The organism is Cryobacterium sp. TmT2-59, assembly GCF_004403545.1.
Lineage (GTDB): Bacteria > Actinomycetota > Actinomycetes > Actinomycetales > Microbacteriaceae > Cryobacterium > Cryobacterium shii.
Genome location: NZ_SOGM01000087.1, coordinates 1 through 56,647, shown reverse-complemented (window position 1 = coordinate 56,647; position 56,647 = coordinate 1). Strand labels below are relative to the sequence as shown.

At 67.7% G+C, this 56,647-nt stretch carries 53 protein-coding genes, 1 tRNA gene and 1 other RNA gene (1 of these 55 cut by a window edge); 25 read left to right on the top strand and 30 right to left on the bottom strand.

The window, feature by feature from the left end; translation table 11 throughout:
* Nucleotides 1-889 carry the 3' end of a DNA topoisomerase IV subunit A gene (locus E3T24_RS13665; protein ID WP_134364876.1) on the top strand. The gene continues 1,586 nt to the left of window position 1, outside the view, so the window shows 889 of its 2,475 coding nt (coding positions 1,587-2,475); the start codon falls outside the window, past its left edge; it ends in the stop codon at nt 887-889.
* 94 nt (nt 890-983) lie between these two features.
* Nucleotides 984-1,691, top strand: a complete 708-nt coding sequence (locus E3T24_RS13660) for an SDR family NAD(P)-dependent oxidoreductase (protein WP_134364877.1) — start codon at nt 984-986, stop codon at nt 1,689-1,691.
* 41 nt (nt 1,692-1,732) lie between these two features.
* On the opposite strand, the gene E3T24_RS13655 is transcribed toward E3T24_RS13660, so the two are convergent.
* The gene (locus E3T24_RS13655) at nt 1,733-3,814 is read right to left on the bottom strand and encodes a DNA topoisomerase IV subunit B (protein ID WP_134364878.1); all 2,082 of its coding nucleotides are present in this window, start codon (nt 3,812-3,814) and stop codon (nt 1,733-1,735) included.
* Between the two features lie 172 nt (nt 3,815-3,986).
* Between E3T24_RS13655 and E3T24_RS13650 the strand changes: the two genes are divergently transcribed.
* Nucleotides 3,987-4,223 carry a hypothetical protein gene (locus E3T24_RS13650; RefSeq protein WP_134364879.1) on the top strand — a complete coding sequence of 79 codons (237 nt, stop codon included), beginning with the start codon at nt 3,987-3,989 and terminating at the stop codon, nt 4,221-4,223.
* 66 nt (nt 4,224-4,289) lie between these two features.
* On the opposite strand, the gene E3T24_RS13645 is transcribed toward E3T24_RS13650, so the two are convergent.
* The 5 genes from E3T24_RS13645 to E3T24_RS13625 form a co-directional block, all read right to left on the bottom strand.
* The gene (locus tag E3T24_RS13645; protein WP_134364880.1) at nt 4,290-5,018 is read right to left on the bottom strand and encodes a cobyric acid synthase; all 729 of its coding nucleotides are present in this window, start codon (nt 5,016-5,018) and stop codon (nt 4,290-4,292) included.
* Entirely contained in the window at nt 5,015-6,283 is a 1,269-nt protein-coding gene (locus E3T24_RS13640; protein ID WP_134402744.1) for a MurT ligase domain-containing protein, read from the bottom strand. The genes E3T24_RS13645 and E3T24_RS13640 overlap by 4 nt, the downstream gene beginning before the upstream one ends.
* Before the next feature lie 8 nt (nt 6,284-6,291).
* Nucleotides 6,292-7,620, bottom strand: a complete 1,329-nt coding sequence (locus E3T24_RS13635) for an RNA polymerase sigma factor (protein ID WP_134364882.1) — start codon at nt 7,618-7,620, stop codon at nt 6,292-6,294.
* A 230-nt stretch (nt 7,621-7,850) separates the two neighbouring features.
* Nucleotides 7,851-9,185 carry an MFS transporter gene (locus tag E3T24_RS13630; RefSeq protein WP_134364883.1) on the bottom strand — a complete coding sequence of 445 codons (1,335 nt, stop codon included), beginning with the start codon at nt 9,183-9,185 and terminating at the stop codon, nt 7,851-7,853.
* A gap of 85 nt (nt 9,186-9,270) precedes the next feature.
* Nucleotides 9,271-10,194 (bottom strand): PAC2 family protein, encoded by a 924-nt coding sequence (locus E3T24_RS13625; RefSeq protein ID WP_134364884.1) that lies wholly within the window; start codon nt 10,192-10,194, stop codon nt 9,271-9,273.
* 107 nt (nt 10,195-10,301) lie between these two features.
* Here E3T24_RS13625 and E3T24_RS13620 point away from each other — a divergent pair, with 107 nt between their 5' ends.
* The 3 genes from E3T24_RS13620 (at nt 10,302) to E3T24_RS13610 (ending at nt 14,772) form a co-directional block, all read left to right on the top strand.
* Nucleotides 10,302-11,789 (top strand): leucyl aminopeptidase, encoded by a 1,488-nt coding sequence (locus E3T24_RS13620; RefSeq protein WP_134364885.1) that lies wholly within the window; start codon nt 10,302-10,304, stop codon nt 11,787-11,789.
* Nucleotides 11,790-11,889: 100 nt separating this feature from the next.
* Nucleotides 11,890-13,260, top strand: coding sequence for a dihydrolipoyl dehydrogenase (gene lpdA, locus E3T24_RS13615; RefSeq protein ID WP_134402743.1), 1,371 nt, complete (start codon nt 11,890-11,892; stop codon nt 13,258-13,260).
* A gap of 69 nt (nt 13,261-13,329) precedes the next feature.
* A complete protein-coding gene (locus tag E3T24_RS13610; protein ID WP_134364887.1) occupies nt 13,330-14,772 on the top strand; it encodes a 2-oxo acid dehydrogenase subunit E2 in 1,443 nt (480 codons plus the stop codon).
* A gap of 19 nt (nt 14,773-14,791) precedes the next feature.
* On the opposite strand, the gene E3T24_RS13605 is transcribed toward E3T24_RS13610, so the two are convergent.
* Nucleotides 14,792-16,192, bottom strand: coding sequence for a hypothetical protein (locus E3T24_RS13605; RefSeq protein WP_134434703.1), 1,401 nt, complete (start codon nt 16,190-16,192; stop codon nt 14,792-14,794).
* A 301-nt stretch (nt 16,193-16,493) separates the two neighbouring features.
* Here E3T24_RS13605 and lipB point away from each other — a divergent pair, with 301 nt between their 5' ends.
* The 3 genes from lipB to E3T24_RS13590 are packed head-to-tail and all read left to right on the top strand — an operon-like array spanning nt 16,494 to nt 18,873.
* Complete coding sequence (lipB, locus tag E3T24_RS13600) at nt 16,494-17,129, top strand: lipoyl(octanoyl) transferase LipB (RefSeq protein WP_134364889.1); 636 nt, start codon at nt 16,494-16,496, stop codon at nt 17,127-17,129.
* Nucleotides 17,126-18,115, top strand: a complete 990-nt coding sequence (gene lipA, locus E3T24_RS13595; RefSeq protein ID WP_134364890.1) for a lipoyl synthase — start codon at nt 17,126-17,128, stop codon at nt 18,113-18,115. Before lipB ends, lipA begins: the two co-directional genes overlap by 4 nt.
* A 47-nt stretch (nt 18,116-18,162) precedes the next feature.
* Nucleotides 18,163-18,873 (top strand): DUF4191 domain-containing protein, encoded by a 711-nt coding sequence (locus E3T24_RS13590; protein WP_134364891.1) that lies wholly within the window; start codon nt 18,163-18,165, stop codon nt 18,871-18,873.
* Here the strand turns inward: E3T24_RS13590 and E3T24_RS13585 are convergent.
* The gene (locus E3T24_RS13585; protein ID WP_241975902.1) at nt 18,870-19,313 is read right to left on the bottom strand and encodes an RDD family protein; all 444 of its coding nucleotides are present in this window, start codon (nt 19,311-19,313) and stop codon (nt 18,870-18,872) included. The genes E3T24_RS13590 and E3T24_RS13585 overlap by 4 nt on opposite strands.
* A gap of 161 nt (nt 19,314-19,474) precedes the next feature.
* Here E3T24_RS13585 and glnA point away from each other — a divergent pair, with 161 nt between their 5' ends.
* Nucleotides 19,475-20,899, top strand: coding sequence for a type I glutamate--ammonia ligase (gene glnA, locus E3T24_RS13580; protein WP_134364892.1), 1,425 nt, complete (start codon nt 19,475-19,477; stop codon nt 20,897-20,899).
* A 76-nt stretch (nt 20,900-20,975) separates the two neighbouring features.
* Here the strand turns inward: glnA and E3T24_RS13575 are convergent, their stop codons facing one another.
* Both E3T24_RS13575 and E3T24_RS13570 read right to left on the bottom strand, forming a co-directional pair.
* Nucleotides 20,976-24,011: a bifunctional [glutamine synthetase] adenylyltransferase/[glutamine synthetase]-adenylyl-L-tyrosine phosphorylase gene (locus E3T24_RS13575; RefSeq protein ID WP_134364893.1), complete on the bottom strand. Its 3,036-nt coding sequence runs from the start codon at nt 24,009-24,011 to the stop codon at nt 20,976-20,978.
* A gap of 20 nt (nt 24,012-24,031) precedes the next feature.
* Nucleotides 24,032-25,369, bottom strand: a complete 1,338-nt coding sequence (locus E3T24_RS13570) for a glutamine synthetase family protein (protein WP_134364894.1) — start codon at nt 25,367-25,369, stop codon at nt 24,032-24,034.
* Between the two features lie 100 nt (nt 25,370-25,469).
* Between E3T24_RS13570 and panB the strand changes: the two genes are divergently transcribed.
* Complete coding sequence (gene panB, locus E3T24_RS13565) at nt 25,470-26,342, top strand: 3-methyl-2-oxobutanoate hydroxymethyltransferase (protein WP_134364895.1); 873 nt, start codon at nt 25,470-25,472, stop codon at nt 26,340-26,342.
* Between the two features lie 15 nt (nt 26,343-26,357).
* Here panB and E3T24_RS13560 read toward each other — a convergent pair whose 3' ends face one another.
* On the bottom strand, nt 26,358-26,546 hold the full coding sequence (locus E3T24_RS13560; RefSeq protein WP_134364896.1) for an SPOR domain-containing protein: 189 nt from the start codon (nt 26,544-26,546) through the stop codon (nt 26,358-26,360).
* Nucleotides 26,547-26,557: 11 nt separating this feature from the next.
* On the opposite strand from E3T24_RS13560, the gene map reads away from it, so the two are divergent.
* Genes map through E3T24_RS13545 form a run of 3 tightly spaced genes read left to right on the top strand, consistent with a single transcriptional unit; the run spans nt 26,558 to nt 28,829 of the window.
* A complete protein-coding gene (gene map / locus E3T24_RS13555; protein ID WP_134364897.1) occupies nt 26,558-27,424 on the top strand; it encodes a type I methionyl aminopeptidase in 867 nt (288 codons plus the stop codon).
* Nucleotides 27,425-27,440: 16 nt separating this feature from the next.
* Entirely contained in the window at nt 27,441-28,205 is a 765-nt protein-coding gene (gene ppgK, locus E3T24_RS13550) for a polyphosphate--glucose phosphotransferase (RefSeq protein WP_134402741.1), read from the top strand.
* Nucleotides 28,206-28,214: 9 nt separating this feature from the next.
* Nucleotides 28,215-28,829, top strand: a complete 615-nt coding sequence (locus E3T24_RS13545) for a YdeI/OmpD-associated family protein (protein ID WP_134434702.1) — start codon at nt 28,215-28,217, stop codon at nt 28,827-28,829.
* A 5-nt stretch (nt 28,830-28,834) separates the two neighbouring features.
* Here E3T24_RS13545 and rnpB read toward each other — a convergent pair.
* From rnpB to E3T24_RS13500, 9 genes are all read right to left on the bottom strand, one after another.
* Nucleotides 28,835-29,213: RNase P RNA component class A (gene rnpB / locus E3T24_RS13540), an RNA gene on the bottom strand.
* Between the two features lie 44 nt (nt 29,214-29,257).
* Complete coding sequence (locus E3T24_RS13535) at nt 29,258-29,995, bottom strand: C4-type zinc ribbon domain-containing protein (protein ID WP_134364900.1); 738 nt, start codon at nt 29,993-29,995, stop codon at nt 29,258-29,260.
* A gap of 67 nt (nt 29,996-30,062) precedes the next feature.
* A complete protein-coding gene (locus E3T24_RS13530) occupies nt 30,063-30,884 on the bottom strand; it encodes a Nif3-like dinuclear metal center hexameric protein (RefSeq protein ID WP_134364901.1) in 822 nt (273 codons plus the stop codon).
* Nucleotides 30,885-30,893: 9 nt separating this feature from the next.
* Nucleotides 30,894-31,784, bottom strand: coding sequence for a cytosine permease (locus tag E3T24_RS13525; RefSeq protein ID WP_134364902.1), 891 nt, complete (start codon nt 31,782-31,784; stop codon nt 30,894-30,896).
* Between the two features lie 196 nt (nt 31,785-31,980).
* Entirely contained in the window at nt 31,981-32,271 is a 291-nt protein-coding gene (locus E3T24_RS13520) for a cytosine permease (protein ID WP_134403103.1), read from the bottom strand.
* Between the two features lie 307 nt (nt 32,272-32,578).
* Nucleotides 32,579-33,277: an EamA family transporter gene (locus E3T24_RS17555; protein ID WP_174776161.1), complete on the bottom strand. Its 699-nt coding sequence runs from the start codon at nt 33,275-33,277 to the stop codon at nt 32,579-32,581.
* A gap of 217 nt (nt 33,278-33,494) precedes the next feature.
* Nucleotides 33,495-33,998 (bottom strand): DUF427 domain-containing protein, encoded by a 504-nt coding sequence (locus E3T24_RS13510; RefSeq protein WP_134364904.1) that lies wholly within the window; start codon nt 33,996-33,998, stop codon nt 33,495-33,497.
* Entirely contained in the window at nt 33,995-34,678 is a 684-nt protein-coding gene (locus tag E3T24_RS13505; protein WP_134364905.1) for a response regulator transcription factor, read from the bottom strand. The genes E3T24_RS13510 and E3T24_RS13505 overlap by 4 nt, the downstream gene beginning before the upstream one ends.
* A complete protein-coding gene (locus E3T24_RS13500; RefSeq protein ID WP_134364906.1) occupies nt 34,675-36,372 on the bottom strand; it encodes a GAF domain-containing protein in 1,698 nt (565 codons plus the stop codon). The genes E3T24_RS13505 and E3T24_RS13500 overlap by 4 nt, the downstream gene beginning before the upstream one ends.
* Before the next feature lie 118 nt (nt 36,373-36,490).
* Between E3T24_RS13500 and E3T24_RS13495 the strand changes: the two genes are divergently transcribed.
* Both E3T24_RS13495 and E3T24_RS13490 read left to right on the top strand, forming a co-directional pair.
* Nucleotides 36,491-37,396: a universal stress protein gene (locus tag E3T24_RS13495; RefSeq protein ID WP_160140996.1), complete on the top strand. Its 906-nt coding sequence runs from the start codon at nt 36,491-36,493 to the stop codon at nt 37,394-37,396.
* The gene (locus E3T24_RS13490) at nt 37,393-38,223 is read left to right on the top strand and encodes a universal stress protein (protein ID WP_134364908.1); all 831 of its coding nucleotides are present in this window, start codon (nt 37,393-37,395) and stop codon (nt 38,221-38,223) included. Before E3T24_RS13495 ends, E3T24_RS13490 begins: the two co-directional genes overlap by 4 nt.
* Before the next feature lie 30 nt (nt 38,224-38,253).
* Here E3T24_RS13490 and E3T24_RS13485 read toward each other — a convergent pair whose 3' ends face one another.
* The 6 genes from E3T24_RS13485 to E3T24_RS13460 form a co-directional block, all read right to left on the bottom strand.
* Nucleotides 38,254-39,099, bottom strand: a complete 846-nt coding sequence (locus E3T24_RS13485) for a universal stress protein (protein WP_160140995.1) — start codon at nt 39,097-39,099, stop codon at nt 38,254-38,256.
* Nucleotides 39,100-39,202: 103 nt separating this feature from the next.
* Nucleotides 39,203-39,541, bottom strand: a complete 339-nt coding sequence (locus E3T24_RS13480; protein ID WP_134364910.1) for a hypothetical protein — start codon at nt 39,539-39,541, stop codon at nt 39,203-39,205.
* 107 nt (nt 39,542-39,648) lie between these two features.
* Nucleotides 39,649-40,365, bottom strand: coding sequence for a GAF and ANTAR domain-containing protein (locus E3T24_RS13475; protein WP_134364911.1), 717 nt, complete (start codon nt 40,363-40,365; stop codon nt 39,649-39,651).
* A gap of 20 nt (nt 40,366-40,385) precedes the next feature.
* Entirely contained in the window at nt 40,386-41,090 is a 705-nt protein-coding gene (locus E3T24_RS13470) for a GAF and ANTAR domain-containing protein (protein ID WP_160140994.1), read from the bottom strand.
* Nucleotides 41,091-41,215: 125 nt separating this feature from the next.
* Nucleotides 41,216-41,288, bottom strand: a tRNA-Val gene (locus tag E3T24_RS13465).
* A gap of 72 nt (nt 41,289-41,360) precedes the next feature.
* Nucleotides 41,361-41,828 (bottom strand): peroxiredoxin, encoded by a 468-nt coding sequence (locus tag E3T24_RS13460; protein WP_134364913.1) that lies wholly within the window; start codon nt 41,826-41,828, stop codon nt 41,361-41,363.
* 268 nt (nt 41,829-42,096) lie between these two features.
* Here E3T24_RS13460 and aceE point away from each other — a divergent pair, with 268 nt between their 5' ends.
* From aceE to E3T24_RS13430, 6 genes are all read left to right on the top strand, one after another.
* Nucleotides 42,097-44,823, top strand: a complete 2,727-nt coding sequence (aceE, locus tag E3T24_RS13455) for a pyruvate dehydrogenase (acetyl-transferring), homodimeric type (protein WP_134364914.1) — start codon at nt 42,097-42,099, stop codon at nt 44,821-44,823.
* A 7-nt stretch (nt 44,824-44,830) separates the two neighbouring features.
* Complete coding sequence (locus E3T24_RS13450) at nt 44,831-46,036, top strand: helix-turn-helix domain-containing protein (RefSeq protein WP_134364915.1); 1,206 nt, start codon at nt 44,831-44,833, stop codon at nt 46,034-46,036.
* A gap of 130 nt (nt 46,037-46,166) precedes the next feature.
* On the top strand, nt 46,167-47,093 hold the full coding sequence (locus E3T24_RS13445) for an ACP S-malonyltransferase (protein WP_134434701.1): 927 nt from the start codon (nt 46,167-46,169) through the stop codon (nt 47,091-47,093).
* A 12-nt stretch (nt 47,094-47,105) separates the two neighbouring features.
* Complete coding sequence (locus E3T24_RS13440; RefSeq protein ID WP_134410162.1) at nt 47,106-48,110, top strand: beta-ketoacyl-ACP synthase III; 1,005 nt, start codon at nt 47,106-47,108, stop codon at nt 48,108-48,110.
* A gap of 62 nt (nt 48,111-48,172) precedes the next feature.
* Entirely contained in the window at nt 48,173-48,421 is a 249-nt protein-coding gene (locus tag E3T24_RS13435) for an acyl carrier protein (protein ID WP_134364918.1), read from the top strand.
* Nucleotides 48,422-48,526: 105 nt separating this feature from the next.
* Nucleotides 48,527-49,762 (top strand): beta-ketoacyl-[acyl-carrier-protein] synthase family protein, encoded by a 1,236-nt coding sequence (locus E3T24_RS13430; protein ID WP_134364919.1) that lies wholly within the window; start codon nt 48,527-48,529, stop codon nt 49,760-49,762.
* Nucleotides 49,763-49,842: 80 nt separating this feature from the next.
* Here the strand turns inward: E3T24_RS13430 and E3T24_RS13425 are convergent, their stop codons facing one another.
* Nucleotides 49,843-50,364, bottom strand: a complete 522-nt coding sequence (locus tag E3T24_RS13425) for a DUF3145 domain-containing protein (RefSeq protein ID WP_134364920.1) — start codon at nt 50,362-50,364, stop codon at nt 49,843-49,845.
* A 262-nt stretch (nt 50,365-50,626) separates the two neighbouring features.
* On the opposite strand from E3T24_RS13425, the gene E3T24_RS13420 reads away from it, so the two are divergent.
* Nucleotides 50,627-51,196, top strand: coding sequence for a PadR family transcriptional regulator (locus E3T24_RS13420; protein WP_160140993.1), 570 nt, complete (start codon nt 50,627-50,629; stop codon nt 51,194-51,196).
* A gap of 14 nt (nt 51,197-51,210) precedes the next feature.
* Here the strand turns inward: E3T24_RS13420 and E3T24_RS13415 are convergent, their stop codons facing one another.
* Both E3T24_RS13415 and E3T24_RS13410 read right to left on the bottom strand, forming a co-directional pair.
* Nucleotides 51,211-52,905 (bottom strand): bifunctional 3'-5' exonuclease/DNA polymerase, encoded by a 1,695-nt coding sequence (locus E3T24_RS13415; RefSeq protein ID WP_134434700.1) that lies wholly within the window; start codon nt 52,903-52,905, stop codon nt 51,211-51,213.
* A gap of 21 nt (nt 52,906-52,926) precedes the next feature.
* Complete coding sequence (locus E3T24_RS13410; RefSeq protein ID WP_134364923.1) at nt 52,927-53,622, bottom strand: phosphoribosyltransferase family protein; 696 nt, start codon at nt 53,620-53,622, stop codon at nt 52,927-52,929.
* Nucleotides 53,623-53,732: 110 nt separating this feature from the next.
* Between E3T24_RS13410 and E3T24_RS13405 the strand changes: the two genes are divergently transcribed.
* Both E3T24_RS13405 and E3T24_RS13400 read left to right on the top strand, forming a co-directional pair.
* Nucleotides 53,733-54,458, top strand: coding sequence for a hypothetical protein (locus E3T24_RS13405; RefSeq protein WP_134410158.1), 726 nt, complete (start codon nt 53,733-53,735; stop codon nt 54,456-54,458).
* Nucleotides 54,459-54,513: 55 nt separating this feature from the next.
* A complete protein-coding gene (locus E3T24_RS13400) occupies nt 54,514-55,080 on the top strand; it encodes a hypothetical protein (RefSeq protein ID WP_134410156.1) in 567 nt (188 codons plus the stop codon).
* 66 nt (nt 55,081-55,146) lie between these two features.
* Here the strand turns inward: E3T24_RS13400 and E3T24_RS13395 are convergent, their stop codons facing one another.
* Nucleotides 55,147-56,073: a hypothetical protein gene (locus E3T24_RS13395; RefSeq protein ID WP_134410154.1), complete on the bottom strand. Its 927-nt coding sequence runs from the start codon at nt 56,071-56,073 to the stop codon at nt 55,147-55,149.
* Nucleotides 56,074-56,647: the final 574 nt, after the last annotated feature.

Genomic DNA, 56,647 nt, shown 5'->3' with positions numbered 1-56,647 from the left:
GATTGCCCGGGTGGATCGTCCGCTCGACGACGCAGCGCTGCCGGATCGGATCACGCCCGCCCAGCGCCGCAGCAAACACGATGCCGTGCTGTCCACGTTGGACACAACCAGCAGAACCGAGATCGGCGCGGTCACCAGTCGTGGGCGGCTGATCCGCTTCTCCCCCGTCGACCTGCCCGTCATGCCCGCGTCGTCCATCCAGCTCGCGGCCGGGGTCAAGGTCAGCGACTACCTGGCCCTGCCCAACCGCGGCGAGTCGGTTCTGGCGCTGGTCTCCCTCGACTCCGATCGATCTATCGCCCTCGGAACCCGGCTCGGAACCGTCAAGCGGGTCACGGTGAATGACTGGGCGAACAAGCCCGACTTCGAGATCATCGCCCTGAAGCCCACAGACGTGGTCGTCGGCGCCGTGCAGGGCTCGGAGGATGACGAACTGGTCTTCATCGCCTCCGATTCACAGCTGCTGCGCTTCCCTGCAAGCACCGTGCGGCCCCAGGGACGAACCGCGGGCGGAATGGCCGGCATCAAACTGGCCGCGGATGTCCACGTTGTCTTCTTCACCAGCCTGTCCCCGCAGACCATTGCCACGGCCGTCGTCGCCACGGTCGCCACCGGAAGCCACACTCTCCCGGGCACGGATCCCGGAAGCGCCAAGGTCTCGGACTTCTCCGAGTACCCCGCTAAGGGGCGTGCGACGAGCGGGGTGCGCTCCCAAAGGTTCCTGAAGGGCGAAGACACGATCTCCGTCGCCTGGGTCGGGCCGCTCCCGGCCCGGGCGGTCGGGCCCGACGGTTCTCCGCGCGTCCTCCCCGATTCCGGATCACGACGCGACGCGTCGGGGGCCATGCTCGATTCGGTGATCGGCGCGATCGGGGCCCGGATCGCCTGAGAGTCGTCGTCGCCGTGGTCGTTGTCGGCGCCGGCCCTGCCCCGGTCTCTCCCGCGCCGTTCTGGCGCAGAAGATGCTGGGTTAGGGTGACGGAATGACTCTCATCTCGGATTCGGCCATTCTCGTTGTCGGTGCCTCCGGCGGACTCGGCCGGGAGATCGCCCGGCTGCTCAACGCGGGCGGAGCCCGTCTCATCCTGACCGGTCGCGACCGCACGAAACTGGCGGCGCTCGGCATCCACGGAACCGTGCTCGAGGCCGATCTCTCCGATCCGGCGGCGATCGTCGGCCTCGTCGCCGACGCCGTCGGCGTGCACGGTCGCCTTGACGGTATCGTGAACGCGTCCGGCGTGGTCGCGTTCGGCCCGGCCACGGAGGTGAGCGATGAAACGCTGGCGGAGCTGTTCGCCGTCAACACCCTGGCGCCGATCCGCCTGCTTCGAGCGGCGCGCGCGGCGTTGACCGATTCGGCCGAGCAGGGCCGCGAACCGTTCGTGCTCACCCTCAGCGGGGTCGTGAGCGAGAGCCCGACCGCCAACCTGGCCGCGTACTCCGCCTCGAAGGCCGGCTTGGCCGCCTTCGGCCAGGCCGCCGCCCGGGAACTGCGGCGCAGCGGCATCCGGATCGTTGATGCCCGACCGGGCCATACCGAGACGGCCCTGTCCACGCACCCGATTTCCGGGACGGCACCCCGCCTTCCCTCCGGCTACCCGCCGGCCGCCGTCGCGCAGCGTCTGGTCGACGCCATCATCGGCGGCGAACGAGATCTGCCGAGCACGGCCTTCCAGCTGAAGGACGCCTGACCCCCCGCTCGGCGTTGCCCGCCAGCCGTCAGCCGACCGGGTCAGACGTCGATGCGGTCGCGACTGAGCTTGTCGGAGCTCTCAATGATGAACTCCTTGCGTGGGGCCACGTCGTTGCCCATCAGCAGCTCGAAGACGTTCCCGGCCATTTCGGCATCCGCGACCCTCACCCGGCGCAGCGTGCGGTGCGAGCGCTCCATGGTCGTCGTGGCAAGCTGGTCGGCGTCCATCTCGCCCAGTCCCTTATAGCGCTGGATCGGGTCCTGATACCGCTTGCCGCTCTTCTTCAGGCCGGCAAGGACACCCTGGAGCTCCTGCTCCGAGTAGGTGTAGATGGTCTCGTTGGGCTTGGTGCCCGGGTTCATGACCACGACCCGGTGCAGCGGAGGAACCGCCGCGAACACCCGACCCTCGGTGATCATGGGCCGCATGTAGCGGAAGAACAGGGTGAGCAGCAGCGTTCGAATGTGAGCGCCATCGACATCCGCATCGCTCATGATGATGACCTTGCCGTACCGGGCAGCAGACAGGTCGAAGCTCCGGCCGGAGCCGGCTCCGATCACCTGGATGATGGATGCGCACTCCACGTTGGAGAGCATGTCGGACACGGAGGCCTTTTGCACGTTCAGGATTTTGCCGCGGATGGGCAGGAGGGCCTGGTGCTCACTGTCCCTGGCCAGCTTCGCCGTGCCCAGCGCGGAATCACCTTCAACGATGAACAGTTCGCTGGTGGACACGTCGTTGCTGCGACAATCAACCAGCTTCGCCGGAAGCGAAGAACTCTCCAGCGCGTTCTTGCGCCGCTGGGTCTCCTTGTGCGCCCGCGCGGAGATGCGTGACTTCATCTCGGCCACGATCTTGTCGAGCACGACCGCAGCCTGGGTCTTGTCGTCGCGTTTGGTGGACACGAAACGCTCGTTCATTGCCTTGGCGACGACGTTCGCCACGATGGCCCGCACGGCTGGGGTGCCGAGCACTTCTTTCGTCTGGCCTTCGAACTGCGGCTCCGGCAGTCGCACCGTCAGAACCGCGGTGAGGCCGGCCATCACGTCGTCTTTCTCGAGCTTGTCCGAGCCCATCTTGAGGCGGCGCGCATTCAATTCGACCTGGGCGCGCAGGAACTTTAGCAGGCCGGCGTCGAAGCCGGCCAGGTGCGTCCCACCCTTCGGGGTGGCGATGATGTTCACGAAACTGCGCACGACGGTGTCGTACCCGGTCCCCCACCGGAGGGCGATGTCCACGGTGCAGTCCCGCACCAGCTCCGTGGGAACCATCGCTCCCTTGTCCGTCAGAACGGGGACGGTCTCGGAGAAGCTGCCCTGTCCGGTCAGGCGCCAGGTGTCGGTGATCGGGGAATCCGTCGCGAGGTGGTCGACGAACTCGGAAATGCCGCCGTCGAATTTGAATGATTCGAACACGTGGTCTGCGGTGCGCTGGTCGGCGATGTCGATGCCCAGCCCGGGCACGAGGAACGCCGTCTGCCTGGCCCGTTCGAGCAGCTCCTCGGTTTGGAAGGCCGCACCCTTCGTGAAGATCTGCCGGTCGGCCCAGTACCGGACCCGGGTGCCGGTCACGCCGCGTTTGACCTTGCCGATGACTCGGAGTTCGCTCTGGTTCTCGAATGGGGTGAACGGAGCATCCGGACTCTTCTCCCCCGTGTCGGCGAAGATGCCCGGTTCGCCGCGGTGGAAGGACATGGCCCATGTCTTCCCGTCACGGTCGACCTCGACGTCGAGGCGCTCCGACAGGGCGTTCACGACGGATGCGCCCACGCCGTGCAACCCGCCGGACGCGGCGTAGGATCCGCTGCCGAATTTGCCACCGGCATGCAATTTCGTGAAAACGACCTCGACCCCGGTCAGACCCGTTTTGGGTTCGATGTCCACGGGGATTCCTCGTGCCGTGTCGCGGACCTCCACGCTCTCGTCGGCGTGCAGAACGATGTCGATCCCGCTGCCGTAGCCGCCGAGGGCCTCATCGACGGAGTTGTCGATGATCTCCCAGAGGCAGTGCATGAGCCCCCGCGAGTCGGTGGAACCGATGTACATGCCGGGACGCTTGCGGACCGCTTCCAGCCCCTCGAGGACAGACAGATGGCGCGCGGAATAGTCAGAAGAGCTCACAACTTCCAAGAATACCGACTGTGGCCCCTCGGCCTTTCATCAACACTCCTCGGAGGCGGGCTACGCGGTGAGCGAAATAGCGTCCTCCGGGCTCGATTACCGGGCAGGAGCGTGTTTACATTAAGAACAGCAAACATTGGTATCGCTTGGTATCAGTCTGGAGGAGGAAACCATGTCTCAGATCGCCACCGAAAATGGTGCAGTCGGCCAAGAGAAGGCTCCCCACCAGCTCACCGCAGCGGACCGCTGCGACGCTTGTGGAGCCCAGGCCTACATCCGGGTCGTAGTCAACAACAGCGAATTGTTGTTCTGCGCTCACCACGGCCGTAAGCACCAGGAGAAGCTCGCAGCCATTGCCGAGAGTTGGCACGACGAGTCGAGTCGGCTCCTAGAGGACCAACGCTCCTAGAGCGAACGCACGACGAAACAAAGCTACGGCGCAGGAGCATCACGGATGCTCCTGCGCCGTAGCTTTTTACTCCGCCGTGAGCCCCAGGCGCACCGCGATCGGGTTGCGCGCGGCCCGCGCTATCTCGTCTACCGCCACCGTGTGCGCGCCGGGCGTATAGGCGCGGCCGAGGCGGGCCAGCGCGGAGCGCAGCAGGTGATCGGCCAGGCCGGGATTGCGTGCAAGCACGGGACCGTGCAGGTGGGTCCCGACCAGGTTGCCCATGACGAGCCCCTCGAGTCCTCCACCGTTTCCGGTGCCCGACTCGACCCGGCCCAGAGGCGACGCCTCCGCGCCGACATACCCGCGAGCGTGATTCTCGAACCCCACCAGCCGACCGTGCTTCGTGGCGACGATGACGTCATCCGTGGCCCGGGCGGCCAACGGCACGGCGCGCCCGGCCACGATGCCCAGTCCTTCGATCACTGAGCCGTCCGCGAGCTCGATTCCCCAGCTCAGCAGTTCCCACCCGGTGCCGACAGCCAGAACCGGAACGCCCTCGGTCGTCCAGGTGCGCAGGTGCCCGGTCATCGTCGCCAGGATGTCTCGGGCGGTGACGAGGTCGGAATCCGAACCGGAGCCGATCACCACGGCATCGGCCCGCTCGGGCAGGTCGTCGACCGTGCGTACGTCCACGACGTGCGCATCGATGCCGGCCCACCGGCTGCGCTGGGCAAGAACGCGGGCGTTGGCCGCGTCGCCGTTCGTGCCCAGTAGCTCGGGCAACAGGGACACGATCGTCAGTGCCGTCGTCACTCCTGGCCCTCCTTGTTGCTGGCGAGCCCGAGGTGGGCCCGGGTTCGGCGCATCGAGTCCGCGGAGAAGATGATCGTTTTCAGTCCGGCAGCCGGTTTCGGCAGCGCCAGGAAGTCATCGAGCGCCTGGCCCAGGTCCGGCTCGACCCGCTCGACGATCACGTCGTCATAGGCGAGCTGCAGTGCGATGTCCTGCGCTTTGGATCCGGAGGCGATGAGGACGCGGCCGAGTACCGATGTGTTCACGGGCCAGAAGTAGGACGGATCGCGCACGTCGGAGCCGATGGCGATCAGGATCTGCTCTGTCCCGGGTTCCAGGCTGTCCACGTTGAGCTGGAAGCTGGCCGGATTCTGCACGAGGACGAATTCCACCTGTTGGCCGCGAACGGTGACAATCTCGCCGCGGCCGAAGACGGGCGGAATCGTCGAGATTGCCTCGGCGGCCACCCGGGGGTCGAATCGATCGCCCAGGGCTGCCCGGGCGGTGGCGAGAGCAGTCAGGGCATCCACGGCGTAGTGCGTCCCCCGTGAGGGCAACCCGACGGGGTAGTCCTGCCCGGCGATCGCGATGGTGGCGTTGCGGCCGTCGATGTGGGTCAGGAGCATTCCGGACTCCGCGGGGAGCCGGTCGTGAGCGGTGGCGCTGTAGCCAAGCCCGCGCGGGTTGGCCGCCAGCACCTCTGCGGACACTCCGTACCGGGCAACCGACACTCCGGCGCCGAGTCCCGCGGCGAGATCGGCGAGGTACCCGTCGTCGGCGTTGACAACGACCGTCCCGGTGGCGCGGGCCGCGATTTTCGCGAGCATCGCCGCGACCATGTCGGAATCGTGGAATCGGTCGATCTGGTCCACCATCACGTTGGTCAGGGCGACCACGCGCGGAGCGAGAGACCCGGAGATCAGGGCGCCGTGGCCCTCATCCATTTCGAGCACGGCCATGTCCGCGGCGATCCTACCGTTCAGATTCACCCGCTCGAGGAGAGCGGACGTGAGCCCCTGGCTGATATTGGCGGTGGACTGGTTCGTGAAGACGTCGGTGCCGTGCGCGCGCAGGGCCGCGACCAGCATTTTCGTCGTGGTCGACTTGCCACTCGACCCGGTGACGATGATCAGCCCACCGGGAAAGCTGTTCAGCGTCCGCGGCAGGAACCCGGGGGCGACCCGGTTGACCACGAGGCCGGGGACCGCTGATCCCCCGCCGGGTTTACGCCAACGGGCGAGTATCCGCACGACCCGCCCGAGCAGGATCGCCGGTGCATAGAGCACCGGGGTTCCTATTCGAGGTAGTCGCGTAGCGACTGGGACCGCGAGGGGTGGCGCAGTTTCGCCATCGTCTTGGACTCGATCTGGCGGATGCGCTCACGCGTCACGCCGAACGTGTCGCCGATCTGGTCGAGCGTCTTCGGCATCCCGTCGCCGAGCCCGAAGCGCATCCGGATGACGCCGGCTTCACGCTCGGAGAGGGAATCGAGCAGGCTTTCCAGTTGCTTCTGCAGCATGGTGAACCCGACGGCGTCCGCCGGAACGACCGCTTCGGTGTCCTCGATCAGGTCGCCGAATTCGCTGTCGCCATCCTCGCCGAGCGGGGTATGCAGTGAGATCGGCTCGCGACCGTACTTCTGCACCTCGACGACCTTTTCCGGCGTCATATCGAGCTCGCGGCTGAGCTCTTCCGGCGTGGGCTCCCGACCGAGGTCCTGAAGCATCTGGCGCTGGACCCGGGCGAGCTTGTTGATGACTTCGACCATGTGCACGGGAATGCGGATGGTACGGGCCTGGTCGGCCATGGCGCGAGTGATCGCCTGGCGGATCCACCAGGTGGCGTAGGTGGAGAACTTGAAGCCCTTGGTGTAGTCGAACTTCTCGACCGCGCGGATGAGGCCCAGGTTGCCCTCCTGGATCAGGTCCAGGAACTGCATACCGCGACCGGTGTACCGCTTGGCCAGCGACACGACGAGGCGGAGGTTGGCGCCCAGCAGGTGGCTCTTGGCCCGGGCACCGTCTTTGGCCACCCAGAGCAGCTCACGCCCGAGGGCACTCTTCTTCTCCGCGTCGGTCATCTGCGCCATCTTGTCCTCGGCGAAGAGGCCGGCTTCGATCCGCATGGCCAGTTCGACTTCCTCGGCCGCGTTCAGGAGCGCGACCTTGCCGATCTGCTTCAGGTAGTCCTTGACGGGGTCGGCGGTGGCTCCGGTGATCGCGCTGGAGTAAACCGGGACCTCATCGTCATCATCCACGAGGGAAAGGACGAGGGCGCCGCTGGGCAGGGCCTCGGCGGATGCGGCACGCTTCTTCGCGGCGTCGTCTGAATCGTCGTCGGCATCCGTGTCATCGCCGGGGGCGTGCTCGTCGTGCTCGTCGGCCGCCGGCTTTGCCTTGGCCTTCGTGCTGGCGGCCCGCTTGCGCGGAGCTGGCTTTTCTTCTCCGGCGGCCGCTGCTGCTTCAGCTTTTGCCAGCTTGGCGGCGGCAGCCTTGGTCAGCGGCTTCTTCGCAACAGCCTGTGCGGCACCGGTTTCCGGGGTCTGGCCGACTTCAGCCTGGGCCTCTGCCGGCGTGCTCACGGGGGACTCGTCGCCTGGCTCGTTTTTCTTGCGGGTTGCCATTCGAACACCTCTCATGCCGTGGCGCGGACACCTGCGGCGCTGCCTGGTCTGGTTCAGCCGGGTCGATCGGGCAGAACGGGCACCGGGGGCAGTGTGGATTTTGGGCAGTACTTGGACCCATGTCAAGTCCCGGGAGATTTACATTGACACTCATGTCGCTGTTCCCCGGACCAGAAAGGGCCCTATTGACAATTATTGCATGCTTTGTGTATGCGGCAAGCCAGCCGCGCCTATTCAGGTCGCCGTCGTCGGCGCCATGCACGAGCCAGTCCAACCCAGAGCGGAGCCACCTCGATCCCCTCTTCGCGCGACAGCTGGCTACGGGTGCGTGTCCTGGTCCGCAGGAGGAAGACAACCCCGATCCCCACGACCAGAAACTGCACGGAAAAAGCGAGACGGAAGGAATCGAGTGAGTAGAGATCACTCGCCGCTCCCCCGGAAACGCGCCAGGAGTCCTGAAGGTCCAGCAGCAGCCCGACCAGGTAGACCATGACGAAGCTGGCCGTGAACCCGCCCACGTTGACCACCCCGTTCGCCGAGCCGTGGCTGCGCTGGGGATTGAAGGTCCGGGCGAAGTCGAAGCCGATCAGCGAACCCGGCCCTCCGACGCCCAGGGCCACCAGCAACAGCACGATCAGCCAGAATGGCGGCTGCCCCGGCCAAAGCAGCACGGCAGCCCAGGCAACCGCCATGACCGTGACGATGCCGAGCACGATGTTGCTACGGCGCAGCGGGTACCGCGCCGTGAGGATTCCGAGGACCGGACCGAACACCATTCCCGCACCGACCAGGACCATCAGCATCGCGGCGGCGAGGGACGGGTCGTAACCGAGCCCGTAGACCATGAATGGGAAGCCCCAGAGCAGTGTGAAGACCGTGCCGGCGGACTGGGTGACGTAGTGCGACCAGAAACCCAGTTGGGTTCCCGGCCGCTTGAAGCTGTGTTTGAGCTGGGCCAGTGCCTCACCGAGGCTGGTGGGCCTCAACCGGTCGGACGTGCCGGCCGGCTGGTCCCGAATCACCACGATGCCGACGACCAGGGCAACCAGAGCGACGGATGCGGCCGAGAGGAATGCGGGTGTCCACCCCCAGATGTGCAGCACCCAGGCGAGCGGGACTGCCGAGAGCACCTGTCCGAGCTGACCGATGTTTCCCAGCCACTGGGAAAGCTGCGGAACGCTGCGACCGGTGAACCAGGATGAGATCAGCCGGATCATGGAGATGAAGATCATGGCGTCCCCAGCGCCGACAAGGATGCGGCCGACCACGGCGATCGAGATGCTCGGGGCGAGCGCGAGCGTGACCTGTCCGGCGGCCATCAGAGAGGTCCCCGTCAGCACGAGCACCCGCGGCCCGTAGCGGTCGATCAGGACACCCACCGGAATCTGGGCGGCCGCGTAGACCACGAGCTGGACCACGGCGAGGCTGGACAGGAGCGCAGCCGAACCGCCGAAACGGTCGGTCGCCGCGACGCCGGCAATCCCGAGAGACGATCGCTGGAGGACAGCTGAGAGATAGGCGAACGATCCGACGGAGAAGACCAACCAAGACCGACGCGAGTTCATTGCCCCTAACTTACCCGCGCTCGGGGCTGCTCCCGCACGGTCCGGCCTCCTCGAGCTCCGACGGACAGAAGCCTACGCCGTCGGGTCAGGCGAGTGTGCCGTCGTCCCTGCCGCGGCGGGTAGCGAGGAAATTCTCCAATTCCGCCGCGATTTCGTCGGCGCTCGGGAGCTCGCCGGACTCGTCCGTCAGGGGCGAACGCAGCGTGCTGCCCTCCATATAAGCGTCATAGCGTTCTTCGAGTGTGCCGACCAGCTTGGCCAGCTCGGGGTTGTCGTGAACCTGCTCGTCGATCCGGGCCACGAAATCGCGATTCTGCTCGCGCACCTGATCGGTCGGGAAGATCAAACCCGTCGACGCGCTCGTGCTCTCGAGTGCGGACAGTGCGGCCGCGGGGAACTCGGTGTCCGCGAGATAGTGGGGCACCAGGAGAACGAAACCGACGACGGTCGCGCCACTTTCCTGGAGCCGGAACTCGACCAGGTGCAGGGCGTTCGCGGGGACCTGCGTGTGCGGGCGCCACACCGACATGCTCTCGATCAGGTCGGAGCGGTTGCCGCTGACCGTGACTCTGATCGGACGCGTGTGCGGCACGGGCATCGGGATGGCGTGCACCCAGGTGGTCGAGGCCACCGTGAATCGACGCACCAGCTGAAGTACCGCGGCGGTGAACTGGTCCCAGCGGAAGTCGGGTTCGTACCCGGCAAGGAGCAGGAAGGGCTGGCCGATCTCGTCCCGGGCCAGGTAGAGCCGGAGAGCCGGCGGCTGGTAGCCGGTGAGGTGGTCCTGATCGAAGTAGATGATCGGGCGGCGGGCCCGGTAGTCCAGAAGGAGGTCAGGGTGGAAGATGGCGATGACGGTGTGCTCTAGCGTTCCGAGCAGGTACTCCGTGAACTGGGACACCGCTCCCCCGGCATCCGCGAACCCCGTCAGACCCGCGACGAGGTGGAGCCCCTCCGGGACGTTCTCGGCGTCCGCGGTCAGCTCGTAGAGGTCACCAGGATCACGCATGTCGTTAACTCTAAACGTCAGAAACGGAGGCGGGGAGGAATCGACGCTCGGGCCGTGATGCCCAGAGCGAACACGGCCGCGGCGGACGATCCGCGTACCATCGGAAGATGACTGCTCCCCGTCTTACCCTGTCCCCAGCACCCGCCATCGAGTCGGATGCCGACGTCCTCATCGTCGGGGCGCTCCAATCGGGCGACACCGCAACGCTCTACGCCGACCCGGCCTTCGCCGGCCTCGCGGAGATTCTTTCCAGCCTCGACATCACCGGCGCCCGCGACCAGGTTGTCCGCCTGCCTGCATCGATCGGCAAAGCCCGCAGTATCGCCATTGTCGGCATCGGCACGGAAGCCACCGCGGACGCCCTGCGCCATGCCGCGGGATCCGCGGTTCGCCAGCTCACCGGCGTTGCCTCCGTCGCATTCGCCTTCCCGACCCTGACGGCGGAGGGGGCCGAGGCTGTACTCGAGGGCGCAGCGCTCGGTTCGTATTCGTTCACCGCCTACCGTCAGAATTCGCTGGCGGCCACGAAGCTGCCGGCTCAGGAGATCACGGTGCACACCGGCGTCGGCGCGGACGGCGCGGTCGACCGCGTGGACGCGATCACCGAGGCCGTCGGCCTGGTCAAGGACCTGGTCAACATGCCCCCGTCAGACCTGTATCCGGACTCGCTCGCTCGCCTCGCGGTCGAGGCGGCAACGGGCCTCCCGGTCACCGTGCGCGTGTGGGACGAGGAACAACTGGCCGCCGACGGTTTCGGCGGGATCGCCGGCGTCGGCCAGGGATCAACCCGACCGCCCCGGCTCGTCAAGGTCAGCTACTCACCGGAAGGCGCCACGCAGCACCTGGCGCTCGTCGGCAAGGGCATCACGTTCGACACCGGCGGACTCTCCCTGAAGCCGCCGGCGTCGATGGTGGGCATGAAGTACGACATGACGGGCGCGGCCACAGTGCTCGCCGTGACTCTGGCTGCGGCCCGGCTCGGCCTGGGCCTGCGCATCACCGCCTGGCTCTGCATCGCCGAGAACATGCCTTCCGGGTCGGCCATTCGCCCCAACGACGTTCTGCGCATCCGCGGTGGACGCACGGTCGAGGTACTGAACACGGATGCCGAGGGCCGCCTGGTCCTCGCCGACGGCCTCGTCGCGGCCGGAGAAGAAGGCCCGGACGCGATCGTGGACGTCGCGACCCTGACCGGCGCCGCCCTCGTCGCCCTCGGCACGCGGTACTACGCCGCCATGGGGCAGGACGCGCTCGTCGAGCGCGTGCTCGCCGCCGGCAAGTCGGTCGGCGAACTGATATGGCCGATGCCGCTCCCCGAGGAGCTGCGCGCCACTCTGAATTCCGACGTCGCAGACATCGCCAACGCCAAGATCGGCAGCAGCCACGGCGGAATGCTCCTGGCCGGAGTCTTCCTCCAGGAATTCATCGGCACCCGCGGAGTGGGCGAATCCGCGGAGACGATCCCGTGGGCGCACCTGGACATCGCGGGACCGGCACACAACACCGGCAGCGCGTGGGGCTTCACGAATGCCGGCCCGACCGGAATCTCGGTCAGGACACTGCTGCGCCTGGCCGAGGACTTTTCGCGCCCGTAGTACAGTCGAGTGGGCGAGAAAGCTCGCCCACTCTTCGCCTGCCCGGATGCGTCATCTCGCGTCGGGCGGATCGGGTTGTGATGCATAAGGGAGTATCTGGGTGTCGGAACAGAATTTTGACCTTGTCGTTCTCGGCGGCGGAAGCGGCGGTTACGCGGCTGCATTGCGCGCCGTTCAGCTGGGCCTCACGGTTGGTCTGATCGAAAAGGACAAGCTTGGGGGCACCTGCCTGCACGTCGGTTGCATCCCGACGAAGGCGCTGCTGCACTCGGCCGAGGTGGCCGACGTCAGCCGCGAGGCCGCCAAATACGGCGTCAAGACGCAGTTCGAGGGCATCGACATGCCCGCGGTGAACGCGTTCCGCAAAGGCATCGTGGCGTCCAAGTACAAGGGGCTGCAGGGACTGATCAAGTCGCGCGGCATCACCATGATCGAGGGCGAGGGCCGCCTGGTCTCACCGAACACCGTGCAGGTCGGCGCAGACACCATCGTGGGCAAGAACGTCATCCTGGCAACGGGCTCCTACTCGCGCTCTCTGCCGGGACTCGCCATCGGCGGCCGCGTCATGACCAGCGAGCAGGCGCTCGAACTCGACTTCGTTCCCCAGAAGGTCGCCATTCTCGGCGGCGGGGTCATCGGCGTCGAATTCGCCAGTGTGTGGAAGTCCTTCGGAGCGGACGTCACGGTCATCGAGGCGCTGCCCCACCTGGTTCCCAACGAGGAAGAGTCCATCTCCAAGCAGTTGGAGCGCGCGTTCCGCAAGCGCGGCATCGAGTACTCCCTCGGGGTCCGGTTCCAGAGCGTCACCCAGCACGAGAACGGCGTCGTCATCACCCTGGAAAACGGGACCGTCATCGAAGCGGAGATCCTCCTCGTCGCCGTCGGACGTGGCGCGGCGACTGCCGGACTCGGCTTCGAAGAGGTCGGCGTTGCCATGGATCGTGGCTTCGTCCTCACCGATGAGCGCCTCGCAACCAACATCCCGGGTGTCTTCGCCGTGGGCGACATCGTCCCCGGACTGCAGCTCGCGCACCGTGGATTCCAGCAGGGCATCTTCGTCGCGGAAGAAATCGCCGGACTGAATCCGATCGTCGTCGACGACCTGAACATCCCGAAGGTCACCTACTGCGACCCCGAGATTGCATCCATCGGCTACTCGGAAGCCAAGGCGGCCGAGAAGTTCGGCGCCGACCAGATCTCCACCGTTGAGTACAACCTGGGTGGAAACGGCAAGAGCTCGATTCTGGGCACTGCCGGTTCGATCAAGCTCGTCCGGGCCAAGGACGGCCCCATCATCGGTGTCCACATGATCGGCGCCCGGGTCGGCGAACTCATCGGCGAGGGTCAGCTGGTAGTGAACTGGGAGGCTTACCCGGAGGACATCGCCCCGTTCCTGCACGCGCACCCCACCCAGAACGAGGCACTCGGCGAGGCCTTCCTGGCCCTGGCCGGCAAGCCACTGCACGCGTAGCAGCCGAATCTCGGCATTCAGACTCTCAAACTCTAATTACAGACAAATGGCTTTGAAGGAGACAATCGCATGAGCGAATCCGTTAACCTCCCGGCACTCGGTGAGAGTGTCACAGAGGGTACGGTCACCCGCTGGCTGAAGAGCGTGGGAGACCGCGTCGAAGTCGACGAGCCGCTGCTGGAAGTTTCGACCGACAAGGTGGACACGGAAATTCCGTCCCCCATCGCCGGAGTGATCGAAGCGATCCTGGTCCAGGAAGACGAGACCGTCGAGGTCGGAACGCCCCTGGTCACCATCGGAGACGGCTCAGCCGCCGCTGCTCCTGCCGCGGTCCCCGTCGCCGAAGCGCCGGCCCTGGTCGAAGAACCGGCTCCCGCGGCAGAGCCTGCTCCGGTCGAAGCCCCGGCACCGGTGGAAGCATCTGCACCCGTGGAAGCGCCAGCCCCCGTGGAAGCACCGGCACCCGCAGCAGTACCAGCGCCCGCAGCAGCGCCGGTGTTCGCACCGACCCCCGTGTTCGCGCCGTCGCCCGTCGCCGCCCCGGCAGCGGCCCCTGCCGCTCCGCCGACGGCCGCGCCGGCAGCTGAGCCCGTCACGTCCCGCGGATCCCACGCGGGAACGTCCGGTTACGTCACCCCCATCGTCCGCAAGCTCGCGAACGAGGCCGGCGTCGACCTCTCCAGCGTTCAGGGCACCGGTGTCGGCGGCCGCATCCGCAAGGAAGACATCGTTCTGGCTCAGGCCAGTGCCACCACGGGCGCCGTCCCCGCTGCCGCACCGGCCGTCGAAGTATCCGCCCTGCGCGGCACGACGCAGCCGATGTCCCGCCTGCGGAAGGTCGTCGCCGAGCGCGCCGTCATCTCCATGCAGTCGTCGGCACAGCTGACCACCGTCGTCGAGGTCGACGTCACCCGCGTGGCGATTCTGCGGGACAAGGTCAAGGGCGAGTTCCACGCCAAGACCGGCAACAAGCTGTCCTTCCTGCCGTTCTTCGCTCTCGCTGCTGCCGAGGCGCTGCAGGCCAACCCGATCATCAACGCCACGATCGACGGCGACACGATTGTGTACCCGAGCCAGGAGAACATCAGCATCGCCGTCGACACCGAGCGCGGCCTGCTTACCCCGGTCGTTCGGAACGCCGGCGAACTGGACCTCGCCGGATTCGCCGCCCAGATCGCCGACCTGGCGCAGCGCACCCGCGACAACAAGCTGAAGCCGGACGAACTCTCGGGCGGTACGTTCACCCTGACCAACACCGGTTCGCGCGGCGCCCTCTTCGACACTCCGGTGGTCTTCCTGCCGCAGAGCGCCATCCTGGGCACCGGCGTCGTCTACAAGAAGCCGCTCGTCGTCACCACCGACGGGCTCGACGCCATCGCGATCCGCTCCACCGTGTTCCTGGCCCTGTCCTACGATCACCGCATCATCGACGGCGCTGACGCGTCACGCTTCCTCGTCACCATGAAGCAGCGTCTCGAAGCGGGAGCCTTCGAAGCCAACCTCGGGATCTAGTCCCCATCGACGGTTCTGACTAGTCGTCGAAGATCTCCCTGATCCGCCAGCCGGCCTCGCCCTTGACCACAAGGACCGAGGCCGGCTTTCGTTGTGCGTCGGTTGCTGTCAGCGTCACCAGCGCGACGTCTCCGGTTCGGTAGGCGAGCACTGGCGTCCACGATGCCAAACCGATCGCCGCGGCCGCGGCCCCTCCCTGCTGCGCAAGGTGAACCGTGTGAGAGTCGGCGGCCAGCGCCGAAGACTGGGCCTGTTCGGCGCCGTCCAGGCACGCAACGGATGCCGCAGAGAGACACCGGTCGCGCAGCCCCAGCAGCGCCTGGACGGCGGTCACCGGGTCGTCTCCGTTCACCGCGACCCGGTCCGAGGGCGTCAGAGCGGCCGCCGAAGCCGGCACACTCGCAGCGGGCACGACCGGGGGCCCCGGGGCCGACTCGCCCGGACGGGCACCCGTGGCGGGCCGGAGACCGGAAACGGCGACTCCGGCCACGAGAACCGCGACGACCACCCCGGCGAGTGCCGGGCCCCGCCGGGCGCGAAGCGCGGGCCGCAGCCAGGCCCAGAGCCGGACGCCTGCGCCGTTGTCACGGCCGGCGCCCCTGCCCAGGACCGCCAGAACGACGCCGGCTGCCGCCCGCACCGCTGATACGGGCCCGGCGAACCACGGACCGCCCCAGCCCGCGCTCGAAGACCGGTCGGTTCCACCGCCACCGGCCGTGGCGGGCGACGCCCCCGTGACCGGAGCGACGCTTCGAAGGCGCAGGACGGTGACCGCGCTGTCCGGGTCGTGGCCGGGTTCCGCCCCTGACCCCAGACACACCGGTCCGGCGTCGCTCCACGCGAAGAGGCGCCGCTCCAGGTCAGCCAGCCTGGTCGCGCCCGGAACCCGCGGAGCTGCGGCGGCGAACCATTCGGCCAGTTCCCGCGCAGCATGGGTCTGCTCCGGGTCAGGGCCCACCCGGTCCAGCACGATTCGCACCAGGTGGGAGAGACAGCCCGCGGCATCCTCGGTCAGCGCTCTACGGGCAGGACCCGGTTCCGGAAACGCCCGAAGCCCGCCGAGTCCCGCCAGCACGGGGCGACCGCGGGAGTCGAAGAGGATCACGGCCGGGGTCAGCCCGAGATGCACGAGGCCGATCGCCTGGAGCTCCGCCAGCGCGACCACGACGGGAGCCAGGATCGTGACCGCCTCTCCCGGCTCCACCCAGCGCCCGTCGGCGAGGTGACGGCCGAGGCTGCCGCCGGTCAGTAATTCGAGTACGAGGCACATTCGGCCGCCCGGGAGAGTCGCCACGTCCAGGAGCCCCGCGAGGCGCCCCGGGCTGGTCTCGGTCAGGGCTCGGATCTCCCGTTCGATCGACGCGTCGTCCGCTTCCGGCCGAAAGACTTTCAACGCGACAGTCCTGGTCGGGGCGGCCATCTCGCCCTCCTGGGCGGCTCCCCCGAAGCCGCCCAGGAGGGGGCAACGCCGGCGTAGATGTCAGCTCGCTCGCTGGAGGCAAGGCGACGGAGCACCCGGTAACCGGCGATCAGGGTGAGGCGGTCGCTCGAGTCTGGGCGGCTGCCGGCGGCGGTCAGGGGGTTCGCCCGAATCGGTTCCTCATGGCTCGTCATGGCCGAATGCTGCACCCGAACGGGCACCGGCGGCGCACCGGGCGGACCCCGGAGCGCAACCAGGTCCCGGCCGGTGTGGGGAGGACAAGCTGGCCTAGACTGGTCGCATGCTCGACTTTGTCGTCGCGGGGCTAAGCGCCAACTCCGTGCCGTATGTTGAGGGCCTAGAGCTCCAACGCGCAGTCCATCGTTCCGTCGTCTCCGGGGTGAGGCCGGACACCGTCATCTTCCTCGAACATCCCTCCGTGTACACCGCCGGCAAACGCACCGCTCCGGAGGAACGGCCCACGAACGGAACCCCCGTCATCGATGCTGACCGCGGCGGGAAGATCACCTGGCACGGCCCCGGGCAACTCGTGGGCTATCCGATCATGCGTCTTGCGGAGCCGGTCGACGTCGTCGGCTACGTGCGCCGACTCGAGGGAATTCTGATCGACGTCCTCTCCGACTTCGGCGTCGACGGCCGCCGGGTGGCGGGACGGTCCGGCGTCTGGGTCGGCCCCGATGGGCAGGAAGACAAGATCGCAGCCATCGGAATCCGAGTCGCGGAAGGAGTGACCATGCACGGCTTCGCCCTCAACTGCAGCAACTCGCTCGAGCCGTACAGCCGCATCATCGCCTGCGGCATCAAAGATGCCGGCATCACCACCATGTCACGAGTCCTCGGCCGCGAGGTGTCGACCTCGCAACTGGTCGCCCCCCTCACTGCCCGGTTCCAGGCGGAGCTGGCGGCGGCATCATGACCGCGGCACCTGAGGGGCGGAAGATGCTCCGCCTCGAGATCCGTAACATGGAAACGCCGATCGAGCGCAAGCCCGCCTGGATCAAGACGGTCGCCAAGATGGGACCCGAGTACCGCAAACTCCAGGACCTGGTCAAAGGCGAGAACCTGCACACCGTCTGCCAGGAGGCGGGCTGCCCGAACATCTTCGAGTGCTGGGAAGACCGTGAGGCCACGTTCCTGATCGGCGGATCGCAGTGCACGCGGCGCTGCGACTTCTGCCAGATCGACACCGGAAAACCCGCGGACTACGACACCGACGAGCCTCGCCGGGTGGCGGAATCCGTCGTCAAGATGAACCTCCGGTACGCGACCGTCACCGGCGTCGCCCGGGACGACCTTGCCGACGAGGGCTCCTGGCTCTACGCCGAGACCATCCGGAAGATCCATGCCCAAAGCCCGGGCACGGGGGTGGAAATCCTCGTCCCGGATTTCTCGGGGAACCCCGAATTCCTCGGTGAGGTCTTCTCCGCCCGGCCCGAAGTCTTCGGGCACAACGTGGAAACGGTCCCCCGGATCTTCAAGCGCATCCGCCCGGCCTTCCGCTACGACCGGTCGCTCGACGTTCTCAGCCAGGGCCGGAACGCCGGTCTGATCACCAAATCCAACCTCATCCTCGGCATGGGCGAGGAACGTCAGGAGATCAGCCAGGCACTACAGGACCTGCACGATGCAGGCACAGACATCGTCACGATCACGCAGTACCTGCGGCCGACTTCCCGCCACCTCCCCGTGGCGCGCTGGGTGAAGCCGGAGGAATTCGTTGAGCTGAAACAGGAGGCGGAGGCCATCGGCTTTCTCGGAGTTCTGTCCGGCCCCCTGGTCCGATCCTCCTACCGCGCCGGACGGCTCTGGGCCCAGTCGATGGTGGCGACCGGGCGCGAAGTCCCCCCGCAGCTTCGTCAGCTGGCGGATGCGTCCCTGGGCTTCGCGCAGGCCGTCTCATGACCTGGAAACGGTCACGATCCGGGCGAGTGACTCGGTAGTCTTGACCCATGGCACGCAGCAAGGACAAGACTCCCAAACCCCCCAAACAGCCTGGCCGCTTGAAGCAAATGTGGCAGGTGTTCCAGATGACGCGACGGTACGACTCGAAAATCGTGCTCCTCATGATCGCCTCGTTCGTGATCCCGGTCGCGATCAGCCTCGTCCTGGGATTCCTCCTGTCGCCCGGCAACGTGCTGACGATCATCCTCTGGGTGATCGCGGGGATCCTGGCCGGAGTCCTGGCAATGCTCATCATCCTGGGACGCCGGGCCGAGAAGGCGGCGTACTCGCAGATCGAGGGTCAGCCCGGCGCGGTCGGCGCTGTCCTGCGCTCCTCGCTGAAGCGCGGCTGGGTGGGCAGCGAGATGCCCGTCGCCGTCAACGGGAAGACCCAGGATGCCGTCTACCGGGCCGTCGGGCGTGGTGGAGTCGTCCTGATCAGCGAAGGACCGCGCACCCGCACGGCCCGGATGCTCGAAGAAGAACGCCGCATGGTCACGCGACTGGGCGGCAGCATCGCCGTCACCGTGATCTCGGTTGGACCTGACGCCGACGCCGTGCCGCTGCACAAGCTCGCCCGTCGCCTGACCAAAATCAAGCCGACCCTGACCAAGGCCGAAGTCCTCGCCGTGAACAACCGCCTCACTTCGATGACGAAGAAGCTGCCGATCCCCAAGGGTGTCGACCCGATGAAGGCGCGTCCGCAGCGCGGAAACTAGCTGCGAATCAGTACGGTGCCTGCCACCTTGTCGTGAAACCCGCGTTGGTCGGAGTCCCAGACCAGCGCAGGAAAGGCGAGGCCGAGCAGCACGGCACGAACGACCGGGCGCCAGAGCCCGACCCAGCCTCCGCGCAGCGAAACCACCCGGAGCCCCACGAGACGGTGTCCGATGCTTCCGCCGAGGGTCGGGATGAATACGATCTGCAAGGCCACGAAGACTCCGGTGACGACGAATCCGTTGTAGTCCAGGAACGTGTAGTCGAAGAGCGCGAACGCGGCGGCCATGGCCAGGACCTGGTCGATCGCGAGGGCTGCGATCCTTCGTCCCACCCGGCCGACCGACTGGCTGCCCTGGTCGGGCAAGCCCAGGCGCTCCCCCGGCCATTTGCTGGGAGGAAGCTGTCCGAAAGGGATCGATTTCGAGGAGGCTGCAGACACGCGATGAGTCTACCGACCAGCCTCGGCTGTAACATGTGTGAAACATAAGCGTCACTGCCGGGTAATCCCATCCCACTAGCCTCAATTGAGCCGCAGTGCGCGACTTTTTCAGAGATCAACTGTTCAGAGATCAACGCCCACGTCGTTTGGAGTAAAACCGCATGTTCCGCGATTCGTCAGAAGTGCTCAAATTCATCAAGGATACCGACGTCAAGTTCCTTGACATTCGTTTCACCGATTTGCCGGGTGTGCAGCAGCACTTCAACATCCCCGCGTCGACCGTCGATGAGGAGTTCTTCACGGTCGGCCAGATGTTCGATGGTTCCTCGATCCGCGGTTTCGCGTCGATCCACGAATCCGACATGCAGCTGATCCCCGACGTCACCACCGCCTACATCGACGCGTTCCGCACCGAGCGCACGCTCATCATGCTGTTCGACATCTACAACCCGCGCAACGGTGAGATCTACTCCAAGGACCCCCGCCAGGTCGCCAAGAAAGCCGAGAAGTACCTCGCCTCGACCGGCATCGCCGACACCGCCTTCTTCGCTCCCGAAGCCGAGTTCTACATCTTCGACGACGTGCGTTACGAAGTGAACCAGCACTCCAGCTTCTACTCCGTCGACTCCAGTGAAGGCGCCTGGAACTCGGGCAAGAAAGAAGTGGGCGGAAACCTCGCCAACAAGACGCCGTTCAAGGGCGGCTATTTCCCGGTCAGCCCCGTCGACCAGCACGCCGACCTCCGCGACGACATCTGCCTCAAGCTGATCGACGCCGGCCTCATCCTCGAGCGCAGCCACCACGAGGTGGGCACCGGCGGCCAGGGCGAGATCAACTACCGCTTCGACACCATGGTGCACGCGGCCGACGATTTGCTCAAGTTCAAGTACATCGTCAAGAACACCTCGGCCGAGTGGGGCAAGACCGCCACCTTCATGCCGAAGCCGCTGTTCGGCGACAACGGATCCGGCATGCACACCCACCAGTCCCTCTGGGCCGACGGCAAGCCGCTCTTCTACGACGAGGCCGGCTACGGCGGGCTGTCCGACGTGGCCCGCTGGTACATCGGCGGCCTGCTCAAGCACGCCCCGGCAGTGCTCGCCTTCACGAACCCGAGCGTGAATTCCTACCACCGCCTGGTCCCGGGCTTCGAAGCTCCGGTCAACCTGGTCTACTCGGCCGGAAACCGCTCCGCGTCGATCCGGATCCCGATCACCGGCACCAACCCGAAGGCCAAGCGCATCGAATTCCGCGCTCCGGATGCCTCGGGCAACCCGTACCTCGCCTTCGCCGCCCAGCTGATGGCCGGCCTGGACGGGATCAAGAACCGGATCGAACCGCACGAGCCGGTCGACAAGGACCTCTACGAGCTGCCGCCCGAAGAAGCGAAGAACATCCCGCAGGTTCCCGCTTCCCTCGAAGAGGCCCTCGTGGCCCTCGAGAACGACCACGACTTCCTGCTCGCCGGAAACGTGTTCACTCCCGAACTGATTGAAACCTGGATCGGCTACAAGCGGGAGATGGAAATCAAGCCGCTCGCCCAGCGCCCGCACCCGTTCGAGTTCGAGCTCTACTACGGCGTCTAAAACGCAGAACCGCCCGCAACCTGAAAGGACCGCACCCCCTCGGGGATGCGGTCCTTTCAGGTTCCGGGCCCGGCGCTCAGCCGCCGAAGGGGCCGGCCCGCTCCGCGGGCCCGTAGAACCTGCGCTCGAATACGGCGCGGGCCCGCCGCGTCAGGGACAGATACTCCTCTTCGAGCTGGTTGGCGGAGCCCGGCGGGTACTGCATCACCCGGGCGACCCCCTCGAGCTGAGCCCGGTCAGTCGGCAGCACATCGGACGTCTTGTTGGTCCACAGGGTGATGGCGGACCTGCATCGGGACGCGAACTTCCACGCCACCGTCAATGTCTCGGCATCCGCGTCGCTGACCAGGTCGGCGTCGGCCGCGGCGCGAAGGGCACCCAGCGTCGATGTCGTGCGCAACGCCGGGATGGCCGCCGCATGCTGCAGCTGCAGCAGCTGCACGAACCACTCCACGTCGCTCAGTGAGCCGCGTCCGAGTTTCAGGTGCCGGTTGGGGTCCGCCCCCTGGGGCAGCCTCTCGCTCTCCACCCGCGCCTTGATTCGCTTGACTTCCCGGACAGCCTGTTCGCTGATCGCGGCGGGATACCGGACCGAGTCGGCCACCGTCTCGAAGTCGGCGAGCAGCCGCGAATCGCCCGCCACTCCCCTGCCCCGGAGCAGAGCCTGCGCCTCCCAGGTGAGCGACCAACGGCGGTAGTACGCCTCGTAGGATTCGAGGGAGCGGGCCACGGAGCCGTTCTTGCCCTCCGGGCGCAGCCCGAGGTCGAGATCGAGGGGCAGCCGGTTGTCGTCGGTCAGCCGGGCCAATTCGCGCACGATGAACTTCGCCCGGTCGTGCGCGGCCTCGCCGGTCAGGGTCCCGGGCCGGAAGACGTACATCACGTCGGCGTCCGATCCGAAGCCCAGTTCGGCCCCGCCGAATCGTCCCATCCCGATCACGGCGAATTCGATCCCGTCAGCGGCCGACCCCTCCGGCGCGCCCCCCAGGGGCGTGCCCCGGATGGCGGCGAGAACCCCCTGGATGATGGTGGCGGTCACGTCGGTGAGTCCGGTCGCGAGGGCCTCGATACTGATCTGGCCCAGGACGGCCGAGGAAGCCAGTCGCAACATCTCCCGGCGCCGGGCCGTGCGCAGGATGGACGCGGCGGCATCGGGGCTCTCATGCCGGGCCAGCACGGCGCGCGCCTCCTCGTGGAGGGTCGCCACACTACGGGGGCGCAGGTCGTCTTCGTCCTCCAGCCAGGCCACCGACTCGGGGATCGTCTCGAGCAGCTCCCCGACGAACCGTGACGAGGACAACACCCGGGTCAGGCGTTCGGCCGCCCCGGACGAGTCGCGCAGCATACGCAGGAACCAGTAGGTCGTGCCGAGGCTGTCGCTCAAGCGGCGGAAGGCCAGCAGACCGTAATCCGGGTCGGCGCCCTCCGAGAACCACTGCAGCAGAACGGGCAGCAGATGCCGCTGGATCGCCGCCCGGCGGGACACACCGCCGGTGAGAGCGGCGATGTGGGCCAGGGCGCCCGCGGTGTTGCGGAAGCCGATGGCCGCCAGCCGGGCTTCAGCCTGCGCACTGGTCAGGTTGAGACCGTCGGCCGGGAGCGCGGCCACGGCGGAGAGCAATGGGCGGTAGAACAGTCGTTCGTGCAGTCCCCGGACTCGATGCTTGACCTGGGCCCACCGGTCGGTGAGCTGTGCGGCGTTCGGTGCGAGACCCGTGGCCCGGGCCAGCACGCGCAGACTCGCCTCATCGCGGGGCACGAGATGGGTGCGGCGCAACTTCTCCAGCTGCAGCCGATGTTCCATCAGGCGCAGGATCCGGTAGTCCTGCGCGAACTCGGCCGCCTCAGCCCGTCCCACGTAGCCGCTGTCCACCAGCGCCGTCAGAGCGGGGAGGGTTCCGGCCTGACGCACGTCCGGGTCGGTCTGCCCGTGCACCAGCTGCAGCAACTGCACGGTGAACTCAATATCGCGCAGTCCTCCGGGGCCGAGCTTGAGTTGCACGGCAACTTCGTCGTCCGGGATGTTCTTTGTCACCCGTTCACGCATCCGCTGCACGGAATCGACGAAGTTCTCCCGGCTGGCGCTGGTCCACACCTTCGGGGCCACCGCCTCGACGTAACGGCCGCCGAGGCCGAGATCGCCCGCCAGCGGGCGAGCCTTGAGCAGCGCCTGGAATTCCCAGCTCTTGGCCCACCGGTCGTAGTACGCCAGGTGAGACTCGAGGGAGCGGACGAGTGCTCCGGATTTTCCTTCCGGACGGAGGTTCGGGTCTACCTCCCAGAGTTCGGGCTCGAGCGACGGCTGGTTCAGGCCCCGCATCACGAGGATGGCGAGCCGGGTGGCGATGTCGACGGCCCGCGGCGACTCCAGCCCCGCCTCGGGGTCACCCTCAGCGACGAAGATCACGTCCACATCGCTCACGTAGTTCAGTTCGCCGGCTCCGGCCTTGCCCATGCCGATGATGGCCAGCCGGGTGGCCCGAACCTCGTCCGCCGGGAACACGCCGCGGGCGGGGGCGAGACCGCTGGACATGCTGCGCGCGACGGCCAGGGACGCTTCCAGGGCGGCAGCCGCGAGGTCGGCGAGGGTGCGTGCGATCCCGTCGAGCCCCGCGACGGGATCGGCCTGCTCCAGGTCGAAGGCGGCCAACTCGGCCAGCCGGCGGCGGTAGCGAACCCGCAGCGCCACCCACCCGTCGTCGTCGACGAGGGTGGCGAAGCCATCATGGCTGCCGACGGAGTCCAGCAGGTCGGCGGTCAGTTCGGACGCACCCGGCAACCTCGCCAGGGGCCTGGCGAGGACCGCGAGCTCCTCCGGGCGTCGCAGGAAGAACTCAGCCAGGCCGCTCGAGGCCCCGAGGACGCGCACCAGCCTCAACGCCGAGTCGGCGTGGCCGAGGATGGCATGCGACTCGTCCGGCGACTGGCGCAGGAGCTCGACCAGGGAACCGAGGGCGGCGTCCGGGTTCGCTGTCCTGGTCAGAAGGGGCAGCAGCACTGTCGGCTCCGGACCGCCCAGTTCGCCTACCTCCATGAGCCGCAGGCGCACCTCGCTCAGCTCGACGAAACCCACCCGAGCAAGCTCGGTGAGAGTGAGTATTTCCCGCGCCATGAGTTCCGTTCCCGGGGCGGCTAGAGCATCTCGAGGTTCTTGTCGAGCTCGAACGGGGTCACCTGGGAGCGGTATTCCTTCCACTCCTGGCGCTTGTTGAGCAACACGTAGTTGAAGACGTGCTCTCCGAGCGTTTCGGCGACGAGCTCGGACTCCTCCATGAACTGGATCGCGTGGTCAAGGCTGGCGGGCAATTGACGATAACCCAGCGCGCGACGCTCGGTGTCGCTGAGCCCCCAGACGTTGTCCTCGGCCTCGGGAGGCAACTCGTAGCCCTCCTCGATACCCTTGAGGCCGGCGGCCAGCATCAGCGAATACGCCAGGTACGGGTTCGCGGCCGAGTCGATGGCGCGGTACTCGACGCGGGCGCTCTGGCCCTTGTTGGGCTTGTACAACGGAACCCTGATCAGGGCGGAACGGTTGTTGTGCCCCCAGCAGACGAAACTGGGAGCTTCGTCGCCGCCCCACAGCCGTTTGTAGGAATTGACGAACTGGTTCGTCACCGCGGTGATCTCCGGGGCGTGCTTGAGCAGTCCGGCAATGAACTGACGGCCGGTCTTGGAGAGCTGGTACTGCGCACCGGCCTCGTAGAACGCGTTGGTGTCGCCCTCGAACAGGGACAGGTGCGTGTGCATACCCGATCCGGGGTGCTCCGACATGGGCTTGGGCATGAACGTGGCGTACACGCCCTGCTCGATGGCGACTTCCTTGATCACGGTGCGGAAGGTCATGATGTTGTCGGCCGTCGTGAGGGCATCCGCGTAGCGCAGGTCGATCTCGTTCTGACCGGGACCCGCCTCGTGGTGGCTGAACTCCACCGAGATGCCGAGGTCTTCGAGCATCCGCACCGACCGGCGACGGAAGTCGTGGGCTGTGCCGCCGGGGACGTTGTCGAAGTAGCCGGCCGAATCCACCGGGACCGGTCCGTTCTTGCCGTACTTCGACGACTTGAGCAGGTAGAACTCGATCTCGGGATGCGTGTAGAAGGTGAATCCGCGATCGGCGGCCTTCGCCAGGGTCCGCTTGAGCACGTTTCGCGGGTCGGCGACCGCCGGCTGACCGTCGGGAGTCATGATGTCGCAGAACATGCGGGCGGTGGGATCGATCTCACCACGCCAGGGCAGGATCTGGAAGGTGGTGGGGTCGGGATGAGCGAGCACGTCCGCCTCGAACGAGCGGGTGAGGCCTTCGATGGCGGAGCCGTCAAAACCGAGGCCCTCAGCGAAGGCACCCTCCACCTCGGCAGGCGCGATGGCCACCGATTTGAGTGTGCCGACAACGTCCGTGAACCAGAGTCGGATGAACTTGATGCCCCGCTCCTCGATGGTCCGGAGAACGAAGTCGCGCTGCTTGTCCATTCACGCCCTTTCTTGTTGTTACCTAGGCTACTGGCTGGCGCCGAAACTCGGGCGAAACTGGGCGCCAGTCGGCGGATTACACCCTGACTACACTGGACCCATGCCAGAGTCGACCGTTCCCGAAGTGCCCGCCGCCGCCCGCGAGCTGAACCCGTTCGCGCCCGTGCCGCCCGGGCCCAAGCGGGTGCGCACCCGCCATTTTCACAATGCCAAACAGCAGGGCATCCCGATCACCGGGCTGACCAGCTATGACATGCTCACCGCCCAGATCTTCGACCAGGCCGGGATCGACTTCCTGCTCGTCGGGGACTCGGCCGGCAACAACGTGTTCGGCTACGAGAGCACCCTGCCCGTCACCGTCGACGAGCTGATCCCCCTCACCCGGGCCGTCTCGCGGGCGGTCACCCGAGCCCTCGTCATCGCCGACATGCCATTCGGATCGTATGAGACCGGCCAATCCGAGGCTCTGCACACGGCCGTGCGCTTCATGAAAGAGGCGCAGGCCCATGCGGTCAAGCTCGAGGGCGGCGTGCGCAGTCGCAAGCAGATCAAACGCATCGTGACGTCGGGGATTCCCGTGATGGGTCACATCGGCTTCACCCCGCAGAGCGAGCACGGGCTGGGCGGCCACATCATTCAGGGGCGGGGCGCGGCCGCCGACCAGCTGATCGAGGACGCTCTCGCGGTGCAGGATGCCGGCGCCTTCGCCGTTGTGCTCGAAATGGTGCCGGCTACGGTGGCCGCACTGGTGACCGCCCGGCTCGAGATCCCCACCATCGGGGTCGGCGCGGGCCCGGACGTCGACGGACAATTGATGGTCTGGACTGATTTCGCGGGCCTTACCGAGGGCCGCGTGCCCCGGTTCGTGCGCCAGTACGCGAACATGCGCAGCGTGCTGACGGATGCTGTGCACCAGTTCAAGGAAGACGTCGACTCCGGCGCCTATCCCGGCCCCGAGCACAGCTACGAGTAGGGCCGGTCAGCGGTCCTAGCGGTCGTTTGCCGCTTCTTCCTCGGCCCATTTGGCGCTGTTCGCGCGCAGTTTCTCCAGCGCGTGAGCGGCCTCGTCACGTGTTGCGAACGGCCCGACGCGCTCCTTGGAGGTGGACTGCATACCCTCCTCGACCGCTCCCGTGCGCATGTTGTACCAGAACTGGTGTTCAGTGTCTTCGGACATAAGCTGATCCTATGCCTAAGGATTCTGCCGGTCACCTGTTGCCGGGAACGGTCTCCCCGTTCCGCCCCGTTCCGCGCCACATCCCACGACCGGAGTACGTCGGCCGTGAGATGCCGGCGCCGTTCACCGGATCGGACGTGTACTCTCCGGACAAGATCGAGCTGATCCGCGAATCGGGCCGGATCGCGGCGCAGGCGATCGAAGCCGTGGGACGGGCCGTCCGCCCGGGCGTCACGACGGACGAACTCGACCGGATCGGCCACGACTTCATCATCCAACACGACGCCTACCCGTCGACCCTGGGCTACCGCGGCTACCCCAAGTCGCTGTGCAGTTCGGTGAACGAGGTGATCTGCCATGGCATCCCCGACGACACCGTTCTCGAGAACGGGGACATCGTAAACATCGACATCACTGCCTTCAAGAACGGGGTGCACGGCGACACGAACGTCACGTTCATCGTCGGCGAGGCCGGCGACGAGGTGAGGCTGCTGGTCGAGCGTACCCGGGAGGCCCTCGCCCGGGGCATCAAGGCCGTCGCACCGGGCAGGCAGGTCAACGTCATCGGTCGCACGATCGAGTCCTATGCGAAGCGTTTCAACTATGGCGTGGTGCGCGACTTCACCGGCCACGGGGTCGGAGAGTCCTTCCACTCCGGGCTGATCATCCCGCACTACGACTCCGCCCCCGTTTACGACACCGTGATGGAGGTCGGCATGGTCTTCACGATCGAACCGATGCTCACCCTCGGCGGATCCGACTGGGACATGTGGGCCGACGACTGGACCGTGACGACGAAAGACAAGAGCATCACGGCCCAGTTCGAACACACCCTCGTCGTGACCGAGCACGGCGCCGAAATTCTCACCCTCCCGTAAACGGTAGGTTTTGACTATGAGTTCAACCACGGCCATCGGCATTGATATTGGCGGCACCGGAATCAAGGGAGCGGTGGTCGACCTGGTCACCGGTCAATTTCTGTCCGATCGGGTGAAACTCCCCACCCCCAAGGGGGGACGCCCGGTGGACATCGTCGAGTCCACGCGCGCCCTCCTCGCCACGGTCTCCTCCGTGGCGGGCGCCTCCGCACTGCCGGTCGGGATCTGCTTCCCCGCCATCGTGAAGAACGGGCACACCATGTCCGCCGCCAATGTCTCGGACAAGTGGATCGGCCTCGCCGCCGAGAAGCTGTTCCAGAAGAGCCTGGGGCAGCCGATCCACTTCGTCAACGACGCCGATGCCGCGGGGTACGCGGAATCCGAGTTCGGCGCGGCCAAGGGCGTGCGGGGAGTGGTCCTGATGACCACCCTCGGCACCGGGATCGGAACGGCCCTGATCAACGACGGCGTGCTCGTGCCGAACACCGAGCTCGGTCACCTCCAGATCGACGGCGTCGACCACGAGACGCGCGCGGCATTCTCTGCCAAGGAGCGCGAACACCTGAGCTGGGATAAGTGGGCCTCCCGCCTGCAGAAGTACTACTCGACCCTGGAGGCCCTGTTCTCCCCCGACCTGTTCATCGTCGGCGGCGGCGTGTCCAAGCACCATCAGGACTTCCTGCCGCTTCTGAAGCTGAAGACCCCGATCATCCCGGCCGTCCACCGCAACAATGCCGGAATCCTGGGGGCAGCTGCCCTCGCCGTCAAGAACCTGAACTGACCCGTCCACATGGCGCCGCCACTCACTGACCTCCCGGTCCTTGAGCCGGCCGACCGCCAGGAATGGCCGGCCTGGCTCCAGACCCACCATGCAGAGAGCCGCGGCGTGTGGCTGGCCATCGGGAAGAAGGGAAACTCCGTCACCGAGCTCTCCTACGAGGCTGCGGTGGAAGAGGCCCTGTGCTTCGGCTGGATTGACAGTGTGGTCAATCGCCTCGGTGGCGACCGGTACAAACAGCTAATGACGCCCCGCAAGCGGGGAAGCGCCTGGGCGCCCAGCAACAGGGAACGGTGGGGCCGCCTGGTGGCGCAGGGACGGGTCGCCCCGGCCGGCCGTGCAGCCGTTGAGGCCGCGCAGGCAGACGGGTCGTGGACCCTCCTATACGAGGTGGAGGCGCTCATCGTACCGCCCGACCTCGCACAGGCACTTGCCGCGAATGAGGAGGCCAGCAGCTCGCTCGCTGCTCTTGCTCCGTCGACGCGCAAGCAGATCTTGTACTGGGTTGCCAGCGCCAAACGGCCGGCGACGCGTGCCAGACGAGTCGAGGAGGCGGTCGCGGCCGCGGCGGAGAACCGCCCGGTCCGGACGGACCAATGGCCACCTGACCGTCGCGAACCGTCGTGAGTGAAGGAATGGGCCGGCTGTTACGCCGGGTTCTGTCCCGGTGCGCGAAGCACCTTGGACGGCCATCTATCTCGGGACTACGTTGCCGCAGCCCTCCAGCGGTCTACCCGGAAACTCGGCGAGCCGCCTTGGCGTTTCCTGTCTGACCTTGCTCCGGACGAGGTTTACCTAGCCGACCAGGTCACCCTGGCCTCTGGTGGTCTCTTACACCACCGTTTCACCCTTACCTCCGGCCGAGGCCGGCGGCGGTCTACTTTCTGTGGCACTGTCTCGCGGGTTGCCCCGGGTGGGTGTTACCCACCATCCTGCTCTGTGGAGCCCGGACGTTCCTCGGCACCCGCACCCCCGAAGGGAAGCGGATGACGCGACCGTCTTGCCGACCCATTCCACTGTCCAGAATACAGGCCGCGGGCGGAGCCTCACTCCACCTAGATACCCGATTCCTCCGTGCGCACCAGAATCGCGCCGCAGTCCGGGCAGAAGAGCACGTCGTCGGCCGGTGCGGACCGCACGGCATCCAGGTCGCTGCCGGTCAGCGTCATCGTGCACCCGCTGCAGGTGCGGGCCCGGAGCAGGGCCGCGGCGTTCCCGCGCCCGGCCACGAAGCGCTTCTGGTAGAGCGCGGCGAGGTATTCGGTGACGCCGCCGGCGATGGCTGCCCGGTCGCGACGCAGCTCGCCGAGCTGCCGGTTCAGGTCAGCAAGGCTGAGGTCCCGCGCCACTTCGGCGTCGCGCATCCGGCCCAGGATGGCATCGCGCTCGGCCTCGACTGCGGCAGCGGCGCCCTCACGCTCTTCGAGGCGTTCCATGACCGCGATCTCGATCTCCTCGAGCGCCAGAAGCCGCTTACGGAGCGCGGCGAGCTCGGTCTCCAGTGCCTGGACGTCTTTCACCGAAGACGTGTGCTGCACCCGGTCGGCGTCCCTGGCTATGCGCTTCTCGACCACGTCGACATCGGACTCGATCCGGTTCAGTTCGAGCCGGACGTCTTCGACCTCGCCCGAGCGGGTGCTCAGAGTCATCCGGATCGTGTCGGCCTGCGCGCCGAGTTCCCGGAGCCGTGCAAGCTCCGGCAGGGCCTTCGTCTGGTGCTCGACCTGCTGGAGCCTGATGTCGAGGGCCTGAAGCCGGAGAAGCTCCTTCTGTTCAACTGGAGATGCCTTCACGATGTCCTGACCTTTACGAGTATTGAGCTTGAGCGGGCGTGGGGGTGGAACCGCATCCATCGGCAGGTTACTGCACGATGACGAAGTCCCACGGATCTGTGCGCAGATCACTGCAGGTGACCGTGATTCCGGGGAGCGCCGCCCGGAGCTGCTCGGCGGCGGGTTCGAGCCAGAGCGACTCGCTGGCCCAGTGCGACACGTCGATCAACGCCGGCGTGCCGCCGGAGTGCACGGCCTGCTCGCGGGCCTCGGAGGCCGGGTGGTGCCGGAGGTCGGCGGTGATGTACACATCCGCCGCGACCACGGACGGATGCGCGAGGAGTGAGTCTCCCGCACCTCCGCACAGCGCCACGGTCTCCACGACGGCGTCGCGCTCCCCCGAGACCCGGACGCCGGACACGGTCGCCGGCAGCAGATCGGCCAGTCGCCGGGCCAGCCGGTCCAGCGACGTGCGTTCCGGCAACCGGCCCACCCGCCCGATGCCGGTGCCGGGAGCGACTCCCGCCGTGATCGGACGCGTGTCCAGGAGGCCGAGGCGGGAAGCCAGGATGTCCGATACGCCGTCCACGACCACGTCCGCATTCGTGTGCGCCGCCAGGAGGGCGCAATCGGCCCGGATCAGGCGGCCGAGCAGCGCACCCTTGTACCGGTCCTCCGCGACCGACGTCACCCCGCGCAGCAGCAGCGGGTGGTGCACGAGCAGCAGGTCAGCACCCCGTTCGACGGCCTCGTCGACGGTTGCGGAGACCGCGTCGACGGCGAGGTGGATCGAGGTGACCGAGTGTGTCGGGTCGCCGCTGACCAGACCGGGGGCATCCCAGTCTTCGGCCCCGGACAACGGCCACAATTCATGGACGATCAGGGTTACATCGGCGAGCGAGAATGGCACCCCGTCAGCTTACCGGTGACCGGACGGCGCGGCTTCCTGCCGCCGGATCGCCGGAATGCCCAGGACCGGCGGTGTGATCAGGCCCAGCACGAGTGCGACGAGCACGCCGAGCGCGGTCGCCGCCAGGCCGCCGTGAGGATCGATGCCGGCCCAGGCGAGGAGGAAGCCCTGCCAGGCCAGCCATCCCGGGCCGGACTCGATCAGTCCGTAGCCGACGACCGTGATCACGGCGAGAGCACCCACGTTGACCCAGCGCCAGTCCGCATAGCGACCGCCGCGATGAAGCAGGCTCCTGGTGTCGAGCGGGCTCCGCCGAATCACCACCTCCGCGCAGAACAGGCCGGTCCAGGCCGCGACGGGCACGGCCAGCGTCACCGGCAGGGCCAGGGAGGCGTCGGCCAGGCCCGTTCGGCTGACGAGGATCAGCACGACGAGTATCGCTGTTCCCAGCGCGGCGAGCAGCACGCCGACGGGCCGGGTGATCCTGCTGTCCGCGGCGGTGACGGCGAGACCGCCCGAGTACAGATTGAGGTTGATCGCCGACAGCAGGGTGAGCGTGCCGACGAGTAGCAGGGGGATCCCGGTCCAACCCGGGAGGATTCGGGCCAGACTGCCGACCGGATCGATCGCGAAAGCGGCGGCCTGTGCGGGGTGCGATGCGGCCAGCACCGCCCCGAAACAGATCAGGACCAGGGCCGGCAGGCCCAGCCCGAGGTTCGCCCACAGCATCGAGGTCCGACCGGGCGAGTCCTCTCTCTGGTACCGGGCCAGATCTGCGCTGCTGGTCGCCCAGGCCAGCCCGAAATAGGCGAAGACGAGGATCGTGCCGGTGAGCGCGCCGAGTCCGATCCCGGTCGAGTCGGCCAGGGCGGGTCCGGGATCGATCAGCCCGGCGGTCATGATCATCGCCAGGGCGAGCAGGACCGTGGACGAGGTAGCGCAACCCGTAACCGAAAACGGCGACAGCGGCCGCGGCCACGGTGACGGCGACTGCGCCGACCAGAGCCGGGACGGTGCCGTACCCGGGTGCGTCGCGCCCTGCCGCCGCCGCAACCGTGCCGATCGCCTGCCCGGCCGCGGCCGCGAGCAGCGCCCCCTACACGACTCTCATCAGGACGACCAGAGCGGTGGGCACCACGTTCCCGACCAGGCCGAACGTGGCCCGGGACAGGACCATCGCCGGTTGCCCGGTCCGCTTGCCGGCCAGGGTGCCGAGGCCTACCGGGATGAACGACAGGGCGATTCCGAGAAGAGCGGACACCGCCGCTTCGAGGACATTGAGTCCGAGCGCAATCAGCCGGGCCCCCAGCGCCACGCTGACCACGGATGCCGTCACGGCGAACCAGAGGCGGAACATCCGTGTGGGGTGCCCGACCCGGTTCGTCACCGGAACCGGCTCCGTGCCGCTGTGTTCGATGCGGCGCACCGGGGGGGGTGCCCGGAGGCCCGCATCAGGGATCACCGACTCCCTCTCCGCCACCCGCGGACTCGGGATCGGGCCGGGGACGCCGCTGACCACGTCGTCCGCGTCCTCCGGAAGCTCCCGGTCGACGTCGCGCCCGGCGATGTCCGGGGATCCGGTGCCGGGGGCAGATCGAACCGCCCCGGCGAGGTCGTCGCCGGGGCCACCAGGGGCGTCGGGGCCGTCGTCCCTCGCCCCGTGCAGCCCCGTCCCGCTCGGCCATGACCCGATTCTAGCGAGAAATGCTCATTCTTTCCCGGTTGTCGAGGCTGACCAGGGCCGTCACCGCCACCAGCAGCAGGCAGAGGCCGGCCCAGGCGGGCGGGGTCAGCCGTTCACCCACGACGAGGACAGCGAGCACAGTGGCGACGAGCGGTTCGAGCAGCGTGATGCTGGTGGCGAGGCTGCCCCGGACCGAACGCAGGCCGTGGCCGAAAAGCAGGTACGCGGCACACATCGGCCCGATGGCCAGATACGCGGCAATCCCCGCGCTGCCCGCGCTCTGGAGCAGCGGCGCTCCGGTCACCAGCAGCACGGGGACGAGGCAGACCGCGGTCACGCCGAACAGCGCACCCATCGTGGCCCGCGGGCTGTGTCCCGCCCCGATCAGCTGGTGCGACGCGTGGGTGTACAGGGCATAGCTGAACCCGGCCAGCACACCCAGCAACGCGCCGACCGGGGCGCCCGAGACCTCGGCGGCTCCGATGCTGCCGCCGAGCACCAACAGGCCTGTCCCGGCCAGGGCGGCCAACGTGCACAGGCCCCAACGCGGAGTGACCCGACGACGTTCGGCCAGGAACTCGATCCCGGCAGCGAACACCGGAGCGGATCCGAGGGACACGACCGTTCCGACGGCCACCCCGGCCAGGTGCATCGAACTGTAGAAAGCGAGCGGGTAGACGACGATGGCGGCGACGCCGGCCCCGCCCACCGGCGCACGGACCTGTCTCTCAGGACGGCTCGGGCGCCGCGCACCGACAGCAGCCAGAGCAGTCCCCCACCGACGGCCATCGTGGCTGCTCCGGTCGCCAGCGGGCTGAGGTCATCCGGCAGGAAATGCGCGGCCGTTCCGGTCGTCCCCCAGAGCAGGGCGGCCAGAAGGATCGGCATCACGCCGGGGCCCGGCAGGATCATCCGGGGCCCCGCAGTCACCATCCGAGCGTGCCGGGCTCCCCCTTGAACGGGCCGACCACCCGGGACGTGATCCAGCCGCCGTAGAAGTCTCCCGGCTGCGGCTGCACCCGTTCCCCGTTCACTGTGCACCGCTCCATCCGGCCGGGGTAGAGGGCAATGCGGTCGAGGAGCGCCTCATACCCCTTCCTCGGCGCCGGGTAGGTCCAGGCGGCGGATTCCTCCCGCCGTCCCGGCGTGACCACATTGAGGTAGGACGCCTGCCCTTTGTACTCGCACCACGAGTTCCCGGGGGCCGGTTCCAGGCTCCCGGGCCGGAAAGCCGATCGAGGCAGGTAGTAGACCGGAGGATGGCTCGTCTCGAGCACCCGGATCACATCTCTGGTGTCGACGATGACCTGGCCGCCGAACGTGACGACGACGCGGTCGGTACTCGGCTCGGCCCGGGGCGGCCGGGGGTATGTCCAGACCGATTCCTGGCCCGGGCCCGGCACGGCCGGAGTGACGCGATTCTGCTTCATCGGGCCAGCGTACCGGCAGACCCGGGGTGGATTCGAGAGCCGGAACCGCCCGCGGCCCGGGACAGATCGGCACCGAAGACCGCGGCCTGGGTTCTTCGCTGCATCCCGAGCTTGCTGAGTACGGCGGACACATAGTTCTTGACCGTTTTCTCGGCCAGCTCCAGCTCGGCGCCGATCTGACGGTTGGTGAGCCCCCGCGAAATGAGGTCCAGGACCTGCCGCTCGCGCAGGGTCAGTGCCTGCGCGGCCCGGTCCGGCTCGGCCAGGCTCAGCACCTCGGCCACCCGCCGGGCGGCCAGGTCGGTGAGCAGCCGCTCCCCGCGGGCCACCCGGCGGATGCCGTCGATCAGCCGGTCACCGCGGATGTTCTTCAGGACATACCCTGCAGCCCCCGCCAGCACCGCGGCGCAGGTGGCCTCGTCGTCGTCGAAGGCGGTGAAGATCAGGCACCGGATGCCCGGGTCCCGGGCGAGGATCTCCCGGCAGACGTCGATGCCGCTTCCGTCGGGCAGGCGGACGTCGAGGACCGCGACGTCCGGCCGGGTGGCGGCGACCCGGGCGAGGGCCTCCCGCCTGGTCGACGCCTCCCCCACGACCTCCAGGTCCGCTTCCGCGTTGATCAGGTGCACGAGGCCATGCCGGACGATTTCGTGGTCGTCCACGAGGAAGACGCGGGTCATCGGCGTGCCGTGACGGATGCACCGACCAGGCTGGCCGCCCAGCGCAGCCGTGTGCCCCGGGGCGCCCGGTCGTCGAGGGTGAAATTTCCCTGCCATCGTCCTGCCCGTGCCGCCAGGTTGTCGATTCCGCCGGAGTGCGCGGCCTTCGCCCTGCCCACGCCGTCGTCACTGATTTCGATCGTGATCGAGTCGGCGACCACGGTCAGGCTCACAACCGTTTCGCCGGCCCGGGCGTGCCTAACCACGTTGGTCAGCCCCTCGCGGATCACGGCGACGAGGTCGTCGGCCAGGTCGGCCGGCGTGACCAGGTCGATCGGGCCGGAGAAAACGACTCGTGGAGGCTGCTCGAACAGGGGCCCGAGTTCGGTCAGCAGGTCGATGACGCGATGTCGCAGGGACGGCCGGTCGGGGTGCGCCGGCAGGGTCAGGGCGAAAATGGCCGTGCGGATCTCGACGATGGCAGCGTCCAGGGCCTGCACCTCCTCGTCGAGCCTCAGGCGCAGCGCCCGGTCGGTTATCTCCCCGCCAATGGCCTGAATCGACATCCCGGCGGCGAAGACCCTTTGGATGACGAGGTCGTGCAGGTCCCGGGCGATCCTGCCGCGGTCCTCCAGCACCGCCAGCCGGGCCCGATCGGCCCGGCCCAGGGAGAGTTCCAGCGCCACACTCGCCTGCTCCGCGAAGTCCGAGGCCATCACGAGGTCCGAGGCGGTGAACCGGGCCGCTCCGAGGGGACGCGAGGCCGTCAGGACCCCGTGCGGGACTCCCGCTCCCAGAGGGATGACCATGGTGGACCCGCAGATCAGGGCGGAGTCCGGGCCCGGCCTGACGCCGTCCCCGCCGTCGACCAGGAGCGGCTGGCCGCCGGAGAATACCCGCCCGCACAGGCTCCCGGCGACAGGGAAGATGAGGCCGGCGGCCTGCTGCGCGAGCGGCCCCCTGGCGGTGGCGACGACCAGGGAAGCATCCGCGCCGGGGTCGATTCCATCGGGGACGACGACGCACACCAGTTGCGCATCCGCCGTCTGCGCGAATCGGTCGGCCAGGAGGGCCAGGGTATCGTCCGAGCGATCGGTCAGGAGGGCAGCGCTGACCCCGGCCGACGCGGCCGACCAGCGCTGACGCCGCTGGGTCTCCTCGAACAGCCGGGCATTGTCGATCGCGATGCCCGCGGTCGCCGCCAGGGCACACAACAGGTCCTCGTCTTCCTGGTCGAATGCTCCCGGCACCCTGCCGATCAGATACAGGATGCCCGAGACCTCGCCGCGCACCCGCACCGGGACGGCCAGGAGACTCTGCATCGGCGGGTCCTCACCCTCGAAACCAGCCGGACGCGGTTTGGCCTGCCATCGGCTCAGCCGAAGCGGAACCGGGTCATCGGCGAGGGTGCCCAGCAGCCCGAGGACCTCGGCCCACGCGCCCCCCGCAACGGCGGCATCCGCGGATGCCCCGACCTGGACGCTCGGCTCGAGACGGCCGTTGTCGGCGGTGGTCGCGAGCGCCCCGAACAGCGCCGGGCACAGGTCGACCGCCGCCTCCACGATGCGCCGCTGCACGGAGAGAAGATCGAGCTGGCCCACAATCGCCTGGCTGGCCAGGAGGAGGCGGCGCAGGCGCGCATCCGACTGATTCGCCGAGGGTTCGGGCCGCGTGAACGGGGTGGCAACCGGGGCTGTGATCTCGTGCTGGGGCATGGCCTGGCTCCGCTCTCGGTCTGATGCCGGGGATTCTACTCGCGTGGGACCTTCGCCCCTTTTCGGCGCCTCCCGACGCTGTCACCGTGAGGGGGGACGCGAGGGAAGGAGGCCAGCCATGGTCGAAAAAGTGATCGTCGCCATCGACGGCGGGCCCGCCAGCAGGGCCGCCCTCGAGTGGGCCCTCGACCGCGCTCTGGCGGCCGAGCGGCTCCCGTCAGCCTCGGTGAGCCTCGAACTGACGACGGTGGTGGAAATGGGCTGGTCCCCCACCGGGGGGCCGGAGGATGACTTCCAGCCCGCCTACGAACGCGCACTCGCCGAAGCCATCCGCCGGGTCGACCAGGCCGCACCGAACTGCCGCAAGACCGGGTACATCCGCCACGGGGTCCCCACCGATGAACTCGTCCGGGCGTCCGCCGCCGCGGACCTCCTCGTCATCGGCACCAACAAGACGGGGGTGCTCGCCGGAGCGGTCTACGGGACCCTTCCGTTGCGCCTCACCGCCCATGCGAAGTGCCCCGTCATCGTCGTCCCCGCGGTATGGGCGCCACGAACCGGGCCCGTCGTGGTCGGACTGGAAGACGATGCGTTGGCAGCCGGGGCCTTGGACTTCGCCGCCCGCGAGGCCGCTCACTTCGGCCGCCCGCTCAGCATCGTGCATGCCTGGACGATCCCGGCCACGGTGGCGGTCGAATTCGGGGCCGTGATTCCCTATGACGAGTTGCGGCAGGCGCACGCCGAGATCCTCGCCGAACGCGCAGAGCGGGTCCGGGCAGCCAACCCCGACCTCCAGGTCACCGAAGTCCTGGAACAGGGCCTGCCGGCGTTTGTTCTCGTGGAGGCTTCCCGGGACGCCTCCCTGATCGTGGTGGGCACTCACGGCCGCGGCGCCGTCGGCTCCCTCTTCCTCGGATCGGTCAGTCACGACGTCCTACTCAATCTGCCCTGCCCGGTCGCGGTCGTTCCTCGCCCCGACGACGCGGGTGACCGCGACCAGGCGACCGGAAAGGATGCACAGTGAACACCTACTACATCGGGGCAGACGGCTCCGAGCCGAGCCGAGCTGCGATCAGCTGGGGACTGTCCCGGGCAGCCGAGGACGATTCTCCGGCGGTCCTGGTCAACGTCGTCGACGACGAGTGGGGCCTTCTCGGCCCGTCCTATGCGCAGGATGCGGAGCGACACGCCAGTGCCCTGCTGGCCGAGGAGCTCGCCCTGGCGAAGAAGGCTCACCCCAGGCTCGACATCGGCGCCATCATCCTGCACGGCGCGCCGTCCTGGACCCTTGCCGCCCTTCCGCTGGCCGACGACACCCTCATCGTGGGCACCCACAAGACCGGGTTCCTGCGGGGGCGCGTGCTCGGATCCCGCAGCGTGCAGATCGCGGCCGCTGCGCCGTGCACGGTGGCAGTCATCCCGGACACGACGTTCGACACCCGGCGCGGGGTTGTCGTCGGGGTGGACCGGTTCGAGGGTTCGACGTCGGCCGTCATCCGAGGCGCCCGCGAAGCCGACCGGCTCGGCCAGGAGCTCATCCTGGTGCACGCGCCGCCGACACTTTGCACGGGGAAGGCGTCGCCTGAGCTGCCCGAGAGCGCCGACGCCGCGCACCTGCTCCTCAGCGAGGCGGCCGCGGTCGCGAGCGCCACCGCGCCGGGCGTGGTCGTTCGCCGGCGCCTGGTGAACCGCGACCCCGCGGAAGCCCTGCTGGATGCGGGCGCGGGCGCGTCCCTGATCGTGGTCGGCGTGTCCCACCCGCGAGGGGCGACACAGTCGGTGATCGGATCGGTCACCCACGACGTGCTCATGAACATCAACGTTCCCATCCTTATCGCCAGGCCCGCCTGAGCCCCGGCCCCGGACGTCACTCGCTGCGGGTCACACGCTCCGGATCACGGCCACCGGGCAGGGCATGGTCAGCACGATCACGTGGCTGACCGAACCCAGCCAGAAGCGGGCGAATCCGTTCCGGGAATGGTTGCCCACGACGAGCAGGCTCGCACCGGTCGCGGCCGTGACGAGCGCATCGACCGGCAGACCCAGGTCCAGCCGAAGGTCTAACTGCAGGTCGGGGTAGCGTTCGGCCAGTCCTGCGACCGCTTCGGAGAGGACCAGCCGGTCGGCGTCATCCGGTTGCATCGGCCAGTCGATCATGGCGCCCTCCTCGGTCCACGGAGCGGGCACGCTCCAGCAGTACACGGCGGTCAGGCGCTGCCCCAGACGGTCCGCCTGCTCGGCGGCGAACTGGACGGCCGCAAGCGAGGCCTCGGAGCCGTCGACGCCGACAACGACCCCGGTGCCGTCCCGGTTACTTCGTTCGGGAACGATGACGACGGAGCCGGGGGCACGGGCCGCGATCTGCGCGGAACGGGTGCTGAAGACATAGTCCCGAAAGCGCCCGAGCGCATGTGAGCCGATCACCAGCAGTGCAGCGCCTTCTGCCCGGTCGGCCAGCGCCCCGGCCTGCGAACCTGTGAGCACGGTCGCGTGGAGCTTCAGCTCCGGCGCCAGGGGTGCCGCATCCGCGATCTCCCGGGCGAGGTTGCGTTCAGCCTGCTCCCGCGCGGTGTGCTCGTACCCGGCGGCCAGACTCGCCCAGTTCTCGTCGACGACGTGAACCAGCTCGACTGCGAACCGTCTCGGGCGCGCGTAGTCGAGGGCCCAGTGCAGGGCATCCCGGTCCGACGGCTTGCCGCTCATCCCGACCACAACGCGTTCGTCCATGATCTTCTCCATTCCCGTGCACCGGCCTCAATGGTGTCGGGTCAGAACCGAGCCTGACAGGGCCGAAAGTCCCGGTCATCCCGCGGGCCGCTGCAGCAGACCGTCAGTATTCGAACTCGTCGAATTGCGGCGAATCAAGCCCGTCCCCGGTCCACGAAACCCGACCGCTCGCCGTGCCGGACAGCGCTTTGCGGCGCAGGTCATCGGACTTCGCCGATTCCACCAGCTCCTGGTCCACGGCGTCGGCAGTGACACAGACGAGCTGGCTGGATGCGCCAATCAGGAACTGGGCACGACCGGGCAGTCCAGTCTCATCCGCGACCGGGATGTCGATGACGTCGACCTGCCCGCGTGAACTCAAGGCCTCCGCGTAATGCATCACGGCATCCGCGAGTTCGCTTCCGGTGAGGACAGAGCCGCCGGGATGGAAAATGCGCTTCATGGTGACCTCGATAGCTCACGAAAATTACACGTGCAGCCAGGGTCTGGGGCGTGAGTCACACTATAGCCCGGCCGAGGCCGGAAATGCGGGCGTCCCGAGCAGCGGGGCTACAGCGAGAGGGACCGGTTGACGATTCGCTCCGCCACGTCGTTCAGCGGCAGGCCGTTGCTGCGCGCGTGCTGGCGCAGCAGAGCGAAGGCCTCGTCCATGTTGACGGTGTGGGTGAAAGCGACCACACCCTTGGCCTGCTCGATCAGCACCCGGCTGCTGAGGGCGTGCTGCAACTGGGCACGGGCCACGTCGCTCTCCCGGATGGCCCGTTCCTGCAGGATTCCGATCGTGGCGGTGTCGGCCAGAGCCTGGACAGTGCGCAGGTCGTCAGCTCCCAGCCCACCCAGGCGGTCCCAGAAAAGGTTGAGCGAACCGATGGTCGTGGAACGCAGGCGCAGCGGAACCGAGTGCATGGACTTGAATCCGAGCTCGATGGCTCCGGCCCGGAACCGCGTCCAGTCCGGCGAGAGAACCTCGAGGTTGGGAATCGCGACGGGCCTGCCCGTGGTGTAGCACTCGACGCACGGGCCGTTGCCGGCTCGAAGCTGCAGGATCTCGATCAGACGGCTGCACTCGTTGGTCGAGGCCACAACCTCGAGATCGGTGTCGTCACCGGCGGTCAGGATGATTCCGACTGCTGACGCCTCGAAGAGCGTCGCGCACGTCTCAACCAGCGTGTGCAGCAGATCCACCACGTCGTAGCCGACCACCAGGGTGTCGGCCAGAGTGACGAATGTCTCAACCAGCTGACCTTCACGTGACTTGGTCACCATGAACTTATCCTAAGACCCGTCTAATTTAATTCTGAAGTAAAATCAATATTTCGTGCGACCACGTTCTCCGCGACCTCTCGCACCGTTTGACCGTGCGAAAAGGCGTAACCCTGCAGGATGAGAAGCGCGTCCGAGGGTGATACGTCTAATTGGGCCAGCACCATTCCGGTCGCCTGGTGCACGACGCGTCGGGAGTAGCCCCGATCGTCGTCGGCGTCCGGTTTCATCGTATTCGAGAGCAGCACCCGCCGAAGCACCTGCCGGGCCGCGATGCCGACGAGGGTGGTGGCATCCTCGATCTGCCCGAGGGTGAGCGCGCGGGGCATTCGCGAATAGAAGTCGACGGCGCCGATGTCCAGCGAGCCCACCAGCATCGGGAAGGCGAAGATCCCGCCGACTTCGGTGTCGCCGAGAGTGCGCTGGAAGACAGGCCAGTCGAGATTGGCCTCGTGACGGATGTCCGGGGACAGCACCGGCCGACGTGTCGCCCTGGCGTCCCAGCACGGCCCCTCGCCGAGATCGAATTGGATCTCATCGATGCGGGCCGCGGCGGCGTTGCTCGCGCAGATGGTTTCGGTGCCGAACGGCACCCCGAGGGTGGAGATCGCCAGCCCGTCGACGGGCAGCGCCCTGAGGAACGGTGCGCAGAGATTGGTCTGGTGCAGGTGGGCGCTGGTCAGCTCCTCGACCGCGACGCCGAAGGACAGCCGGTCAGACCGAGTCATGACGCCCACCCCCTCGACGCGCTCTGCCCGAAGCGGTCGTGGTGACGGCACCTGCGTGCTCATTCTGGTGCACAGTACCTCACGACCTCTCGCCCCACGGAGGGTTATGGGTGGTTCTTGAGGGGTGGGCCCTACCGGGCTCGAACCGACGACATCCACGGTGTAAACGTGGCGCTCTACCAACTGAGCTAAAGGCCCCTTGAAACGTCGACCTCTGCAGGCCGTGCACCATCATACCGATTCTGCACGGCCGCCGTACGCCAGGGCCGGTCAGGCCGGCTGGAGTTCCTCGATCGCGGCGCGGTACGCCTCCAGCGAGCGAGCCTCACCGGGGGCGGTGATGAAACTGGCCCGGATGATTCCGTCCGGGTCGATCAGGAACGTGGCACGATTCGCAAAGCCCTTATCCTCCAGGAAGACACCGTATTCCTTGGCCACCGCGCCGTGGGGCCAGAAGTCGGCCAGAAGGTCGAAGGTGTACTCCTCCTGCTCTCCCCACGCCCGGAGCGTGTGCCGCGAGTCGACCGAGATCCCGACCACCTCGACGCCACTGGACTCGAACAGGGAGAGGTTGTCTCGCAGTTCGCAGAGCTCACCGCTGCAGATGCCGGAGAACGCGAGCGGGAAAAAGACCAGGGCAACCGACTTCTTCCCGCGGAACCGGCTCAACTGGACCCGCTCGCCGAACTGGTTGACGAGCTCGAAATCGGGAGCCTGGGTGTCGTTCTCCAAAGCCATGCTGCGCTTCCTTTCCTCCGCCCGCGCGAACTTGAGCGGCGGCGACACAGCCTAGCCCCGGTGACTGGGTGAACCAAGAATCGGCCCCGCCCGGCGGCATCCTGGGGCCTGAAAACGACACGCATCGTTCGTGCACGGACCACAGGCATAATCTGTAGGCTTGCGTGGTGCCATCGGTCGTGACCCGACCGTGCAGCGGCGCAGCTATCCCGGCATGATCGGCACCAACACGGTCTGCCCAACAGAGACCAACAGAGAGAGGTCGAGTGTGACTGTCAACGACCAGGACCCGTATTCGGTGAACAGCACGGATGCGGACCCGGAGGAAACGGCCGAATGGTCGGAATCGCTGGACTCGCTCGTATCGGCCCAGGGACACGAGCGCGGTCGCGAGATCATGCTCAGCCTGCTGAAGCGCTCCAAGGAACTGCACCTGGGCGTACCCATGGTGCCGACAACGGACTACATCAACACGATCGCCGATGACGGCGAACCCGACTTCCCCGGCGACGAGGACATCGAACGTCGTTACCGTGCCTGGATCCGCTGGAACGCGGCGGTCCTCGTGCACCGAGCCCAGCGTCCCGGCATCTCCGTCGGCGGGCACATCTCCACCTATGCGTCATCCGCCGCACTCTACGAGGTCGGCTTCAACCACTTCTTCCGCGGCCAGGACCACCCGGGCGGTGGAGACCAGATCTTCATCCAGGGCCATGCCTCCCCCGGCACGTACGCCCGCGCCTTCCTCGAGGGCCGCCTGAGCGCTGACCAGCTCGACGGATTCCGCCAGGAGAAGTCACACGCCCCGAACGGCCTGTCCTCCTACCCGCACCCGCGGCTGATGCCCGAATTCTGGCAGTTCCCGACCGTGTCGATGGGACTCGGCCCGATCAACGCGATCTACCAGGCCCAGACCAACCGGTACCTCACCAATCGCGGGATCAAGGACGCAAGCGACCAGCAGGTCTGGGCGTTCCTCGGCGACGGCGAAATGGACGAGGTCGAGAGCCGCGGACAGCTTCAGGTTGCCGCCAACGAGGGCCTGGACAACCTCAACTTCATCATCAACTGCAACCTCCAGCGCCTCGACGGCCCGGTGCGCGGCAACGGCAAGATCATCCAGGAACTGGAGAGCTTCTTCCGCGGCGCCGGCTGGAACGTGATCAAGGTCGTCTGGGGCCGCGAGTGGGACGACCTCCTCGCCCGCGACTCCGACGGTGCCCTGCGCGCCCTGATGAACGCGACCCCCGACGGGGACTACCAGACTTACAAGGCCGAAAGCGGCGCCTATGTGCGCGAGAACTTCTTCGGCCGCGACCCCCGAACGCTCAAGCTCGTCGAGGGCTACACCGACGATGAAATCTGGAACCTCAAGCGCGGCGGACACGACTACCGCAAGGTCTACGCGGCGTTCAAGGCGGCCTCGGAACACAAGGGACAGCCGACCGTCATCCTCGCGAAGACCGTCAAGGGCTACGCCCTCGGGCCGAGCTTCGAGGGCCGCAATGCGACCCACCAGATGAAGAAGTTCACCCTCGACAACCTCAAGACCTTCCGCGACAGCACCCACATGCCGATCACGGATGCCCAGCTCGAGGAGAACCCGTACCTGCCGCCGTACTTCAAACCGGACGACAACGACGAGGCCATCCAGTACCTGCACGAGCGCCGCCGCGCCCTCGGCGGGTACCTGCCCGAACGTCGCAGCAAGTACACCCAGGTCAACCTGCCCGACGATGCGACCTACGCGCCCACGAAGAAGGGCTCCGGAACGCAGGAGATCGCGACCACGATGGCCTTCGTGCGGCTGCTCAAGGAGCTGCTGCGCGCCAAGGATTTCGGGAACCGCATCGTGCCGATCATCCCGGACGAGGCCCGCACCTTCGGAATCGACGCGTTCTTCCCGAACGCGAAGATCTACAACCCCAACGGCCAGCAGTACACCTCGGTCGACCACGCGCAGCTCCTGGCCTACAAGGAAAGCCCCCAGGGACAGATCCTGCACGTGGGCATCAACGAAGCCGGCGCGATGGCCGCATTCACCAACGTGGGCACCTCGTACGCCACCCAGGGTGAGCCGCTGATCCCGATCTACGTGTTCTACTCCATGTTCGGTTTCCAGCGCACGGGCGACGCCATGTGGGCTGCCGGCGACCAGATGGCCCGCGGGTTCATGATCGGCGCCACCGCCGGACGCACGACCCTGACCGGGGAAGGCCTGCAGCACGCCGACGGGCACTCCCCGTTGCTGGCCTCGACCAACCCGGCCGTCGTGTCGTACGACCCCGCATTCGGTTACGAGATCGGGCATATCGTGCGCTCCGGACTCGAGCGGATGTACGGCGGCACGCACACCGACCCGAACGTCATGTACTACATCACCGTCTATAACGAACCGCAGGTGCAGCCGGCGGAACCCGAGGAGGTGGACGTGGACGGCATCGTGCGCGGCATCCACCGCGTAAATCACTCGCCGATCACCGGGCCGAAGGCCCAGCTGCTCGCGTCGGGCGTGGCCGTGTCCTGGGCGCTCGAAGCACAGAAGCTGCTCGCCGAGGACTGGGGGGTGTCGGCAGATGTCTGGTCGGTCACGTCCTGGGCCGAGCTGCGGCGCGACGGCATCCGGGCCGAGGAGCACAACTTCCTCTACCCGGACAACGAAGCGCTCGTTCCGTATGTGACGGAGAAGCTCGCCGGAGCAGCGGGACCCTTCATCGCGGTCTCCGACTTCATGCACGCCGTGCCTGACCAGATCCGCCAGTTCATCCCCGGCGACTTCGCGACGCTCGGCGCGGACGGCTTCGGCTTCTCCGACACCCGCCCCGCCGCGCGCCGGTTCTTCAAGATCGACGGACCGTCGATGGTGGTGCGCACGCTGCAGCTTCTCGCCAAGCGTGGCGAGATCGACCGGAGCCTGGTCAGCCAGGCCATCGACAGGTACCGGTTGCACGACGTGACCGCCGGAACCACCGGTTCCGCCGGGGGCGAGAGCTAAGCGACCAGTGGCATCGACGCCGAAGACAAAAGAACAAACGCTCACCTGGCTCCGGACCATCTCGGGTGAGCTTTCTACGGCGACGCTGAAACGTCTCGAGGACACGCTGCCCTGGTATGGCGATATGCCGCCGGGGCGGCGGTCCGCGGTGGGGCTGGTCGCCCAGGCCGGGATCACGTCGTTCATCTCCTGGTTCGACGACCCACGGTCCACTCCCTGGATCGCCGCGGACGTCTTCGGCGCGGCCCCCCGCGAACTCCTGCGCTCCATCAGCCTGCAGCAGACGCTGCAGCTGATCAGGGTCACAGTCGAGGTGGTGGAGGAGAGGATCAAGGACGGTGGCGAAATCCTTCGGGAGGCCATCCTCCTGTACTCGAGGGAGATCGCCTTCGGAGCGGCCGATGTGTACGCCAGGGCCGCGGAAGCGCGCGGACTCTGGGACGTGCGACTGGAAGCCCTCGTCGTCGATTCGATCCTGAGCGGCGAATATGACGACGAACTTCCCAGCCGGATCGCCGCTCTGGGCTGGCACGGGCACGGCGAGGTGTGCGTGCTCGTCGGGACGACCCCCAAGATGCTCGACGTCGACCAGTTGCGGCGATCGGCCCGGCACATGGCCGCGGACGTCCTGATCGGCGTGCAGGGCAATCGTCTCGTGCTGGTGATCGGTCGCGCCCATCCCAGACCCGCGGATGCGGAAGAGAACATCGGCACGGCGTCCGCGCTCAGTTTCATGGAAATTGCGGTCCAGCTGGAACCGAGCTTCGGCGCCGGCCACCTGGTGCTCGGCCACGAGGTGCCCAATCTGGTGGACGCCTCCAAGAGCGCCAAGGCTGCCCTCGCCGGCTTCGCCGTGGCGCGGTCCTGGCGCAACGCACCCCGCCCGGTCCAGGCCGACGACCTGCTCCCCGAGCGCGCCCTCGCCGGCGACCCCCTCGCCCGGGCCACCCTGATCCACCGCATCTACCGGCCCCTGCAGGCCCATTCGACCGAGCTGCTCACCACCCTCTGGTGCTACCTCGACAACGGCCGGTCCCTCGAGGCGACCGCCCGGGAACTCTTCGTGCACCCGAACACCGTTCGGTACCGTTTGAAGAGGGTCTCAGAGGTCATCGGTTATGACGCGACCGGGGCCAGAGAAGCGCTTATTCTGCAGGCCGCGCTCATCATCGGTTCGATCAGCGATCACGACGGGTCTACTCGCCGACGGTGAACCGCACGTCGCCGACGGCGAACCGCACCACCCTCAGGACCGCCCGACTGGTGGTTACCGACAAACGTTTCCTGGATAGTTGGTGGAGGATCGACACCCGTTCCGGGAACGGGCTTGGGAGACTGGACAAATGATTGTTGTCGTCTGCCCGGGTCAGGGCTCGCAAACCCCCGGATTCCTCGAACCCTGGCTGGCGGACCCCGCTTTCGCCGCCGGCCTGGCCGAGATCTCCGACGTATGCGGGATCGACCTCGTGCGCCACGGCACGGTCAGCGACGCCGACACGATCCGAGACACCCGAATCGCCCAGCCGCTGATCGTGGCCGTCGGCCTCCTCACCCTGGACGCGATCCTGGTCGACGGACGCCGGGATCGGATCAGTGGGATCGCCGGCCACTCCGTCGGTGAGATCACGGCCGCGGCCGGCGCGGGCATCCTCACCGCCGCGGACGCTGTGCGGTTCGTGCGGGAGCGCGGAAACGCTATGGCCGAGGCCGCCGCACTGGAACCCTCCGGCATGAGCGCCGTCATCGGCGCGGACGAGACGGAGCTCCTCACCCGCCTCGACGAACTCGGACTCGCCCCCGCCAACTTCAACGGCGGCGGACAGATCGTCGTGGCCGGATCCCCCGACGCCCTGGCCGCCCTCGGGCAGAACCCGCCGACCCGGGCCAGGGTCATTCCTCTCCAGGTCGCCGGCGCATTCCACACCCGTTACATGCAGCCCGCCGTGGAGCACCTCACCCGGGTAGCGGCGGCGCTGCCCGCCACTGATCCGACCCTGCCGATTTGGACCAACCGGGACGGCACCTCCGTCTCCAGCGGCGCTCGATTCGTCGACTTGCTGGTTCATCAGGTCTCGTCGCCGGTACGGTGGGACCTGTGCATGCAGTCGTTCGCGGCTGCCGGTGTCACCGGAATCATCGAGCTCGCGCCGGCCGGCGCCCTCGTGGGGCTCGCGAAACGTGCACTCAAGGGTGTACCCAGCGTCGCCATCAAGACGCCGGACGACCTGCCTGCTGCATTCGACCTGATCGACCAGCAGAACCAAGCCTGACCGAAAGAGACTATGTCCAAGCCAACACTCCAGCAGTCGCACGGCCCCCAGTTCACCCGGATCCTCTCAGTCGGCGCCGCGCGTGGGGATCTCCTCGTTCCCAATGACGCCCTGGTCGGACCGATCGATTCCTCCGATGAGTGGATCCAACAGCGCACGGGCATCGTCACCCGCACCCGGGCCAGCCAGTCCGTCGAGGCGGTCGACCTGGCCGCGGATGCCGCCCGCGAGGCCATCGAGAAGTCCGGCATTGCGCCGAACCTGATCGACGCCGTCATCGTGGCCACCATCAGCAACGGGCGCCAGACGCCCTCCATCGCCGCCGTGGTCGCCGACCGGGTCGGCGCCATCCCGGCCGCGGCGTATGACATCAACGCGGCCTGTGCGGGATACGCCTACGCCGTAGCGCAGGCCGACGCCCTGATCCGTACGGGGGCCGCCCACTACGCTCTGGTCATCGGCGCGGAGAAGCTGTCCGACCTCGTCGACCCGACCGATCGCAGCATCTCCTTCCTGCTCGGCGACGGCGCCGGCGCGGTCGTCATCGGTCCCAGCGACTACCCCGGAATCGCTCCCACAGTGTGGGGATCCGACGGCTCCAAGGCCGACGCCATCACCATGAACGCCACTCTTCAGGAGTATCGTCGCGGCGAGGCCGAGTGGCCCACCCTGCGCCAGGAGGGTCAGACCGTCTTCCGTTGGGCCGTCTGGGATATGGCCAAGGTGGCGAAGAAGGCACTGGAGGTCGCCGGCATCGAGAGCAGCCAGCTCGCCGCGTTCATCCCCCACCAGGCGAATATGCGCATCATCGACGAGTTCGCCAAGCAGCTCAAGCTTCCGGAATCCGTCGTCATCGCCCGTGACGTCGCGACCACCGGGAACACGTCCTCGGCGTCGATCCCGCTGGCCACCCACCGCCTGCTCGCGGAGCACCCTGAGCTCAGCGGCGGCCTCGCCCTCCAGATCGGCTTCGGGGCCGGTCTGGTGTTCGGCGCGCAGGTCGTCGTGCTTCCCTAGATTTCACCCATCCCCCTCTAAACTGAGTCTCGGTCATACGAGACACCCCCAAGGAGAAAAAAATGGCATTGTCCACCGAAGAAGTTCTTGCCGGCCTGGCCGAACTCATTAACGACGAGACGGGCATCGCAGCCGACACGGTTGAGCTGGGGAAGTCGTTCACCGACGACCTGGACATCGATTCCATCTCGATGATGACCATCGTCGTCAACGCTGAAGAGAAGTTCGACGTCAAGATCCCCGATGAAGAGGTCAAGAACCTCAAGACCGTCGGCAACGCCGTCGATTTCATCGTCAAGGCGCAGGTCTAGCCCTCACCGAACAGGGCCATCACGGATCAGGCCGGCCGGCAACTGCCGACCGGCCTGATCTGTGTGACCTGTCCTCGTTTTTTCGTCTCACGGAGAGTTAACGTTATGACCAAAAAGATCGTTATCACCGGCATCGGTGCGACCTCCCCGCTCGGCGGCACGGCCGCCGACAGCTGGACCGCCCTGCTCGCCGGCGAATCGGGTACGAGCACGCTGGACCACGAATGGGTGGCCCGCACTCAGCTCCCCGTGACTTTCGCCGCCCAGGCCCGGGTCTCCGCGGCCGATGTGCTCGCCCGGCACGAGTCGAAGCGTCTCGATCCCTCCAGCCAGTTCGCACTGATCGCCGGCCGTGAGGCCTGGGCGGACGCCGGTTCCCCCGAGGCCGACCCCGAACGACTGGCCGTCGACTGGGCGACCGGCATCGGCGGAGTCTGGACGCTCCTCGACGCCTGGGACACCCTCCGCGAACGCGGTCCCCGCCGTGTCCTGCCGATGACCGTGCCCATGCTCATGCCCAATGGCCCCGGAGCCGCGATCGGGATGGACCTGCATGCGCGGGCCGGCATCACGACCGTCGTCTCCGCCTGTGCCTCGAGCACCGAGTCACTCGTGAACGCCTACAACCGCCTCCAGGCCGGACTCGCCGACATCGTGATCGCCGGTGGCTCCGAAGCCGCGATCCACCCGCTGCCGATCGCATCCTTCGCGGCCATGCAGGCCCTCTCCAAGCGCAACGACGACCCGGCCACGGCGTCCCGCCCCTACGACATCAGCCGGGATGGTTTCGTGCTGGGTGAAGGGGCAGCGGCCCTCGTTGTCGAAACGGAAGAGCACGCGAAGGCTCGCGGCGCCCGCATCTACGCCGAGCTCCTCGGCGGCGCCGTGACCAGCGACGCGTACCACATCACCGCTCCGGACCCCGAAGGAACGGCCGCGGCCCGCGCCATGATCACGGCAATCCGCAACGCCGGAGCAAGCCTCTCCGACGTGGTCCACATCAACGCCCACGCGACCAGCACCCCGGTCGGCGACATCGCGGAGTACAACGCACTCCGGCGTGTCTTCGGCGACCTGCTCGAGGGCATCCCGGTGTCGGCGACCAAGGCATCCACCGGTCACCTCCTCGGTGGTGCCGGCGCGATCGAGGCCCTGTTCACGGTTCTGGCCCTGTCCGAGCGCACCCTGCCGCCGACGATCAACCTGCAGAATCAGGATCCGAACATCCCGCTCGACGTGGTGACGAGTCCGCGGGCCCTTCCGGCGGGCGACCTGCTCGCCATCAGCAATTCCTTCGGGTTCGGCGGTCACAACGCCGTCGTCGCCTTCCGCTCGGCGTAACGCCGCGGCGGAAACGGTCCCCGAACGAGAACGGCCCCGCCGGGTATCCGGCCGGGGTCGTTCTCATTGTGTCCCGGGTGTCAGCCGACCTGGTGCAGCCAGACCACGGCGTTGAAATCGCTCGCGTGGCGAAACGGCTCCAGCTCGTCGTCCCACGCCTGTCCCAGGGCCAGCCGCAGCTCCCGGTGCAGTGCGAGAGCGTTGGCCCCGGCCAGCTCCATCGCGTTGCGCAGCCGGTCCTCCGGGATCACGACGTTGCCTGCGGTATCCGTCTGGGCGAAAAAGATGCCGAGGCCGGGCGTGTGCAACCATCGACCACCATCCGTGCCGAATCCCGCATCCTCGGTCACCTCGTACCGCAGGTGATCCCAGCCACGGAGGGCGGAAGCGAGCACGGCCCCGGTGCCGCGCGTACCTTCCCACTGGAATTCCGCGCGCTGGGCGCCGGGAAGAACGGGCTGGTCGCTCCAGTCGAAATTGACCGCCAGCCCCAGCGCTCGACCGACTGCCCACTCCACGTGGGGACTCAGCGCCCGCGGCGCCGAGTGCACATAAAGAACTCCCCGCGCAGTCGTCGCCTGCCGAGCCTGGGTTGCCGCCATCGTTTTTCTCCGTTCTGTGAGATGCGTCTTCCCCAACGACCTCTGAACGAAGCACTGCCGAATGATTCAATGCCTGAATGAAACAATGCAGCGGATGCGTGAATCTATCCGGCCGAGGACCCTCGGGGCCTGCAACCGATAGCTGAATTATGCCTCAGGCACCCGGGAGATGACAAGACCGGCCGCGAGACGCCGTGCACGGTCGGATATACTGAGTAAGGTTTTCAACCGATTCGGAGGTCCCGTGTCCGTACGTTGCGGCTTGCTGGCTATCCTCACGATCGGCCCGGCCTACGGTTTCCAGTTGCACGGCGAGCTGGGGTCCAGAACGGGCGGGCGCCGACACGTCAACGTCGGACAGATCTACGCGACCCTCGACCGCCTCCTGAAGCAGGGGGCCATCGAATCGGCCGGCGCCACTCCGGACGGGCTACCGCTTTACCGCAATACGGCCCTCGGTCGGAGCGAGGCCCTGGCCTGGCTGCACGACACCGACAGCGCGAGCGGCGAGGAGTGGAACGACCTGGTCGACCGGGTGCTGATCGCGTCCTCCCTCCCCCACTCGGATGCCCGGGACATCATCGCCAGTTACCGGGATCGGTGGCGATCCGGAATCGACTCCGGCGCTGTCGGCCGCGACTCGGACCCGCAGTCAGGCACCGGGCAGGATCGCCTGGCAGTGCGGGCGCAACACGCCCTGGCCTGCGCGGCGCTGTCCTGGCTCGATGAAGCCGACGCACGCCTCGGCGACGGCCCCGCGGACGCGTTCCGGCACGGGCTCAGTACCGCCCGGCCCAGACGAGGGCGCCGCCCTGCTGCTGCCCCGGTCTGACCCAACGCACCGGGTCACTTGGCCTCGGCATAACTGTCGACCGCCGCGACCGTGAGCAGGAAGTCGACCGGGAAGTCGCCGAACAGGTGACGGCCGGCCGTTGCCGCAGCGCGGCTCACGATCCGTTGGACATCGTCGGCCAGGTGCTCCGGCGTGTGCACGATAACCTCGTCGTGCAGGAAGAACACGAGGTGCGGGGACTCGGCGAAGACCGGGCCCCGCGCCTGGCCCGGTTGGAGCAGACGGAGTTCCCGCCGGATCTCAGCCATCCAGCAAAGCGCCCACTCCGCCGCGCTCCCCTGCACGATGAAATTGCGGGTGAACCGACCCCAGTCACGGGCCTGGCTGCGGGCGCGGCGTTCGTCGGCATCCGTTGCCCCGGGGTGATAGGCCTGGGCCTGGGCGGCGAGCCAGCGTTCACCGGGGCGAGGCGAGGACCGCCCGAGCCGGGTGGAGACCACGTCACCGCGCTCGCCCGCGCGGGCGGCCGTTTCGGTGAGTTCGATCGCCCGTGGGTAGGCCTTCTTCAATTGCGGGAGCAGCCGCCCGCTTTCCCCGGTGGTCGCTCCGTACATGGCGCCCAGCATGGCCACCTTGGCGTGGTCCCGGGTTTCGACCACACCGCTGGACACGATCCCGGCATAGAGGTCGGTGCCCCGGCCCGCCGTTGCCATGGCGGTGTCCCGGGAGAGCGCAGCGAGGATGCGCGGTTCCAGCTGGGCGGCATCCGCCACGACGAGTTTCCAGCCCTCATCGGCCACGACCGCACCGCGAACCTGTTTGGGCAATTGCAGGGCGCCGCCGCCCCGGGTCGCCCAGCGCCCGGTCACCACGCCGCCCGGGATGTACTCAGGGTGGAAGCGGCCCTCGACGATCCAGGTGTCCATCCAGTACCAACCGTTGGCGCTCAGCAGGCGGGCCAGCTTCTTGTAATCGAGCAACGGAGCGATCACCGGATGTTGCAGCTTCTGCAGTTCCCAGGCGCGGGTCGACGAGACCTCCAGTCCGACCCGCAGGAGCGCGCGCATCAGGTCCGGCTGCGAATCCGGGTTCAAGTGGGGGTCGCCCAGCTCCCGGCGGATGACCTGCGCGAGTTCCTCCAGGCGTTCCGGCCGGATTCCCGGGGCGACGCGCGGGCCCAGTTCGCGGGTCAGCAGCCGATCGTGGATGTCCGTTCGCCAGGGCAGCCCCGCGAACTGCATTTCCGCCGCGATCAGCGCCCCGGCCGATTCCGCCGCCAATAGGAGGCGGAGACGGCCCGGGTCGGCGGCGGCGGCGACCGCCTCCAACTGGCGCCGGAACTCCTCCGGCAAGTCGTCGTGCGAGGCGTCGTCGTCGACGATGAGGTCGAAGAGCGTCGATCCCGGCTCCGCGGCCTCGGGTTCGAAGGCCGGCGCCCGATCCCACCGGCTCGGCTCCGCCCGGGCCAGCTCGCTCGAATCGGTCGCGGCCGCCAGCCGCAGGATCGCGTGGCACAGGCGCAGGTCATGGCCGCGCTGCACCCTCACCCCGCCGGCGAGCAGCAGGGGGTAGATGCGGGACGTGTCCTCGAACACCCAGCGCGGGAAGGATGATGACTCCTGCCGGAGGGCGAACCGGGGAAATTCCAGCTCGGCGAGCCGGGTGGCCGGTTCGACGGGCCGGCCCCGGGCGTCGAGGTGCCGGACGAGGATCTCGCCGTTGGCCGTTCGACTCGCCAGAAGGTGCACCCTTCCATTCTGCCGTGCGGATCAGACGTCCCCGGTTGCCGTTTCGTCGCGCCGGGCCCAAGCCTCCCGGAGCAACTGCACGGTCTCGTCATCGGAGAGCTGGTGGAAATCCCGGTAGAACGGGCCGATCGCCCAGAAGTCCCGGGGTGTCTGCAGCACGATCATCTCGTCCGCGTACCGCAGCATGTCGGCGATGGAATCCGCGGGAGCGACCGGGACGGCGAGCACCGCCAGCCGGGCCCCCTGGCGTTTCACTGCGGAGAGCGCGGCCTTGGCGGTTGCTCCCGTCGCGAGTCCGTCGTCAACGATCACCGCCACCCGCCCGGCCGGGCTGATCTGCGGCCGGTCGCCCAGGTAACGGATGCGACGGCGCTCGATTTCCGCCAATTCCCGGCTTCTGGCGCGGCTGAGGCCCGCCGCATCGCCCCCGGTGGCGGCGAAGACGTCCTCGTTGAGGATGGTCTGCCTGTCGACGCCGTCGACCACCGCTCCCATCGCCACCTCCGGGTAGCCCGGCGCCCCGATCTTGCGCACCAGCACGAGATCCAGCGGTGCGTGCAGGCGCCGGGCAACCTCGACCGCGACCGGGACCCCGCCCCGCGGCAGGGCGTAGACGACGGGGTCGGACAGCGCGGGGTCTGACCGGCGCAGTTCGGCCAGGCGTTCCGCGACCCGGTCTGCCAGCAGCCGGCCGGCCTCGCTCCGATCCGTGAACATCCGGCTCCCGTCCGCTCCCGGTCTGGGCTCTTCTCTGGGAGATTCTGCCGTCCGGTCCTCCGTTTGTCGAGGCCCTCGGGTCGGACGGATCAAACCCCTGCGGAGGCCCGATGCAGAACAACATGCCGCTCAAGTACCTGCAGGCCCGGCACGGAGAAGTCGCCCCCGGCTATTTGCACCCGCGCTTCGAGCCGATCCTGCGGGAGACCAGGGGCGTCGTTATTTTCCACGAACAGGTGATGCGCCTGTTCGACGAACTCACCGGCTGCGGCCTGGGAAAAGCGGATGTCTTGCAGCGTCATCTCGGCAGACCAAGGGACCTGCCCCGGATCGAGGAGTTCGTGCGGCGCCGCGCCCTCGAACGCGGCTTCCCGCCCGCCTTGATCGCCCAGGTCTGGCGGGTGCTCGCCGGCTTCGGCAGTTTCGGATTCGCCAAGGCTCACGGGGCCGCCTTCGCCCTCCCGACCTATCAGTCGGCCTGGCTGAAAACCCACTACCCGGCCGAGTTCCTGGCCGGGCTCCTCACGCACGACCCCGGCATGTGGCCGAAGGACCTGATCGTGGCCGAGGCGAGAAACCTCGGCGTTCCCGTGCTGGGTCTCGATGTGCAGACCAGCGGGCTGGTATACCGGGTGGAGGAACTCGTCGACGGGAGTCTGGGCATCCGTCTGGCCCTGCCGGAGCTGGTCGGCAGCAGCGAGGCGGAGCGGGCGCGGATTGCCCGGCACCAGCCGTTCACCTCGCTGCAGGATTTCCGGAACCGGGTGCACCCCCGCAAGCGGACCTTCGAGGCCCTCGCCCGGGTCGGCGCTCCGGGACTGTTTCGTTGGCTATGACCTCGACCGCCGGCACCAGCTCCTCGCCCACGTTCAGGGGCTGCAGGGCCGGGCGGTGCACATCGACGATGACCAGCTCGCGTTCGACGTGGACCTGCCCCTGCCCGAGTCCGGCGGCGGGGTCACCTCACTCGACCTTTACGGCCGCACCCAGTCCGATCTGGAGCTCCGAGACCTGCACCTCTCGGTCAGCAGCCATCAGATGGCGCGCTTCCACCCGCTCTTCGGGAAGCTCGGCGTGACACCGGCCGCGCAGCTCGGTTCACTCCCCGGGGGTACCGAGGTGCTGGTCGCCGGGGTGCGGCGGGCGACGAACACTCCCCCGATGCGGCGCGGACGCCGGGTCGTCTTCGTCAGCCTCGACGACGGCAGCGGGCCGGTCGCCAACGTGGTCTTCTTCCACAACGCCCAGGAGCGCGTCGGCGGGCGGGTCTTCGCGACCCACTACCTGCTCGTGCGGGGCCGAACTCGCCGCTCCGGCGCCAAAGGGGTGTCCGTCACGGGCGAGAACCCGTGGGACCTGCTCGCGGTGGCCCGGCAGTCGGAACTGCGGCCAGCCGCGGACCACGCGGCGCCGGATGTTCCCCCGAAGCCCCTGGCACATCACCGGAAGCGGGCGTAGCCGCCCCGCGGCTCACGGTCAGGCTGCTCGGGCCAGACTGTCAGCCCGGGCCGATCAGTGCCAGGGTCAGTACCAGTTGTTGGCTTCGGAGTGTGCCCACGCCGAGCACGGCGAACCGTAGCTGCCGCTGATGTAGCCGAGACCCCAGGCGATCTGGGTGGTGGCGTTGGTGGCCCAGTCGGAGCCGGTCGTGGCCATCTTGCTGCCGGGAAGTGCCTGCGGGATGCCGGTCGCCCCGCTGGGGTTGTACGCCGTGTACGACCAGCCGGACTCGCGCTCCCAGAGCTGGTTCAGGCAGGAGAACTCCGAGTCGCCCCAGCCGTAGTTCGAGGCGGCCATCGCGCGGGCGGTGGCGCGGGCGGCATCGGGCGAGTTGCCCCCGCTTGGGGACGGCGCGGGTGCCGGAGCGACCTGGCTGGCCTTCGCGGCCTCCGCAGCTGCGGCCTGCGCCGCCACGGCCCTGGCCTGCTCGGCAGCGGCAGCTGCCGCGGCCGCGGCCTCCGCCTCGGCGGATGCGGCAGCGCGGTCGACCTCGGCCACGGCCGACTGGGCCGCCGCGGTCTCTGACTTGGTTTGCAGAGTCAGCGAGATGACGGCATCCGTCTCCAGCTCCTCATAGTTTCCGAGAGAGGCCACGGAAGAAGCCAGCGGGGTGGCGTCGACCTTGTTCGCCATGGTGGCGATCACGCCGGTGGCCGCGCTGATGGTGGATTCGGCGCGGTGGTCGGCGGTCGACTTGGCGATGGCCGAGTAAACCGAGAGCTGACCGTGGCGAACGCCCGTGCTCTCGGAGAGCACCCGCGTTTCCGCGATACTCTCGGCGCTGGCCGCCGAGGACTGGGCGACGGCCGTGGTGCCGACCCCCGCCACGAGCCCGGCGATGCCGAGGACGGAGCCGGCGACGATCAAACGGGTTCTGGTTCGGGTGCGCTTTCGAGCTGTGGAGATTTCCCTGCGGCGGGACTGGGGGTGGAGCGGGGGGAGGGTAAGCATGACTTCCTGCGATGCGCCCGGGGCAGGGGGTGCACCCGCCGCATCTGGATCAGTGGAACCGCGACCGTGTACAGCCGGGCGAACGAAGGTGCAAGCATGTCGGGGATTTCTGGATGAAACCTCATTTTTACCTGTCAAACCCCTGCACGGGGCGCTTATCAGAGTGGCGCCCAGAGAGCGGATTCACCCCGTTGAGGTACCCATTGGCGCGTCGAAACTGACCATGCCAGTCCGGCCGACCCTACGTCTATTTACTCGCTGACCCCAACTTGTACTGGAGGAACGTTGGGTTCCGGCCGGCATATGCCCGGGCGTCGATGAATGCGGGCCCTGAGATCCTTACACCGGTTTGCGCTTCTTAGCTAGGACTTGACTGAGACTTTCACGGAACCTGTATTTCTGACGCTTACGACCCGGCGCGATGAACGCAGACGCCCCTCAAGAGGTTGATCTGGTGGCCGCCGTCCCGGAATTTGTCAAGGTGAATGAGGCCAGCGTGAGTTTAGGCGGCTAGTTTTGCTTCCTGTTCCTTCTCTTCTTGCTCGGCTGGTTTGTTGATCCAGGTGGTGCCGGG

Excerpts from the sequence above, each read along its gene's own strand:
- E3T24_RS13495 (WP_160140996.1), top strand. The coding sequence starts at position 36,491 with ATGGTCGAAAAAGTGATCGTCGCCATCGACGGCGGGCCCGCCAGCAGG.
- E3T24_RS13505 (WP_134364905.1), bottom strand. The coding sequence starts at position 34,678 with ATGACCCGCGTCTTCCTCGTGGACGACCACGAAATCGTCCGGCATGGC.
- E3T24_RS13660 (WP_134364877.1), top strand. The coding sequence starts at position 984 with ATGACTCTCATCTCGGATTCGGCCATTCTCGTTGTCGGTGCCTCCGGC.
- E3T24_RS13525 (WP_134364902.1), bottom strand. The coding sequence starts at position 31,784 with ATGACCGCCGGGCTGATCGATCCCGGACCCGCCCTGGCCGACTCGACC.
- E3T24_RS13605 (WP_134434703.1), bottom strand. The coding sequence starts at position 16,192 with ATGGCCGCCCCGACCAGGACTGTCGCGTTGAAAGTCTTTCGGCCGGAA.
- E3T24_RS13435 (WP_134364918.1), top strand. The coding sequence starts at position 48,173 with ATGGCATTGTCCACCGAAGAAGTTCTTGCCGGCCTGGCCGAACTCATT.
- E3T24_RS13440 (WP_134410162.1), top strand. The coding sequence starts at position 47,106 with ATGTCCAAGCCAACACTCCAGCAGTCGCACGGCCCCCAGTTCACCCGG.
- E3T24_RS13545 (WP_134434702.1), top strand. The coding sequence starts at position 28,215 with ATGGCGCCGCCACTCACTGACCTCCCGGTCCTTGAGCCGGCCGACCGC.
- E3T24_RS13625 (WP_134364884.1), bottom strand. The coding sequence starts at position 10,194 with ATGCGTGATCCTGGTGACCTCTACGAGCTGACCGCGGACGCCGAGAAC.
- E3T24_RS13590 (WP_134364891.1), top strand. The coding sequence starts at position 18,163 with ATGGCACGCAGCAAGGACAAGACTCCCAAACCCCCCAAACAGCCTGGC.
- E3T24_RS13620 (WP_134364885.1), top strand. The coding sequence starts at position 10,302 with ATGACTGCTCCCCGTCTTACCCTGTCCCCAGCACCCGCCATCGAGTCG.
- E3T24_RS13500 (WP_134364906.1), bottom strand. The coding sequence starts at position 36,372 with ATGCCCCAGCACGAGATCACAGCCCCGGTTGCCACCCCGTTCACGCGG.
- E3T24_RS13445 (WP_134434701.1), top strand. The coding sequence starts at position 46,167 with ATGATTGTTGTCGTCTGCCCGGGTCAGGGCTCGCAAACCCCCGGATTC.
- E3T24_RS13610 (WP_134364887.1), top strand. The coding sequence starts at position 13,330 with ATGAGCGAATCCGTTAACCTCCCGGCACTCGGTGAGAGTGTCACAGAG.
- E3T24_RS13405 (WP_134410158.1), top strand. The coding sequence starts at position 53,733 with ATGCAGAACAACATGCCGCTCAAGTACCTGCAGGCCCGGCACGGAGAA.
- E3T24_RS13410 (WP_134364923.1), bottom strand. The coding sequence starts at position 53,622 with ATGTTCACGGATCGGAGCGAGGCCGGCCGGCTGCTGGCAGACCGGGTC.
- E3T24_RS13460 (WP_134364913.1), bottom strand. The coding sequence starts at position 41,828 with ATGGCTTTGGAGAACGACACCCAGGCTCCCGATTTCGAGCTCGTCAAC.
- E3T24_RS13475 (WP_134364911.1), bottom strand. The coding sequence starts at position 40,365 with ATGGTGACCAAGTCACGTGAAGGTCAGCTGGTTGAGACATTCGTCACT.
- E3T24_RS13510 (WP_134364904.1), bottom strand. The coding sequence starts at position 33,998 with ATGAAGCAGAATCGCGTCACTCCGGCCGTGCCGGGCCCGGGCCAGGAA.
- E3T24_RS13575 (WP_134364893.1), bottom strand. The coding sequence starts at position 24,011 with ATGGCGCGGGAAATACTCACTCTCACCGAGCTTGCTCGGGTGGGTTTC.
- E3T24_RS13430 (WP_134364919.1), top strand. The coding sequence starts at position 48,527 with ATGACCAAAAAGATCGTTATCACCGGCATCGGTGCGACCTCCCCGCTC.
- panB (WP_134364895.1), top strand. The coding sequence starts at position 25,470 with ATGCCAGAGTCGACCGTTCCCGAAGTGCCCGCCGCCGCCCGCGAGCTG.
- E3T24_RS13635 (WP_134364882.1), bottom strand. The coding sequence starts at position 7,620 with ATGGCAACCCGCAAGAAAAACGAGCCAGGCGACGAGTCCCCCGTGAGC.
- map (WP_134364897.1), top strand. The coding sequence starts at position 26,558 with ATGCCTAAGGATTCTGCCGGTCACCTGTTGCCGGGAACGGTCTCCCCG.
- E3T24_RS13425 (WP_134364920.1), bottom strand. The coding sequence starts at position 50,364 with ATGGCGGCAACCCAGGCTCGGCAGGCGACGACTGCGCGGGGAGTTCTT.
- E3T24_RS13630 (WP_134364883.1), bottom strand. The coding sequence starts at position 9,185 with ATGAACTCGCGTCGGTCTTGGTTGGTCTTCTCCGTCGGATCGTTCGCC.
- E3T24_RS13480 (WP_134364910.1), bottom strand. The coding sequence starts at position 39,541 with ATGAAGCGCATTTTCCATCCCGGCGGCTCTGTCCTCACCGGAAGCGAA.
- E3T24_RS13395 (WP_134410154.1), bottom strand. The coding sequence starts at position 56,073 with ATGCTTACCCTCCCCCCGCTCCACCCCCAGTCCCGCCGCAGGGAAATC.
- E3T24_RS13570 (WP_134364894.1), bottom strand. The coding sequence starts at position 25,369 with ATGGACAAGCAGCGCGACTTCGTTCTCCGGACCATCGAGGAGCGGGGC.
- glnA (WP_134364892.1), top strand. The coding sequence starts at position 19,475 with ATGTTCCGCGATTCGTCAGAAGTGCTCAAATTCATCAAGGATACCGAC.
- E3T24_RS13560 (WP_134364896.1), bottom strand. The coding sequence starts at position 26,546 with ATGTCCGAAGACACTGAACACCAGTTCTGGTACAACATGCGCACGGGA.
- E3T24_RS13470 (WP_160140994.1), bottom strand. The coding sequence starts at position 41,090 with ATGACTCGGTCTGACCGGCTGTCCTTCGGCGTCGCGGTCGAGGAGCTG.
- E3T24_RS13650 (WP_134364879.1), top strand. The coding sequence starts at position 3,987 with ATGTCTCAGATCGCCACCGAAAATGGTGCAGTCGGCCAAGAGAAGGCT.
- ppgK (WP_134402741.1), top strand. The coding sequence starts at position 27,441 with ATGAGTTCAACCACGGCCATCGGCATTGATATTGGCGGCACCGGAATC.
- lipA (WP_134364890.1), top strand. The coding sequence starts at position 17,126 with ATGACCGCGGCACCTGAGGGGCGGAAGATGCTCCGCCTCGAGATCCGT.
- E3T24_RS13485 (WP_160140995.1), bottom strand. The coding sequence starts at position 39,099 with ATGGACGAACGCGTTGTGGTCGGGATGAGCGGCAAGCCGTCGGACCGG.
- lipB (WP_134364889.1), top strand. The coding sequence starts at position 16,494 with ATGCTCGACTTTGTCGTCGCGGGGCTAAGCGCCAACTCCGTGCCGTAT.